Origin of the sequence: Mesorhizobium sp. L103C105A0 (assembly GCF_000502215.1) — a bacterium.
Taxonomy (GTDB): Bacteria; Pseudomonadota; Alphaproteobacteria; order Rhizobiales; family Rhizobiaceae; genus Mesorhizobium.
On the sequence record NZ_AYXF01000006.1, the window covers coordinates 57,672 to 113,559 of the forward strand.

The 55,888-nt window shown below is 63.7% G+C and carries 56 protein-coding genes and 1 pseudogene (2 of these 57 only partly in view); 26 read left to right on the forward strand and 31 right to left on the reverse strand.

Features of this window, described 5'->3' with window-relative positions; genetic code table 11:
• Positions 1–575, reverse strand: partial view of a LacI family DNA-binding transcriptional regulator gene (locus X727_RS147140; RefSeq protein ID WP_023834531.1) — the 5' portion only. 427 nt of this gene lie to the left of the window's left edge; the window shows 575 of its 1,002 coding nt (coding positions 1–575); it begins with the start codon at positions 573–575; its stop codon lies off the left edge, out of view.
• Positions 576–799: 224 nt separating this feature from the next.
• Here X727_RS147140 and X727_RS147135 point away from each other — a divergent pair, with 224 nt between their 5' ends.
• Positions 800–1,471 (forward strand): winged helix-turn-helix domain-containing protein, encoded by a 672-nt coding sequence (locus X727_RS147135; protein ID WP_023742038.1) that lies wholly within the window; start codon positions 800–802, stop codon positions 1,469–1,471.
• A gap of 56 nt (positions 1,472–1,527) precedes the next feature.
• Positions 1,528–2,992 (forward strand): annotated as a pseudogene (locus X727_RS01000000164810) (ATP-binding protein).
• Positions 2,993–3,184: 192 nt separating this feature from the next.
• On the opposite strand, the gene X727_RS147130 reads toward X727_RS01000000164810, so the two are convergent.
• The gene (locus X727_RS147130) at positions 3,185–4,054 is read right to left on the reverse strand and encodes a helix-turn-helix domain-containing protein (RefSeq protein ID WP_023831916.1); all 870 of its coding nucleotides are present in this window, start codon (positions 4,052–4,054) and stop codon (positions 3,185–3,187) included.
• Between the two features lie 106 nt (positions 4,055–4,160).
• Here X727_RS147130 and X727_RS147125 point away from each other — a divergent pair, with 106 nt between their 5' ends.
• The 5 genes from X727_RS147125 to X727_RS147105 all read left to right on the forward strand — a co-directional run bounded on the left by X727_RS147125 (position 4,161) and on the right by X727_RS147105 (position 10,498).
• Entirely contained in the window at positions 4,161–5,429 is a 1,269-nt protein-coding gene (locus tag X727_RS147125) for an ABC transporter substrate-binding protein (protein WP_023685055.1), read from the forward strand.
• Between the two features lie 202 nt (positions 5,430–5,631).
• Positions 5,632–6,492 (forward strand): sugar ABC transporter permease, encoded by an 861-nt coding sequence (locus tag X727_RS147120; protein ID WP_023726710.1) that lies wholly within the window; start codon positions 5,632–5,634, stop codon positions 6,490–6,492.
• Between the two features lie 13 nt (positions 6,493–6,505).
• Positions 6,506–7,342 (forward strand): carbohydrate ABC transporter permease, encoded by an 837-nt coding sequence (locus X727_RS147115; protein WP_023745910.1) that lies wholly within the window; start codon positions 6,506–6,508, stop codon positions 7,340–7,342.
• A gap of 13 nt (positions 7,343–7,355) precedes the next feature.
• A complete protein-coding gene (ugpC, locus tag X727_RS147110; RefSeq protein ID WP_023834532.1) occupies positions 7,356–8,435 on the forward strand; it encodes a sn-glycerol-3-phosphate ABC transporter ATP-binding protein UgpC in 1,080 nt (359 codons plus the stop codon).
• Positions 8,436–8,464: 29 nt separating this feature from the next.
• On the forward strand, positions 8,465–10,498 hold the full coding sequence (locus tag X727_RS147105) for an aldo/keto reductase (protein WP_023742034.1): 2,034 nt from the start codon (positions 8,465–8,467) through the stop codon (positions 10,496–10,498).
• A 178-nt stretch (positions 10,499–10,676) separates the two neighbouring features.
• On the opposite strand, the gene X727_RS147100 is transcribed toward X727_RS147105, so the two are convergent.
• Entirely contained in the window at positions 10,677–11,105 is a 429-nt protein-coding gene (locus tag X727_RS147100; RefSeq protein WP_023834533.1) for an Lrp/AsnC family transcriptional regulator, read from the reverse strand.
• Between the two features lie 150 nt (positions 11,106–11,255).
• Here X727_RS147100 and X727_RS147095 point away from each other — a divergent pair, with 150 nt between their 5' ends.
• On the forward strand, positions 11,256–12,359 hold the full coding sequence (locus tag X727_RS147095; RefSeq protein WP_023834534.1) for a saccharopine dehydrogenase family protein: 1,104 nt from the start codon (positions 11,256–11,258) through the stop codon (positions 12,357–12,359).
• A gap of 160 nt (positions 12,360–12,519) precedes the next feature.
• Here X727_RS147095 and X727_RS147090 read toward each other — a convergent pair whose 3' ends face one another.
• From X727_RS147090 to X727_RS147070, 5 genes are all read right to left on the reverse strand, one after another.
• Positions 12,520–13,386 carry a glycosyltransferase gene (locus X727_RS147090; protein ID WP_023834535.1) on the reverse strand — a complete coding sequence of 289 codons (867 nt, stop codon included), beginning with the start codon at positions 13,384–13,386 and terminating at the stop codon, positions 12,520–12,522.
• Positions 13,387–13,593: 207 nt separating this feature from the next.
• Positions 13,594–14,982 carry a dihydrolipoyl dehydrogenase gene (gene lpdA / locus X727_RS147085; RefSeq protein ID WP_023710314.1) on the reverse strand — a complete coding sequence of 463 codons (1,389 nt, stop codon included), beginning with the start codon at positions 14,980–14,982 and terminating at the stop codon, positions 13,594–13,596.
• 235 nt (positions 14,983–15,217) lie between these two features.
• Positions 15,218–16,618 carry a dihydrolipoamide acetyltransferase family protein gene (locus X727_RS147080; protein WP_023834536.1) on the reverse strand — a complete coding sequence of 467 codons (1,401 nt, stop codon included), beginning with the start codon at positions 16,616–16,618 and terminating at the stop codon, positions 15,218–15,220.
• Positions 16,619–16,620: 2 nt separating this feature from the next.
• On the reverse strand, positions 16,621–17,634 hold the full coding sequence (locus X727_RS147075) for an alpha-ketoacid dehydrogenase subunit beta (RefSeq protein ID WP_023672171.1): 1,014 nt from the start codon (positions 17,632–17,634) through the stop codon (positions 16,621–16,623).
• Positions 17,635–17,636: 2 nt separating this feature from the next.
• Positions 17,637–18,869: a 3-methyl-2-oxobutanoate dehydrogenase (2-methylpropanoyl-transferring) subunit alpha gene (locus tag X727_RS147070; RefSeq protein ID WP_023687602.1), complete on the reverse strand. Its 1,233-nt coding sequence runs from the start codon at positions 18,867–18,869 to the stop codon at positions 17,637–17,639.
• 413 nt (positions 18,870–19,282) lie between these two features.
• Between X727_RS147070 and holA the strand changes: the two genes are divergently transcribed.
• Positions 19,283–20,326, forward strand: coding sequence for a DNA polymerase III subunit delta (gene holA / locus X727_RS147065; protein WP_023728721.1), 1,044 nt, complete (start codon positions 19,283–19,285; stop codon positions 20,324–20,326).
• A gap of 272 nt (positions 20,327–20,598) precedes the next feature.
• Here the strand turns inward: holA and X727_RS147060 are convergent, their stop codons facing one another.
• The 5 genes from X727_RS147060 to mnmE form a co-directional block, all read right to left on the reverse strand.
• Positions 20,599–21,489, reverse strand: coding sequence for a ParB/RepB/Spo0J family partition protein (locus X727_RS147060; RefSeq protein ID WP_023692912.1), 891 nt, complete (start codon positions 21,487–21,489; stop codon positions 20,599–20,601).
• A gap of 60 nt (positions 21,490–21,549) precedes the next feature.
• The gene (locus X727_RS147055) at positions 21,550–22,347 is read right to left on the reverse strand and encodes a ParA family protein (RefSeq protein WP_023672118.1); all 798 of its coding nucleotides are present in this window, start codon (positions 22,345–22,347) and stop codon (positions 21,550–21,552) included.
• 65 nt (positions 22,348–22,412) lie between these two features.
• The gene (gene rsmG / locus X727_RS147050) at positions 22,413–23,045 is read right to left on the reverse strand and encodes a 16S rRNA (guanine(527)-N(7))-methyltransferase RsmG (protein WP_023672117.1); all 633 of its coding nucleotides are present in this window, start codon (positions 23,043–23,045) and stop codon (positions 22,413–22,415) included.
• Entirely contained in the window at positions 23,042–24,916 is a 1,875-nt protein-coding gene (gene mnmG, locus X727_RS147045) for a tRNA uridine-5-carboxymethylaminomethyl(34) synthesis enzyme MnmG (protein ID WP_023672116.1), read from the reverse strand. The genes rsmG and mnmG overlap by 4 nt, the downstream gene beginning before the upstream one ends.
• A 330-nt stretch (positions 24,917–25,246) precedes the next feature.
• Complete coding sequence (gene mnmE, locus X727_RS147040; protein ID WP_023672115.1) at positions 25,247–26,569, reverse strand: tRNA uridine-5-carboxymethylaminomethyl(34) synthesis GTPase MnmE; 1,323 nt, start codon at positions 26,567–26,569, stop codon at positions 25,247–25,249.
• A gap of 60 nt (positions 26,570–26,629) precedes the next feature.
• On the opposite strand from mnmE, the gene X727_RS1000000169075 reads away from it, so the two are divergent.
• Positions 26,630–26,698, forward strand: a complete 69-nt coding sequence (locus X727_RS1000000169075) for a DUF255 domain-containing protein (RefSeq protein WP_084026271.1) — start codon at positions 26,630–26,632, stop codon at positions 26,696–26,698.
• Positions 26,699–27,043: 345 nt separating this feature from the next.
• On the opposite strand, the gene X727_RS147035 is transcribed toward X727_RS1000000169075, so the two are convergent.
• From X727_RS147035 to hemE, 4 genes are all read right to left on the reverse strand, one after another.
• On the reverse strand, positions 27,044–27,970 hold the full coding sequence (locus tag X727_RS147035; RefSeq protein WP_023834537.1) for an EamA family transporter: 927 nt from the start codon (positions 27,968–27,970) through the stop codon (positions 27,044–27,046).
• Between the two features lie 167 nt (positions 27,971–28,137).
• Positions 28,138–29,403, reverse strand: a complete 1,266-nt coding sequence (gene rho / locus X727_RS147030) for a transcription termination factor Rho (protein ID WP_023672113.1) — start codon at positions 29,401–29,403, stop codon at positions 28,138–28,140.
• Between the two features lie 163 nt (positions 29,404–29,566).
• Positions 29,567–30,109: a protoporphyrinogen oxidase HemJ gene (gene hemJ, locus X727_RS147025; RefSeq protein ID WP_023715711.1), complete on the reverse strand. Its 543-nt coding sequence runs from the start codon at positions 30,107–30,109 to the stop codon at positions 29,567–29,569.
• Positions 30,109–31,140, reverse strand: coding sequence for a uroporphyrinogen decarboxylase (hemE, locus tag X727_RS147020; protein ID WP_023726726.1), 1,032 nt, complete (start codon positions 31,138–31,140; stop codon positions 30,109–30,111). The genes hemJ and hemE overlap by 1 nt, the downstream gene beginning before the upstream one ends.
• Before the next feature lie 400 nt (positions 31,141–31,540).
• Here hemE and X727_RS147015 point away from each other — a divergent pair, with 400 nt between their 5' ends.
• From X727_RS147015 to dnaQ, 5 genes are all read left to right on the forward strand, one after another.
• Positions 31,541–32,362, forward strand: coding sequence for a pyruvate, water dikinase regulatory protein (locus tag X727_RS147015; protein WP_023726727.1), 822 nt, complete (start codon positions 31,541–31,543; stop codon positions 32,360–32,362).
• A 58-nt stretch (positions 32,363–32,420) separates the two neighbouring features.
• On the forward strand, positions 32,421–33,020 hold the full coding sequence (locus tag X727_RS147010; protein WP_023834538.1) for a Maf-like protein: 600 nt from the start codon (positions 32,421–32,423) through the stop codon (positions 33,018–33,020).
• Entirely contained in the window at positions 33,013–33,840 is an 828-nt protein-coding gene (locus X727_RS147005; protein ID WP_023834539.1) for a shikimate dehydrogenase, read from the forward strand. Before X727_RS147010 ends, X727_RS147005 begins: the two co-directional genes overlap by 8 nt.
• Positions 33,841–33,867: 27 nt before the next feature.
• Complete coding sequence (gene coaE / locus X727_RS147000; protein WP_023698098.1) at positions 33,868–34,452, forward strand: dephospho-CoA kinase; 585 nt, start codon at positions 33,868–33,870, stop codon at positions 34,450–34,452.
• A gap of 125 nt (positions 34,453–34,577) precedes the next feature.
• On the forward strand, positions 34,578–35,282 hold the full coding sequence (dnaQ, locus tag X727_RS146995) for a DNA polymerase III subunit epsilon (protein ID WP_023698097.1): 705 nt from the start codon (positions 34,578–34,580) through the stop codon (positions 35,280–35,282).
• A 242-nt stretch (positions 35,283–35,524) separates the two neighbouring features.
• Here the strand turns inward: dnaQ and secB are convergent, their stop codons facing one another.
• Entirely contained in the window at positions 35,525–36,025 is a 501-nt protein-coding gene (secB, locus tag X727_RS146990; RefSeq protein ID WP_023672105.1) for a protein-export chaperone SecB, read from the reverse strand.
• 139 nt (positions 36,026–36,164) lie between these two features.
• On the reverse strand, positions 36,165–36,665 hold the full coding sequence (locus X727_RS146985) for an FxsA family protein (RefSeq protein ID WP_023687591.1): 501 nt from the start codon (positions 36,663–36,665) through the stop codon (positions 36,165–36,167).
• A gap of 196 nt (positions 36,666–36,861) precedes the next feature.
• Between X727_RS146985 and X727_RS146980 the strand changes: the two genes are divergently transcribed.
• From X727_RS146980 to X727_RS146965, 4 genes are all read left to right on the forward strand, one after another.
• Positions 36,862–37,566 carry a Tim44/TimA family putative adaptor protein gene (locus tag X727_RS146980; protein WP_023672103.1) on the forward strand — a complete coding sequence of 235 codons (705 nt, stop codon included), beginning with the start codon at positions 36,862–36,864 and terminating at the stop codon, positions 37,564–37,566.
• Positions 37,567–37,645: 79 nt separating this feature from the next.
• The gene (locus tag X727_RS146975; protein ID WP_023834540.1) at positions 37,646–38,746 is read left to right on the forward strand and encodes a murein transglycosylase A; all 1,101 of its coding nucleotides are present in this window, start codon (positions 37,646–37,648) and stop codon (positions 38,744–38,746) included.
• A complete protein-coding gene (locus X727_RS146970; RefSeq protein ID WP_023672101.1) occupies positions 38,743–39,261 on the forward strand; it encodes a Smr/MutS family protein in 519 nt (172 codons plus the stop codon). The genes X727_RS146975 and X727_RS146970 overlap by 4 nt, the downstream gene beginning before the upstream one ends.
• Positions 39,261–39,629, forward strand: coding sequence for a helix-turn-helix transcriptional regulator (locus X727_RS146965; protein WP_023687588.1), 369 nt, complete (start codon positions 39,261–39,263; stop codon positions 39,627–39,629). Before X727_RS146970 ends, X727_RS146965 begins: the two co-directional genes overlap by 1 nt.
• 90 nt (positions 39,630–39,719) lie before the next feature.
• On the opposite strand, the gene X727_RS146960 is transcribed toward X727_RS146965, so the two are convergent.
• The 4 genes from X727_RS146960 to X727_RS146945 all read right to left on the reverse strand — a co-directional run bounded on the left by X727_RS146960 (position 39,720) and on the right by X727_RS146945 (position 42,918).
• Positions 39,720–39,926, reverse strand: a complete 207-nt coding sequence (locus tag X727_RS146960; protein WP_023710325.1) for a hypothetical protein — start codon at positions 39,924–39,926, stop codon at positions 39,720–39,722.
• Between the two features lie 292 nt (positions 39,927–40,218).
• Positions 40,219–40,836, reverse strand: coding sequence for a transglutaminase-like cysteine peptidase (locus tag X727_RS146955; RefSeq protein WP_023672098.1), 618 nt, complete (start codon positions 40,834–40,836; stop codon positions 40,219–40,221).
• 192 nt (positions 40,837–41,028) lie between these two features.
• Positions 41,029–42,306, reverse strand: a complete 1,278-nt coding sequence (locus X727_RS146950) for a polyhydroxyalkanoate depolymerase (protein ID WP_023834541.1) — start codon at positions 42,304–42,306, stop codon at positions 41,029–41,031.
• Positions 42,307–42,558: 252 nt separating this feature from the next.
• Positions 42,559–42,918 carry a septal ring lytic transglycosylase RlpA family protein gene (locus X727_RS146945; protein WP_023672096.1) on the reverse strand — a complete coding sequence of 120 codons (360 nt, stop codon included), beginning with the start codon at positions 42,916–42,918 and terminating at the stop codon, positions 42,559–42,561.
• Between the two features lie 310 nt (positions 42,919–43,228).
• Here X727_RS146945 and X727_RS1000000168575 point away from each other — a divergent pair, with 310 nt between their 5' ends.
• Positions 43,229–43,414: a hypothetical protein gene (locus X727_RS1000000168575; protein ID WP_023710328.1), complete on the forward strand. Its 186-nt coding sequence runs from the start codon at positions 43,229–43,231 to the stop codon at positions 43,412–43,414.
• Positions 43,415–43,647: 233 nt separating this feature from the next.
• Here X727_RS1000000168575 and X727_RS146935 read toward each other — a convergent pair whose 3' ends face one another.
• The 4 genes from X727_RS146935 to X727_RS146920 all read right to left on the reverse strand — a co-directional run bounded on the left by X727_RS146935 (position 43,648) and on the right by X727_RS146920 (position 47,428).
• Positions 43,648–44,451, reverse strand: a complete 804-nt coding sequence (locus tag X727_RS146935) for an ATP-binding cassette domain-containing protein (RefSeq protein ID WP_023834542.1) — start codon at positions 44,449–44,451, stop codon at positions 43,648–43,650.
• Positions 44,452–44,458: 7 nt separating this feature from the next.
• Positions 44,459–45,235: an ABC transporter permease subunit gene (locus tag X727_RS146930; protein ID WP_023834543.1), complete on the reverse strand. Its 777-nt coding sequence runs from the start codon at positions 45,233–45,235 to the stop codon at positions 44,459–44,461.
• On the reverse strand, positions 45,232–46,401 hold the full coding sequence (gene ssuD, locus X727_RS146925) for an FMNH2-dependent alkanesulfonate monooxygenase (protein WP_023834544.1): 1,170 nt from the start codon (positions 46,399–46,401) through the stop codon (positions 45,232–45,234). Before ssuD ends, X727_RS146930 begins: the two co-directional genes overlap by 4 nt.
• A gap of 73 nt (positions 46,402–46,474) precedes the next feature.
• Complete coding sequence (locus X727_RS146920) at positions 46,475–47,428, reverse strand: sulfonate ABC transporter substrate-binding protein (RefSeq protein WP_023706947.1); 954 nt, start codon at positions 47,426–47,428, stop codon at positions 46,475–46,477.
• Between the two features lie 284 nt (positions 47,429–47,712).
• Between X727_RS146920 and X727_RS146915 the strand changes: the two genes are divergently transcribed.
• Positions 47,713–48,000, forward strand: coding sequence for a GIY-YIG nuclease family protein (locus X727_RS146915; RefSeq protein WP_023672090.1), 288 nt, complete (start codon positions 47,713–47,715; stop codon positions 47,998–48,000).
• 136 nt (positions 48,001–48,136) lie between these two features.
• Here X727_RS146915 and X727_RS146910 read toward each other — a convergent pair whose 3' ends face one another.
• The 4 genes from X727_RS146910 to tauA all read right to left on the reverse strand — a co-directional run bounded on the left by X727_RS146910 (position 48,137) and on the right by tauA (position 51,223).
• Positions 48,137–48,319 (reverse strand): hypothetical protein, encoded by a 183-nt coding sequence (locus X727_RS146910; RefSeq protein WP_023834545.1) that lies wholly within the window; start codon positions 48,317–48,319, stop codon positions 48,137–48,139.
• 80 nt (positions 48,320–48,399) lie between these two features.
• Complete coding sequence (locus X727_RS146905) at positions 48,400–49,260, reverse strand: ABC transporter permease subunit (protein ID WP_023834546.1); 861 nt, start codon at positions 49,258–49,260, stop codon at positions 48,400–48,402.
• Complete coding sequence (locus X727_RS146900) at positions 49,257–50,048, reverse strand: taurine ABC transporter ATP-binding protein (protein WP_023672087.1); 792 nt, start codon at positions 50,046–50,048, stop codon at positions 49,257–49,259. Before X727_RS146900 ends, X727_RS146905 begins: the two co-directional genes overlap by 4 nt.
• Positions 50,049–50,209: 161 nt before the next feature.
• On the reverse strand, positions 50,210–51,223 hold the full coding sequence (gene tauA, locus X727_RS146895; RefSeq protein WP_023672086.1) for a taurine ABC transporter substrate-binding protein: 1,014 nt from the start codon (positions 51,221–51,223) through the stop codon (positions 50,210–50,212).
• 232 nt (positions 51,224–51,455) lie between these two features.
• On the opposite strand from tauA, the gene X727_RS1000000168000 reads away from it, so the two are divergent.
• The 5 genes from X727_RS1000000168000 to X727_RS146875 form a co-directional block, all read left to right on the forward strand.
• Positions 51,456–51,617: a hypothetical protein gene (locus tag X727_RS1000000168000; RefSeq protein ID WP_023706948.1), complete on the forward strand. Its 162-nt coding sequence runs from the start codon at positions 51,456–51,458 to the stop codon at positions 51,615–51,617.
• A gap of 414 nt (positions 51,618–52,031) precedes the next feature.
• Positions 52,032–52,508, forward strand: a complete 477-nt coding sequence (locus X727_RS146890) for an Rrf2 family transcriptional regulator (RefSeq protein WP_023672084.1) — start codon at positions 52,032–52,034, stop codon at positions 52,506–52,508.
• A gap of 16 nt (positions 52,509–52,524) precedes the next feature.
• The gene (locus X727_RS146885) at positions 52,525–53,892 is read left to right on the forward strand and encodes an FAD/NAD(P)-binding protein (RefSeq protein ID WP_023672083.1); all 1,368 of its coding nucleotides are present in this window, start codon (positions 52,525–52,527) and stop codon (positions 53,890–53,892) included.
• Between the two features lie 227 nt (positions 53,893–54,119).
• A complete protein-coding gene (locus X727_RS146880) occupies positions 54,120–55,553 on the forward strand; it encodes a pyridoxal-phosphate dependent enzyme (RefSeq protein ID WP_023687574.1) in 1,434 nt (477 codons plus the stop codon).
• Positions 55,550–55,888: the 5' end (the start) of a PLP-dependent aspartate aminotransferase family protein gene (locus X727_RS146875; RefSeq protein WP_023834547.1), read on the forward strand. Its footprint extends 843 nt past the window's final position; 339 of the gene's 1,182 nt are visible here — the first part of the coding sequence; its start codon is at positions 55,550–55,552; its stop codon lies off the right edge, out of view. Before X727_RS146880 ends, X727_RS146875 begins: the two co-directional genes overlap by 4 nt.

Sequence of the window (55,888 nt, forward strand, 5' to 3'; positions counted from 1 at the left end):
GCCGGGCTGGAGCTGGAATCGCGCGGGCCGCCGATGACGCCGAACTTCTCGTGGCCGAGCCCGGCCAGATAGCGGCCGGCGAGATAGCCGCCATGATCGTGATCGACCAGCACCGAATCGACATTGACCGAATGGATCTCGCGGTCGAGCAGCACCGCCGGGACGCCGGGCAGAAGGCTGGAGAACACCCGCGCATGATCCGACGAGCCGGCGAAGATCAGCCCGTCGATCTGCTTGGCCATCAGCACCTGGAGGTAGCGCTCCTCCTTCTCGGCGCTGCCGTCGGAGTTGCACAGGATCACAGTATAGCCGGCAAGGAAGCCGGCATCCTCGATCTGGCGCGCCACGCCGGCGAAGAACGGGTTGGAATTGTCCGGCAGCAGCAGGCCGATGGTCTTGGTCTCGCCGCGCCTCAGGCTGCGCGCCAGCGTGTTCGGGCTGTAGCGCAAGGCGGCGATGGCAGAATGCACGCGCTCAGCCGTCTCCGGCTCGACATGGCGCGTGCGGTTCATCACATGCGAGACGGTTGCGACCGACACTCCGGCATGGCGCGCGACATCGGCAATCGTCGTCATTTCTTGTCCCCTGACTCGATTAGCCTAATGATTGCGTAACCGGATGTGTCGCACGCTAGAGCGCAGCTTTCGAGTGTCAATGTCCCTTTGAGCAACCTGCTGAGCGGAGCGATCTGCCGCCAAGAAAAAGCCGCAAGGCTGGGTGCTTGGTGGTCGACCTGTTGTCGCAACCGGATAAGGTTCGAGAGCCGCGAACTGCTCAATCGCCAACGATCGGAACAACGATGCGACTTCTCCTTGTCGAGGACGACCCACGCACCGCCGACTATGTCGTCAAGGGCCTTGGCGAGGCAGGCCATATCTGCGACCTCAGGCGCGATGGCCGCGACGCGCTGTTTGCCGCGACACGCGACGCCTATGACGTGATCGTCGTCGACCGCATGCTGCCCGGCCTCGACGGCCTGTCGATGATCAAGGCGGTGCGGGCAGCGGGCGTGCGTACGCCGGCGATCTTTCTGACCTCGGTCGGCGGCGTCGACGACAGGGTTGAAGGGCTCGAGGCCGGCGGCGACGACTATCTCGTCAAGCCATTCGCCTTTTCCGAACTGCTCGCCCGCATCAACGCGCTCGGCCGTCGCCCTGCGGTGCAGGAGCTGAAGACGACGCTGCGCATCGCCGACCTCGAAATGGACCTGATCCAGCGCCGCGTCACCAGGCAGGGCCAGGCGATCGACCTGCAGCCGCGCGAATTCAGCCTGCTCGAAGTGCTGATGCGCGGCGAGGGCCGCGTCATCACCCGCACCATGCTTCTGGAACGGGTCTGGGATTTTCACTTCGACCCCAAGACCAGCGTCGTCGAAACCCATATCAGCCGGCTGCGCGCCAAGATCGACAGGCCGTTCGAAACCGCGTTGATCCACACCGTGCGCAGCACTGGCTACAGTGTTCACGACTGAGGCGCGGCATGACAGAAACTTGCCATGACTGAAGCTTGCAATGACTGAAACGCACTATGACTGAGACAGGCTCTCGCCTGCTGCGCAGCACGCCGTTTCGGCTGGCCCTGACCTTCGCCCTGCTGTTCGTGCTCGCCTTCATCCTGTCAGGCGCCATCGTCTACCAGCTGATGAGCGCGGATCTTGCCGAGCAGCTCGACCAGTCGGTCAAGGAGACCTATTCGGTCGTGGCGGTGACCTATGCCGGAAACGACCGGGAGGATCTGGTTTCGGCAGTCGACAGCCACGCCGCGCTCAGCCCGAGCAAGGAACAGCTGTTCTCGCTCACCGATCCCGCCGGCAATCGCCTGGCCGGGAATTTCACCGCCGCCGACCTTCCCGATGGCTTTTCGGATTTTGCCGCTTCCCTGCCAGGCGTTGCGCCGGACACTATGTACCGCGCCTGGACCGGTTCGGTCGGGCCCAACAGCCTGACAATCGCCTTCTCGCTCTCCGAAACCGAGGAGCTGGAACGCATCGTTTTGATGAGCTTCGGCTGGGCCACCCTGATCATTTCAGGGCTGGCGGTGGCTGGCGGCGCCTTGCTGGCGTCGCGTGTGCAGCGTCGCCTCGACGGCATTGCCACCACCATGGACGATGTCTCCAACGGCCGGCTCGACGCCCGCATTCCACTGCTCGGCAATGGCGACGACATTGACGGCGTCTCGCGCCAGGTCAACGCCGCGCTGGAGCGGCTGGCGGCGCTGGTGGACGGCATGCGCCAGGTCAGCGCCGACATCGCGCATGATCTGAAGACGCCGCTCAACCGGCTGCAGATGATTTTGGAAGCTGCGGCCGACAGGACCGCGCGGGGTGAGGCCGTTGCCGATGAGCTGGCGGAGGCACGTGGGGAAAGCCTGCAGATCAACGATACTTTCGATGCGCTGTTGCGTATTGCCCAGATCGAGGCCGGCGCCCGCAAGTCGCGCTTTGTCGATCTCGACCTCACCGGCGTCATCGATGCCATTGCCGAAATCTACGCCGGTGTCGCCGAGGATGACGGCAAGTCGCTGTCGGCCACGATCGTCCACGGCACCCCATGCCTGGTCCACGGCGACCGCGACCTGCTGACGCAATTGTTTGCCAATCTGGTTGAGAACGCGCTGCGGCATTGCCCCGATGGCACGGCAATCCTTCTATCGGTGCGGCGGCAAGGCGACCGCATTCTGGCTGAGGTCGCCGACAATGGCCCCGGCATCCCGGCGCAGGAGCGCGAAAAAGNGGCGGCAAGGCGACCGCATTCTGGCTGAGGTCGCCGACAATGGCCCCGGCATCCCGGCGCAGGAGCGCGAAAAAGTGTTCCAGCGGCTCTACCGGCTGGACTCCAGCCGCACCACGCCCGGCAGCGGCCTGGGCCTCAGCCTTGTGCGGGCCATCGCCGACCTGCATGGTGCAACGATTGCGCTGGAGGATCGCCGGCCTGGGCTGGCGGTAATTGTCGGGTTTCCTCGGGCGGAGGGCACCGGTCCCGGCTTGAAATGACAACGCCAGAGCCAGGTCGACCCCACTCCGTCGAGCGAAGCAGCGACGGAGTGGGGGAAGGCGCTCATGAAACGCCAAGTCGCTGACAACTTTCTCCAAGTTGATGATCGCATCCGACAAAGGCGGTCGCGATTAGCCTTGCACATGTTTCCACCCGGAACGGCTGCGGGTTGATCAAGATGACCGTTGAACCTATCGGCCCACCGCACCCCGGCGAAAATCCGAGGGCGACATCCCTGCCAGCTTGCGGAAGGATTTGTTGAAGGCGCTGAGCGAGCCGAAGCCTGAATCCATGGCGACGCGCAGCACATTGGCGTCTTCATGCATCAGCAGCGCCTGCGCGTAGCTCAGCCGCAGCAGATTCATATATTCGTTGAGCGTCATGCCGGTCGATTTCTTGAAAATGCTCATGGCGTATTTGGGATGGATGTCGGCCGCCGCCGCGATGTCGACGCAGTCTATGTCGTAGAGGAAATTCTCGGCGATGAAGTCGCACATGCGACCGACATTGCGCAGCGATTGCTGGTCGAACGGGCCGCCGGGTTCCTGGCCGATGGCGGTTTCCGGCACCAGCCGGTAGGGCTCGAAACGCACCCGCTCCAACCGCAGCAGCAGCTCGTTCACGGCGTGCTCGGTTATCGCCGCATCGCCCGAGCGGAAATAGCGGTTCCAGCGCTCGAAATTGTGATGGTCGGCCTGGTCGGTCGCCGATGTCACCAGCGTGGCGCCGGTCATCAGCCGGTGGCGGACATCCGTCGGCAGGTGCAGGCGGAAGAAATGCACCAGCGGCAGATGCGCGCCGGCATAGATGGCGTCGTCGGAGAGATCGTCCATCTGGTGCGGCAGCCCGCCCCAGAACAGGCACATGTCGCCCGCCGTGAGCGCGATCTCGTGCTCGTTCATGCGGTAGTGCACGCTGCCGCGGACGATGAAATTGACCTCGACCTGGGCATGCCAATGCGGCTTCAGCATCACCAGCGGATGGTTGTGAAACATCTGCAAAGCCATCGGCAGGCCTTCGACGCTGCTGGCGCCAGGCTGGTAAAACGGCCGTTCCGGCATCTTACTTTCCGCCCATCTTTTATTCCCGTTGTCAGGGACAAGCCTTCCGCGCCGCCTAGTCTAGCCATGCTCGCGAAGAGAGAGCAAATGAAATGGGAGGATTTCAATGCGCACGACACTGATCTGTGCCGCGCTGGCGCTTGGCCTGGGCTCAACCCCGGCTTTGGCGCAGTCCGGCGAAATCACGATCTGGAGCTGGAATATCGCCGCTTCGTCGCTGAAGGCGACGGTGGCCGGCTTCAACAAACAGCATCCCGACGTCAAGGTCACCGTTCAGGATCTCGGCAACCAGCCGACCTATGACAAGTCGATCGCCGGCTGCGCGGCCGGCGGCGTCGGCCTGCCCGATATCGTCTCGATCGAAAACGGCGAGGCCGAGAATTACTGGAGCCAGTTCCCCGATTGCTTCGTCGATTTGCACACGCTGGGCTACACCGCCGACGACCAGAAGAAATTCCCGGATTTCAAGCGCACCGAATTGGAGGTCGGCGACAAGGCCTATGCCATGCCGTGGGATTCCGGCCCAGTCGCCGCCTTCTACCGCCGCGACTTCTACGAGAAGGCCGGGGTCGATCCGGCCTCGATCAAGACCTGGGACGATTTCATCGCCGCCGGCAAGAAGGTCCAGGCCGCCAATCCCGGCGTCACCATGACCAATGCCGATTTCAACGGCGACACCGAATTCTTCCGCATGATTTCCAACGAACAGGGCTGCGGCTATTTCGCCGCCGATGGGCAGTCGATCACCGTCAACCAGCCGAAATGCGTCGACACGCTGGCCAAGATCAAGGACATGAAGGACGCCGGCATCATCTCGTCGGCCGACTGGGGCACCAAGATCACCAACAACACCGCCGGCACCGTCGCCACCCAGGTCTATGGCGGCTGGTATGAGGGCACCATCCGCACCGAATCCGCCGGCGAAAACGGCAAATGGGGTGTCTACCTAATGCCGAGCCTGACCGCCGACGGCCCCCGCGCGGCCAATCTCGGAGGCTCGTCGCTCGCCATCACCTCAGCCTCGAAGAACAAGGAGGCCGCCTACGCCTATCTGAAATACACGCTCGAGACCAATGAAGGCCAGATCACCATGCTCAGGGATTTCGGCCTGGTGCCGTCACTGATCTCGGCCCTCGACGACCCCTACGTCTCGCAGGGCCTGCCCTATTGGGGCGGCCAGGCAGTGTGGAAGGACATTCTCGCCACGCTGCCCAAGGTGGTGCCGAGCCGCGGCACGCCGTTCCAGAGCGACGCCGAAATCATCATGCGCGCCGTGCAGACCAAATATCTCGGCGGCGGCTATCCCGATGCCAAGGCCGCCCTCGACGACGCCGCCAGCCAGATCGCTTCGGCGACGGGACTGCCGATCAAGTGACCAAGGCGGTGATGCTGGCGGGCCAGATATAGGGCAATTTGCCGGACTGTTGGCGCTGCCCCTCACCTGCCTGCCGGCATCCTCTCCCCGTATAGTGGCGGGGAAAGGGACGCTCTCGCCCAACAGATCGCCAATTGCCGGCGGCGTCCGCCGGCTAACAACACGCCGGATATCAGCCGGGAAAGAGGAAGGAGGAGGAACCATGCGCTACCAGAACGCCACGGCCTATCGCTTCCTCACGCCCTACCTCCTGATCTTCGCCATCTTCTGGGTGTGGCCGATCATCTCCTCGTTCATGATTTCCTTCCAGGCGACGCGCACGGTGCCCTGGCGCTTTGCGCCGACATTCAACTGGGGCCGCCTGATCGGCGACCCCGCTTTCTTCAACGCGCTGAAGAACACGCTGCTCATCCTCGTCATCCAGGTGCCGGTGATGATCTCGCTGGCGATCGTCATGGCGGTGCTGCTGAACTCGCCGCTGCTGAAAGCACGTGGCCTCTACCGCTTCGCCTTCTTCGCTCCGGTGGTGGTCGGCGAGGTCGCCTATTCCGCCGTGTTCCGCCTGATGTTCAATCTCGATTTCGGCATCATCAACAAGCTGCTCGCCGGCATCGGCCTGGCCAAGATCGACTGGTTCTCCAACGTCACCCCGGCCATGGCGCTGATCATGATCGCGGTGACCTGGCGCTGGGCCGGCTACAACGCCATCATCCTGCTCGCCGGCCTGCAGTCGATCCCCGAGGATGTCTATGAGGCGGCGACGCTCGACCGCGTCAGCAAGCTCAAGCAGTTCTTCTACATAACGCTGCCGCTGCTCAAGCCGGTCATCGTGTTTTGCGCCGTGCTGTCGATCATCGGCACCATGCAGCTTTTCACCGAACCGTTCCTGATCACCGAGCGCGGCGGTCCCGGCGGCGGCACCGAGACGCTCGGCCTCTTGCTTTACCGCCAGGGCTTCCGTTCGCTCAATTTCGGCTATGCCTCGGCCGTCGCCTACACCATGGCGGGCTTGGCAATCGCCATCACGCTGGTGCAGCTGTGGCTGACACGAGAGCCGAAATGAGAGGGGCGCCGAAATGAGTTCGCTCTCGCAACGCCGGCTCGGCCGCAGCGTCCTGCTGCATCTGGTCCTGACGCCGCTGGCGGTGATCTGGCTGTTTCCGCTATGGATGATGGTGGTGTTTTCGACCATGCCCGATAACGGCATTTTCAGCCCCGGCATCGAGCTTCTGCCGCACGGCAATTTCGTCGACAATTTCAACAACCTGCAGCGCGACACCAATTTCATCGGCGCTATCGGTATTTCGGTGGCGGTGGCGGTGACCTACACCTTCTTCTCGGTGCTGCTGACCTCGATGGCCGGCTGGGCGCTCGCCCGCTATCAGTTCTTCGGCAAGGGCGCGGTGGTGGCGATCATCCTCGGCACCATCACGCTGCCCTATGCGGTGGTGCTGATCCCGCAATTCATCATGGTGGCGCGCGACTTCCAGCTCGCCAACACCTGGATTGCGTTGATCGTGCCACCCTTGTTCAATTCGCTGGGCGTGCTGTTCATGCGCCAGGCTTTCTCGATGATGCCGGCCGACCTTTTCGACGCCGCGCGAGTCGAAGGCGTCAAGGAATGGCGTATCTTCCTGTTCGTCGCTTTGCCGCTGGCGCGGCCGATGCTGGCGGCGCTCGCCATCATTCTGTTCCTCGCCTCGTGGAACAATTATCTCTGGCCGCTTTTGATCAACAGCCAGCCCGGCGCGATGACGGCCCCTGTGGCGCTCGGCACGCTGATCGGCCTGACCAAGGTCTCATGGGGGGGCATCATGGCCGGCGCCGTCATGCTGACCGTACCGATGCTGGTCGTCTTCGTGCTGCTGCAGCGCCATTTCATCGCCGGCATCGCCGCCGGCGCCGTCAAGTAGGGACAACAGCGATATGGCGGCAGTCACCCTCACCAATGTCGTAAAACGCTTCGGCGTCTATGAGATTATCCATGACGCCAACATCGATATCGCCGATGGCGAGTTCGTCGTCTTCGTAGGCCCGTCGGGTTGTGGAAAATCGACGCTGCTCAGGATGATCGCCGGGCTGGAGGATATCAGCGGCGGCGAGATCGCCATTGGCGGCAAGGTGATGAACGATGTCGAGCCGGCCGAGCGCGGCATCGCCATGGTGTTCCAGTCCTACGCGCTCTACCCGCACATGAGTGTCGAGCAGAATCTGAGCTTTGGCCTCAGGATGACCGGCAACCCCAAGGAGGACACCGAGCGGCGGGTGAAGCGGGCCTCCGAAATCCTGCGCATCACAGAGTTGATGGCGCGGCGGCCGAGGCAATTGTCCGGCGGCCAGCGCCAGCGCGTCGCCATTGGCCGCGCCATCGTGCGCGAACCGCAAGTCTTCCTGTTCGACGAGCCGTTGAGCAATCTCGACGCCGAGCTGCGCGTCCAGATGCGGGTCGAGATCTCGCGCCTGCACAAGGAGCTCGGTACGACGATGATCTATGTCACCCACGACCAGACCGAAGCGATGACGCTGGCCGACCGGATCGTCGTGCTGCGCGGTGGCCATGTCGAGCAGATCGGCCGGCCGCTCGATCTCTACGACAATCCCGACAACCAGTTCGTCGCCGGCTTTGTAGGCTCGCCGAAGATGAATTTCATCAAGGGCCGCGTCGTCGGGCGCAACACGAGCAGCGTCACCGTCGAGCTGGTGGGCGAGGAAAAGACCCGCATTATGCAACCGTTGACCGGCGCCGTGCCAGAAACAGGAGCCAAGGTCATTGTCGGCGTGCGGCCCGAACATTTCGGCAATGGCGGCGAAGGCGACGCCGACCTCACAGTCGGCATCGACGTGGTCGAGCATCTCGGCGGCACCAGCTTCATCTATGCCAGGACCGCCCATGGCGAAGACCTGGTGATCCAGCGCGACGCGGCAAAGGTCCCCGACACCCAGGAGATCACCGTGTCCATCCGCAAATCCTATCTGTTCGATGAAAATGGCCAGCGGCTGCGCTGAGCGCTTCCAGCCTTGCAAGGAGAATGACCATGACTGCAACCGCGCCCATCCGCTGGGGGATACTCGGGCCCGGCGACATCGCCAAAGCGTTCGCCCGCGGCGTGGCAGGCTCGCGCACCGGCACGATCGTGGCGCTCGGCGCCCGCAATCCCGGCAAGGCAGGCTTGGCCGAGACGTTTCCCGGCGCCCGCATCCTCGACGGTTACGACGCGCTGCTCGCCGACCCCGAGGTCGATGCCGTCTATATCGCCATCCCGCATCCCGGCCATGCCGAATGGGCAATCAAGGCGGCGGAAGCCGGCAAGCATGTGCTGTGCGAAAAGCCGCTGGCGCTGACCGCCTTCGAGGCCGACGCCATGATCCATGCTGCGCGCAAGGCCGGCACCTTCCTCGGCGAAGCGTTCATGTACCGGCTGCACCCGCAGACGGCGAAGCTGGTGGAACTCATCAAGTCGGGCGTCATCGGCGATGTCAGGCTGATGAAGTCGAGCTTCGGCTTCGCCATGCCGGGCTTCATGCCCGAGCACCGGCTCTACGCCAACGATCTCGCCGGCGGCGGCATCCTCGATGTCGGCGGCTATCCCGTCTCGATGGTGCGGCTGATTGCCGGGGCTGCGACTGGAAAACCCTTCGCCGAGCCGGACAAGGTTGTCGGCACCGCCCATCTCGGCAAGTCCGGCGTCGACGAATGGGCCTCGGCGCTGCTGCATTTTCCCGGTGGCATCGTCGCCGAGGTATCCTGCAGCATCTCGCTCAAACAGGACAATGTGCTGCGCATCCTCGGCACCAAGGGCCGCATCGAAGTGCCGGATTTCTGGTTCGCCGGCGGCGGCAACCGCGATGGCGGCCCTGGCCGGATCGATGTAATCCTCGCCGACGACACGCGCGATACCATCAGCGTCAACGAAACCCGCCATCTCTATTCCTTCGAGGTCGACGCCGCCGGCGAGGCGATCCTGGCCGGCAAACAGGAGTTCGCCTGGCCGGGCATGAGCTGGGCCGACAGCCTCGGCACGCTGCGCGTCCTCGACAGATGGCGCGCCGCCGTCGGGCTCGAATATGAGATCGAAAAGCCGGCTAAGCGAACCAACACCATTTCGGGCCGGCCGCTGCGCACCGGCGGCACGGCCATTGGCAAGCGCAAGATTCCGGGCCTGTCGAAGCCGGCCTCCGTGGTGGCGCTCGGCTTCGAGGATTTCCGCACCTTCTCGTCGGGCGCAATCCTGCTCGACGCCTTCTTCGAGGCCGGCGGCAATCTGTTCGACACCGGCTATGTCTACGGCGCCGGCTACACCGAAACGCTGCTTGGCCAGTGGCTCAGGAATCGCGGCGTGCGCGAGCAGTCGGTGATCATCGCCAAGGGCGCGCACTCGCCGCTCTGCTATCCCGATGTCATCGGCAAGCAGCTCGCCCAGTCGTTGGACCGGCTGCAGACCGACCATGTCGACCTCTATTTCATGCACCGCGACAACCCGGATGTGCCGGTCGGCGAATTCGTCGATGCGATGGACGCCGAGGTCAAGGCCGGCCGCATCCGTGGCCCGTTCGGCGGCTCGAACTGGACGATGGCGCGCATGGACGAGGCGATTGCCTATGCCGAGCGCACCGGCAAGCAGAAGCCCGGCGTGCTCTCCAACAATTTCTCGCTGGCCGAGATGCTGGAGCCGATCTGGGCCGGCTGCATCACCTCGTCCACCGACGACTGGAAATCCTGGTTGACGAAAAGGCAGATGCCCAACTTCGCCTGGTCGAGCCAGGGCCGCGGCTTCTTCACCGACCGGGCCGGCCGCGACAAGCAGGACAATGAGGAGCTGGTGCGGGTCTGGTATTCCGAGAAAAATTTCGGCCGCCGCGACCGCGCCATCGAGCTGGCGCAGCGCCTGGGCAAAAGTCCGATCCACATCGCGCTCGCCTATGTGCTGGCGCAGCCTTTTCCGTCGGTGCCGTTGATCGGCCCGCGCACGCTGGACGAGTTGGAGGACAGCTTGAAGGCGCTGGATATCAAGCTGTCGGCGGAGGATGTGGCGTGGCTGGATAGCGGGCCGGAAAGGCGGCGGGCTTAGCAGCTAATCTCCCCCCTTGAGGGGGAGATGTCGCCGAAGGCGACAGAGGGGGTCGCCTCGCGTGGAGCGCTAACCTCCTTCTGCAGCGGCAGGTAGGCCGAGCCCAGTCGAACCGACCCCCTCTGGCCTGCCGGCCATCTCCCCCGCACGGGGGAGATTAGCGGCTCATGCGTTCCACCTACCGATCGATCCGTGTCGACAAAATAATCGACGACGACGTCCGCTCGACCCCGTCCATCGCCCCGATCTCGTCCAGCAACGCATCCAGATCCCTGATCGACGGCGCGTCGACGATGACGATCATGTCGAAATTGCCGCTCACCGAGTGCAGCGTCCGTACCGGCGGCAGCGCCTGCAGCGCCCGCACCACCTTGTCGGCGAGCTTGGGCGTAACGGTGAGCAGCACATGCGCCCGCACCAGCCCCTGCTCGTAGTCCGGCGCCATCCGCACGCCATAGCCGGTGATGATGCCGCGCTGTTCCAGCCGCTCGATCCGGCTCTGCACCGTCGTGCGCGAAACGCCGAGCTTGCGCGCCAGCTCAGTGGTCGACGCGCGGGCATTGGCGCGCAGCAGGGAAAGCAGTTTTTGTTCGGCGTCACTGAGCATTTCGACGAGCCTTGTCGGCGTATTGATCAATTGTGGGGTTCGTTTCGAACAGTTTCACGCTTCCTTTCGGCAGGCAAGCTGCGATTCTTGAAGGCATAGCGTCCACCGCGCGGCAGTTTGGGCCAAAGAGTTTTCACGAGGGGCAAGGTCATGAAGAAAATCATCGTCGTCGGCGCCGGCAAGATCGGCTCCACCATTGCAGGCATGCTCGCCGACAGCGGCGACTACCACGTCACCGTTGTCGACCGCGCGGCGGCGCAGCTTGCCGCGGCCGAACTTCCCGCCGGCGTCGAGGGGCTGGAGCTCGATATCGCAGCGCCGGGCGCACTCGAGGCCGCCCTTGCCGGCGCCTTCGCCGTGCTGAGCGCCGCCCCCTTCCATTTGACCACGCGCATCGCCGAAGCGGCCGCCGCCACCGGCGTGCACTATCTCGATTTGACCGAGGATGTCGTCTCCACCCGCCGCGTCAAGGAGCTGGCCAAATCGGGCGAGAGCGCTTTCATCCCGCAATGCGGCCTGGCGCCGGGCTTCATCTCGATCGTCGCCAACGATCTCGCCAGCCGCTTCGACACGCTGGAAAGCGTTCGCATGCGCGTCGGCGCGCTGCCGCAATACCCGTCCAATGCGCTGAACTACAATCTGACCTGGAGCACCGACGGCGTCATCAACGAATATTGCGAACCCTGCGAGGCGATCGTCGAGGGCGAGCTGATCGAGGTGCCGCCGCTGGAGGAGCGCGAAGAGTTCTCGCTCGACGGCGTCACCTATGAGGCCTTCAACACCTCCGGCGGTCTCGGCACGCTGGCCGAGACGCTGAAGGGCAAGGTGCGCACGCTGAACTACCGCACCATCCGCTATCCCGGCCACGCGGCGATCATGAAGGCGCTGCTCAACGACCTCGGCCTGCGCCACCGCCGCGACGTACTGAAGGATATCTTCGAGAGCGCCCTGCCGGCAACGCTGCAGGACGTGGTCATCGTCTTCGTCACCGTCTCGGGCCGCCGCAATGGCCGCCTGCTGCAGGAAACCTACGCCAACAAGATCTATTCGCAGCGCATCGGCAACCAGGTGCGCAGCGCAATCCAGATCACCACCGCGTCCGGCATCTGCGCCGTGCTCGACATGCTGGCCGACGGCACCTTGCCGGCGACCGGTTTCGTCAAGCAGGAAGACATCGCGCTTGATGCGTTTCTCGCCAATCGTTTTGGGCGCGCTTATGCCCAGCACGAGATGGTGAGCCGGCTCGCAAGCTGAGCTACTTCACCCTCCCCCTTGTGGGGAGGGTCGGCGCGCAATCGGAGCGAAGCGGAGATGGCGAGACGGGGTGGGGGTGAGCGCCGACGGTTGGCGAGGACCCCCACCCCGCTCCGCTCCGCGATCGACCCTCCCCACAAGGGGGAGGGTGAAGCGCCCGCTACTTCCGCAGAGCCATCGGTCGTCCGAGCAGAAACCGGATGAAGTTGCCTGCGGTCCGCGGCGCCATGCGGGGCTGCGTCGCCTGTCGTGGCGCGCTTTGCCTTCGCGCTGGCACCTTGGGTTCGACACCCGGTCGGCCCACCGTGAAGGAGGGCCCCGAGACCGGCTTCCCCCTCAACACGTTGGCGGCGTTGTTGTCATGGATGACGATGCACCATTGCGCGCCCTTCGATGCCGCCACGACGGTGTTGAAGCGCGTCGCCATTTTTGCGTGGTGCTCGCTGTAGACGCCGCTCATCGCCGGCGATCTCCTTTCGACCAGCGTGCCGAACGCCGACGTGACATAGTCGTGGTGCGTGTAGCGTCCGCTTGCCGTGTCGAAATTCTGGCCGTCCGGAAAGGCAATGTAGAGCGGCTGCAGGTCCACCACACGCTTTTCGATCTCCCGGCGCGCGTAGTGCTCGACGCGCTCCATGAAGGTCGGCGCCAGCGCGTCGTCGCTGTCGAGCCGCGTGAGCGAAACATAGTCGGCATCGGTATCGGCCTGGACGAAGGCATTGAAGCGATCATTGTAATCCTCGCCGGCCTCGACAAGGATCGGCCTGACGTCGACACCGGCCACGCAGCTGCACACGGTGCGAATATAGTTCTCGTGCGTATCGGCATCGAACGCCACAAGGACGGTAAAATCCTTCAGCGACTGGCCTTCGAGCGACGACGCGCAATAGGTGTCGAACAACGCCAGGCGCTCGACCAGCCAGACCGGGTCGAGATTGGCGCGGCCCTTTCCGTCCCACTGGCTTGGCTTGAAGCCAGCGGCGATGTTGTAGCGTATGGCGATGTATTTCTTCAGGCCGGTGTCCATGGACCGACACTTAGTACATTCCGCTGATCTGCGACAACCAACGGCTGAGCGGCCACCCTCCCCCTTGTTGGGAGGGTCGGCTCGCGGTCGGAGCGAAGCGGAGATGGCGAGACGGGGTGGGGGTGAGCGCTGACGGTCGGCGAGGACCCCCACCCCGCTCCGCTACGCGGATCGACCCTTCCCCACAAGGGGGAGGGTAAGCGCACTTCAAATATGCAGCGCGTGGCCCAGCGCCTTCAGCGCCGCTTCCTGGAAGCCTTCGCCTTGCGTCGGATGCGCATGGATGGTCCCGGCGATATCCTCCAGCCGCGCGCCCATTTCCAGCGCCAGGCCGAACGCCGCCGCCAGTTCCGACACGCCTTGCCCGACCGCCTGGATGCCCAGCACCAGATGGTTGTCCGCGCGGGCGACAACACGAACAAACCCGTCCTCGCCGAGTTTCGTCATCGCCCGGCCGTTGGCGGCGAAGGGGAACTGGCCGATCTTGATTTCGCCTGAAGCCTTCGCCTCCTCCGGCGTTAGCCCTGCCGTCACCAGCTCCGGATCGGTGAAGCAGACGGCCGGGATCGAGCGCTTGTCCCAGCTGCGCTTGTGGCCGGCGACGATCTCGGCCACCATTTCGCCTTGCGCCATCGCCCGGTGCGCCAGCATCGGCTCGCCGGTGACGTCGCCAATGGCATAGATGCCGCGCATCGAGCTGCGGCACTGGTCGTCGATCTTGATGAACTTGCCGGCCACGTCGAGATCGATCTGATCGAGGCCCCAGCCCTCCGTCACCGGCTTGCGGCCGACCGTGACCAGGATCTTGTCTGCCGCGATTTTGGTGCTCTTGCCGTCCGCGGTCTCGACCAGCAGCGCGTCGCCCTTGACCCCCTTGGCCTTGGCGCCAAGCATCACCTCGACGCCGATCTGGGCCAGCCGTTTCACCACCGGCCGGGTCAGTTCCGCATCATACTGCGCCAGCACGCGCGGCAGCGCCTCGACCACGGTCACCGCGGCGCCCATTTTGGCGAACGCCATGCCGAGTTCCAGCCCGATATAGCCGCCGCCGACCACGGCGAGCTTTTTCGGCACCTCGCCGAGAGCCAGCGCTTCTGTGGATGAAATCACCGGGCCGCCGAACGGCAGGAACGGCAGTTCCACCGTCGCCGAGCCGGTGGCGATCACAACCGTTTCGGCGCGGATGATCTGGGTGCCGGTCTCGGTCTCGACCGCGACGGTCTTGCCGTCGCGGAACGTCGCCCAGCCATAGACGGTCTTGACCTTGGCCTTCTTCAGTAGCCCGGCAACGCCCCCGGTCAGCCGGCTAACAATGCCGTCCTTCCACGCAACCGTCTTGCCGAGATCGAGCACGGGCGCTGCTACCGAGATGCCGAGCGGACTGCTGCCGCCGGCCATATGCGCGACCTTCTCGAACTCTTCCGCCGCATGGATCATCGCCTTGGACGGGATGCAGCCGACATTGAGACAGGTGCCGCCCGGTTTGCCGGCTTCAACGATCACAGTATCGATGCCGAGCTGGCCGGCACGGATAGCGCAGACGTAGCCGCCGGGCCCGGCGCCGATGACCAGCAGCTTGCAGGAGATTTCTTTCATGGCGTGACCCTTTGATGCGAGGGAATGTTCCGTCGCGATCCTTCGCGCCCCCCTCTGTCCTGCCGGACATCTCCCCCACGAGGGGGGAGATCAGCAGCTTCTTCGCTTCGCTCATTCCTGCAACGATGGAGATTGGCGAAACCCTGCGTGACGTCCAATCTCCCCCCTTGTGGGGGAGATGCCTGGTAAGGCAGAGGGGGGCGCTGTCCCGCCGTCATCTCGGTCGTTCCGCCCCTCAATCCACAAATATCAGCGCTGGCGTCTCAATCAGCGCCTTGATCCGCTGCACAAACACCGCCGCATCCCAGCCGTCGACCACCCGGTGATCGAAGCTCGACGACAGGTTCATCATCTTGCGCGGGATGAACTTGGTGCCGTCCCAGACCGGCCGCACCATCATCTTGTTGACGCCGACGATCGCCACCTCAGGATGATTGATGACCGGCGTCGTCGCCACGCCGCCCATGGCGCCGAGCGAGGTAATGGTGATGGTCGATCCCGACAGCTCGTCGCGGCTGGCCGTGCCGGACTTCGCCGCTTCGGCCAGGCGGTTGAGCTCGGCCGCGCAATCCCAGAGGTCGCGCGCCTCGGCGTGCTTGACCACCGGCACCACCAGGCCCGACGGCGTCTGCGCGGCAATGCCGATATGGACGCCGCCATGCTGATGGATGATGCCGGCCTCGTCGTCGAACAGCGCGTTGATGTTGGGCTGGTCGGCAATCGCCTTGACCATCGCCCGCATCAGGAACGGCAGCAGCGTCAGCTTCGGCCTCTCCACACCCTTGCGCTTTTCCTTGTTGAGCGCCGCGCGCAACTCCTCGAGTGCTGTGACGTCGATCTCCTCGACATAGGTGATGTGCGGGATGCGTGACTTCGCCAGCGACATTTTTTCGGCGATCTTGCGCCGCAGTCCGATGACCTTGATATCCTCGACGCTGTCATTGCGCGCCAGACCCGACGCCTTCGCTACCTGCGGTCCGCGTGCCAGGAATGCCTCGATATCTTCGTGGCTGATGCGGCCGGCAGGGCCGGTACCCGACACCTGGCGCAGATCGATCCCCGCCTCCTTCGCCCTGAGCCGGATGGCGGGCGACGCCAGGGGCTTTTCGCCCTCCGGGCGCGGCGCGCCGGAGGGTGCCGCACCTTTAGATGTCGGCGCAGTACCCCCGCCCCTGGCCCCTCCCCACAAGGGGGAGGGGGATTCAGTCTCAGCTGCCCGTGCGCTTTTGGCTGCTGGTGCAGGTGGTGGCGACTTGGCGTCGGATTTCGTGGCCGAAACGCCTCCCTCTTGTGGGGGTCCGGAGGACGGGCGAGACCCGTGGCTCGCCTCGGCAGGGGTGGGGGTGCTCTTGGCGCTGGCCTCGCCCGGCAGCGCATCCTTCACATTGCCTTCACCCGCCACCTTCAGCCGCACGATCGGCGAGCCGATCGCCACCGTGTCGCCGATCTCGGCGCCCAGCCACAGAATCTCGCCATCGACCGGCGAAGGTATTTCCACCGTCGCCTTGTCGGTCATCACGGCGGCAAGCACCGAGTCCTCGCGCACGAGGTCGCCGACCTTGACGTGCCACTCCACAAGTTCGGCCTCGGCGACGCCTTCACCGACATCCGGCAGCTTGATGATGTGTTCGCCCATCCCTAGGCTCCCATGGTTTCGAGAAGCGCGCGGCCGACACGGGCCGGCCCCGGGAAATAATCCCATTCCTGCGCATGCGGGTAGGGCGTGTCCCAACCGGTGACGCGCGCCACCGGCGCTTCCAGATGGTAGAAACAATTTTCCTGCACCAGCGCCGACAGCTCGGCGCCGAAGCCGGAGGTCAGTGTCGCCTCGTGCACGACGACGCAGCGTCCGGTCTTCTTCACCGAAGCGACTATCGCGTCGAGATCGAGCGGCAGCAGGGTCCGCAAATCGATGATCTCGGCATCGATGCCGGTTTCTTCCACGGCCGCCTGCGCGACATAGACCATGGTGCCGTAGGCGAGCACGGTGACGGCCGAGCCCGCCCGGCGGATCGCCGCCTTGCCGAGCGGCACCGTGTAATGGCCGTCGGCGACCTCGCCCAGTTCATGCTTCGACCATGGCGTCACCGGTCGGTCGTGATGGCCATCGAACGGTCCGTTATAGAGCCGCTTCGGCTCCAGAAAAATCACCGGATCGGGATCCTCGATCGCCGCGATCAGCAGCCCCTTGGCATCATGAGGATTGGACGGCACCACCGTCTTCAGCCCCGACACATGGGTGAACAGCGCTTCCGGGCTCTGGCTGTGCGTCTGGCCGCCAAAGATGCCGCCGCCGGTCGGCATGCGGACCACGATCGGACAGGTGAAATCGCCGTTCGAGCGGTAGCGCAGGCGTGCTGCTTCCTGCGTCAGCTGGTCGTAAGCCGGGTACATGTAGTCGGCAAACTGAATTTCCACGCATGGCTTCAGCCCATAGGCGGCCATGCCGATGGCGGAGCCGACAATGCCGGATTCGTTGATCGGCGCATCGAAGCAGCGGGTCTTGCCGTACTTCGCTTGCAGGCCTGCCGTGCAGCGGAAGACACCCCCGAAGAAGCCGACATCCTCGCCATAGACGATGACGCGTTCGTCGCGCGCCATCGACACGTCCATGGCGTCGCGGATCGCCTCGATCATGGTCCGTCTCGGCATGGTCAGACTCCCGCCTGCTGGCGCTGGCGCCTGAGATGCGGCGGCATCTCGGCAAACACGCCCTCGAACATCTCGCGCGTCGACGGCTTGCCGCCGGCATGCAGCGTGCCGTGGCCTTCAGCTTCCTTCTGCGCCGCGATCACCGTCTCGAGGATTTCCGCTTCGGCCTGGGCGTGACGCTCGTCCGACCAGACGCCGCGTTGGATCAGATGGTTCTTCAGCCGCATCACCGGATCGCCGAGCGGCCAGGCGTCGGATTCCGTCTTCGGCCGATAGGCCGACGGATCGTCCGAGCTCGAATGCGCGCCGGCACGGTAGGTGACATATTCGATCAGCGTCGGCCCGAGATTCTGCCGCGCCCGCTCCGCCGCCCATTTGGCCACGGCATGCACGGCGAGATAATCATTGCCGTCGACGCGCAGCGCCGGAATGCCGAAGCCGAGGCCGCGCGCGGCAAAGGTGCCGGAGCCGCCACGCGCAATTCCTTGAAACGTCGAGATCGCCCACTGGTTGTTGACGACGTTGAGGATGACCGGCGCCTTGTACGTCGAGGCGAACACCAGTGCGGAATGGAAATCGGATTCGGCCGTCGAGCCGTCGCCGATCCACGCCGCCGCGATTTTCGAATCGTTGCTGATAGCGGAAGCCATCGCCCAGCCGACCGCCTGGATGTATTGCGTCGCCAGATTGCCGGAGATCGAGAAGAAGCCATGCTCCTTCGACGAATACATGATCGGCAGCTGCCGCCCTTTGAGCGGATCGGCCTCGTTGGAATAGATCTGGTTCATCATCGTGACCATCGGATAGCCGTCGGCGATGAGCAGGCCGGCTTGCCGATAGGTCGGGAAATTCATGTCGCCTGGCGCCAGCGCCTTGCGGAAAGCGCAGCTCACCGCCTCTTCGCCCAGATGCTGCATGTAGAACGAGGTCTTGCCCTGGCGCTGCGCCATCTGCATGCGCGCATCGAAGCTGCGCAGCGTCATCATGTGGCGCAACCCCTCGAGCAGCTCCTCGTCGGTGAGCAGCCCGGCCCACGGCCCGACCGCCTCACCGGTGCGGTTGAGCACGCGGATGATCGAAAACGCCATGTCGCGGATGGTGCGCGGATCGACATCGATGTCCGGTCGCGGCACCGAGCCCGCCTTGGGGATAGGCACGTTGGAGAAGTCGGGCGTTCCGCCCGGCCGCACTTCCGGCTCCGGCACATGAAACCGCAACATCCCAGCATCGGTCATGACCATCGTCCTCCCATGTTGCCCGGTGGTGGATATTTGCACATCCGCGCGGCCGGCACAGCGCCAATTCATCGGGCCTCGAACCCAACCCGGCATCTCGGCCGTCAAGCGACCGCAAGATGCAGATATGGCCGCGAAATTTCTTGTCGATGTTTTGAGGCGGGGCGCAATTTGGCGCAAGATTGCGGGCGATTGCCGCCAGATACGAGCGCGACTGACCTTCTCCCCTTGTGGGAGAAGGTGGATTGCCGCGAAGCGGCAAGACGGATGAGGGGTGTTCCAGCGGAGTGAGACGTTGGTGCCTTCTGGAACACCCCTCATCCGTCGCCTTCGGCGACACCTTCTCCCACAAGGGGAGAAGGGAAGACCGCTTCTCCGTTCACTCCGCCCTCTCCCCATGCTAACCAACGCTAATGGCGCAGAAAAAAGGATACGAAGTCGATTCGTGGCTGGCGAAGCCGGAAGCGCGCATATCGATCGTCCTGCTTTACGGACCCGACCGCGGCTTGGTCGCCGAGCGGGCCAAAACCTTTGCCGCGAAAACTGGCCTGCCGCTCGACGATCCGTTTTCCGTCGTACGGCTCGACGGCGCGGAGGTCGATCGCGACCAGGGCCGGCTGCTCGACGAAGCCCGGACCGTGCCGATGTTCTCCGACCGGCGGCTTCTGTGGGTGCGCAACGCCAGCGGCCAGAAGCCGCTGGCTGAGGACGTCAAGGCGCTGACCGCGGAGCCCGCGCGCGACGCGATCATTCTCATCGAGGCCGGCGACCTGAAAAAAGGCGTCGGGCTGCGCGCCGTGGTCGAGGCGGCCGACAACGCCATGGCGCTGCCTTGTTATGCCGATGAAGCGCGCGACATCGACAGCGTCATCGACGACGAGTTGCGCAAGGCCGGCATGTCGATGGCGCTCGATGCGCGCCAGGCGCTGCGCCGCAATCTCGGCGGCGACCGGCTGGCCTCGCGCGGTGAAATCGAAAAGCTGGTGCTTTACGCCCACGGCCAGAAGGACATTGGCCTCGATGACGTCAGGGCGATGTCCGGCGACGTTTCCGGCGCCTCCTTCGACGACGCGGTCGATGCTGTGCTGGAAGGCAAGATCGGTGACTTCGACACCGCCTTCACCCGCCACTGCCTGTCCGGCGGCCATCCTTTCCTGGTACTGTCCTCGGCGATGCGGCAGCTGCAGCAGCTTCAGGTCATGCGCGGCCAGATGGACACCGCCGGCCGCAACGCCGCCTCGGCAGTGGCCGGCGCCCGTCCGCCGGTGTTTTTCTCGCGGCGCAAGCTGGTGGAGAAGGCGCTGGAGCGCTGGAACGTCGAGGCGCTCAGCCGCGCGCTGAACCGGCTGCAATCGGCCGTGCTGCAGACCAGGCGCAGGCCGGATTTGTCGGAAGCGCTGGCGCGGCAGGCGCTGCTCGGCATTGCGGTGGAGAGCGCGAGGCTGGCGCAGCGGTGATCTCCCCCCTTGAGGGGGAGATGTCGCCAAAGGCGACAGAGGGGGTCGCGGCGCGTGGAGCGCTGGCGCCTTTCGCAACGACGAACGAGGTCGGCGCTTGATGGGAGACGACCCTTCTGGCCTGCCGGCCATCTCCCCCTCAAGGGGGGAGATCAGCAGTTCGATCCCTTCGGCAATCGCCAATAAAAAGAAGGGCCGGCAACCGCCAAGCCCTTTCTTCATCCTAAGCCAGAACTTCATTCGCCGGCTAAATATGGCGCAACCCCAACCCTCTACCGCTCATCCTTCAACCGCCGGCATAGCTCGTCGAGCTGCTCCAGACTGCGGTAGTCCACGCGGATCGCGCCGCCTTTGCCCTTGTGCTCGATGGTCACGATCATGCCGATCGTGTTGGTCATCAGCCTTTCCAGCGCCAGCGTGTCGGCATCCTTGCCCGATGCGCCGTGTGCTGGTTTTGCCTTGGGCGGCGTGCCGCCCGCCGGCATCTGCGCCAGCGCCTCAGCCTGGCGCACCGAAAGCCCTTCTTCGACGATCTGCTTGGCTAGCCCGGCGGGATCCTGCGCCGTCACCAGCGTCCGGGCATGGCCGGCCGACAGCACGCCGTCGACCAGCATGTCGCGGATTACGTCGGGCAGCTTCAACAGCCTGAGCGTGTTGGCGACGTGGCTGCGGCTCTTGCCGATGACATTGCCGAGGTCGGCCTGTGTGTAGCCGTGGTCGTCGATCAACTGCTGGTAGCCGAGCGCCTCCTCGACCGGGTTGAGATCGGTGCGCTGGACGTTTTCTATGATCGCCAGTTCCAGCGCTGTGCGGTCGTTGACGTCGCGCACGATGATCGGGATCTCGGTCAGCCCGGCGCGCTGCGCCGCCCGCCAGCGCCGCTCGCCGGCGATGATCTCGTAGCGCCCGGCCTGCGTCGGCGAAGGCCGCGCCACCACCGGCTGCACGACGCCATGTTCGCGAATCGATTGCGCGAGATCCGTCAGATCGGCGTCGCCGAAATGCCGGCGCGGGTTTTTCGGGTTCGGGCTCAGAAACTCGATCGGCACCTTGCCGTCGGCATTCAGGCCTGGCTTTTCGGCCGCTGCCACCGGGCGGTCGATCTCCCCGATCAGCGCCGCCAGTCCACGCCCCAGTCTCTTTCTCGAAAGGTCTTCGCTCATCTCAATTCCAGATTCTTGATCGTTTCGTGCCGGATCGCTTTGTTTATCGACCCTGCCTAATCATGCAGCGCGCAATTTTCGCTCGCGGCGGATCACTTCGGATGCCAATTGCAGATAGGCCTGGCTGCCGGAGCATTTCAGGTCGTAGAGGATCGCCGGCTTGCCATAGGAGGGCGCCTCGGACACTCGCACATTCCTAGGAATGATGGTCTCGTAGACCTTGTCGCCCATATGTGCCCGCACGTCCTGAACCACCTGGTTGGCGAGGTTGTTGCGGCCGTCATACATGGTCAGCACGATGCCCTGGATGATCAAGTCCGGATTGATCGAACGGCGCACCTGCTCCACCGTTTCCAGGAGTTGGCTTAGCCCTTCCAGCGCGAAGAACTCGCACTGCAGCGGCACAAGAACAGAATCGGCTGCCGCCATTGAATTCAAAGTCAAAAGGTTGAGCGAGGGCGGGCAGTCGATCAGCACATAGCCGAACGGCGCACCGCGCTCGGTGGCGGCGCGCAGCGCGTTGCGCAGCTTAAGCACGCGATCCGGCGCCGAGGCGATTTCCATCTCGATGCCGAGCAGATCGAGCGTCGACGGCACGATCGACAGGCCGGGCACCGCCGTTGGAATGGCCGCCTCTTCCAGGCCCAGTTCGCCGGTCAGCACATCGTACGAGGAGACGGTGCGGTCCTTGCGGTCGATACCGAGACCCGTCGAGGCATTGCCTTGCGGGTCGAGATCGACGATCAGCACCTTTTCGCCGATCGCGGCCAGCGCCGTGGCCAAATTGATGGCGGTGGTTGTCTTGCCGACGCCGCCCTTCTGGTTGGCGACGGTGATGATGCGAGGTCCGGTTTTCATGGGTCTGTGCCAGGTATTCATGTGGGCCAGGTATTCATTGCGTCGCCAAGGTTGCGAAGGAGAGCTTACGCAGTCTGCAGATCGGTCACTTCGAGGATGACGCCATGGGCGTCGGTCATGCTCGGATGTTCTACCAGATCGAAAGCCCAGCGGTGAGTGCTTTCTTCCACCTCGGAGCGGTAATCCCGGCCTTTGTGGAACAGCGCCCGCGATCCCTTGGTCAGCCACGGCGCCGACAGATCGAGCAGCGCCGGCAGCGCGGCCAGCGCCCGCGCCGTGATGATTTCCGGTGCGGAAACAAGCGCATAGCTGTCGTCGATGCGCCGCGCGACAACCCGCGCCGGCAAACCGAACTGGCCTATCATCGCTTGCAGAAAGGACGCTTTCTTGCGGTTGCTCTCGACCAGATCGATCGATGCGCCGTCGCGCTCGACCAGCAGGAAAGCCAGCACCAGGCCCGGAAAACCGCCGCCCGAACCGAGATCGGCCCAGTGTTTGGCCTGCGGGGCGATTCGCGCCAGTTGCGCGCTATCCAGAATGTGGCGGCCCCAGACATCGTCCAGCGTCGACGGCGCGGCCAGATTGATGCTTCGGTTCCATTTCAGGAACAGCTTTTCGAACGCCACCAGGCGATCGAATGTTTCACGTGAAACCGGTCCCGCAGCCTCTTGCAGGCTCGCCCATGAGGCAGCGCTCACGCAACGGCCCTTTGGGCGGCCGATTCGGCGTTGCGAACGTGCGCGACGATGATGGCCAGCGCCGCCGGCGTCATGCCTTCCATACGCTGCGCGTCAGCGATCGACCGGGGCTGACGCGCTAGCATCTTCTGCTTCAGCTCATTGGACAGGCCAGGAACATCGGCGAAATCCACCGACGCCGGGATCAGCCGGCTTTCCTCGTGGCGGATTTGTGCGACATCTGCCTGCTGGCGATCGAGGTAAACCGAATATTTCGCTTCCGTTTCGAGCCGCTCAGAGGTTTTGACGTCGATTGCGCCAAAGGCCGGCGCAACACGGGCCAGCCAAGCTATATTGACGCCGGGATAAGCGAGCAATTCGTAGGCGGAGCGGCGCACGCCGTCCCTGTTGATCTCCAGCCCATGCCGCGCTGCTTCGTTGGGCGTCATCGTTGTCGCAGCTGCGAGTTCGCGCGCCCTATCAAGATCCTGTGTGACTTGATTGAACCGCCGCGTTCGCTCCGGCGACACGATACCCAGCCGATTTGCCAGAGGCGTAAGCCTTTCATCGGCATTGTCGGCGCGCAGCGATAGGCGAAACTCCGCCCGCGAAGTGAACATGCGGTAGGGCTCGGCAATGCCGCGGCTGGTGAGGTCGTCGACCATCACACCGATATAGGCTTCGGTGCGGCTGAGCACGATTTGGTCGTCGGCCGCCGCCTTGCGCGCGGCGTTGAGCCCGGCGAGCAGGCCCTGCGCTCCGGCTTCTTCATAACCGGTGGTGCCGTTGATCTGACCGGCGAGGAAAAGCCCCGCAATACGTTTGGTCTCAAGCGTCGGCTCCAACTCGCGCGGATCGACATGGTCGTATTCGATGGCGTAGCCGGGCTGCAGCATGGTCGCGCGTTCCAGGCCCGGGATCGTCTTCAGAATGTCGAGCTGGACGTCTTCGGGCAGGGAGGTCGAGATGCCATTGGGGTAGACGGTGTCATCGTCCAGCCCTTCCGGCTCCAGGAATATCTGATGACCTTCTCGATCGCCGAACTTGACGATCTTGTCTTCGATCGACGGGCAGTAACGTGGACCTACGCCTTCGATCGAGCCGGAATACATGGCCGAGCGGCCGAGATTGGCGCGGATCAGCGCGTGCGTCGCCGGCGTCGTACGCGTAATACCGCAATGGATTTGCGGATTCTTGATTGTGTCGGTGAGCAGCGAGAACGGCACTGGATGTTCGTCGGCCGCCTGGCTTTCCAGCGACGCCCAGTCGATGGTGCGGCCATCGAGCCGCGGCGGCGTGCCGGTCTTCAGCCGTCCAAGCGCGAAACCGGCGCGGCTCATCGTCGCCGACAGGCCAAGGCTCGCCTGCTCGTTCATCCGCCCGGCGACAATCTTCCTGTCGCCAATGTGGATGAGGCCGCGAAGAAAGGTGCCGGTGGTCAGCACCACGGCGCCGCACGCCAACCGGCGCCCGCCGGCCAGGCGCACAGCGGCGACCCGTCCATCCACGATGTCGAAGTCCAGAACCTCGCCTTCGACGACGTCGAGACCGTTCTGCTGCCGAATCGCTTCCTGCATGGCCAGCCGATACAGCTTGCGGTCGGCCTGCGTGCGCGGCCCGCGCACGGCAGGGCCTTTGCGGCGATTGAGCAGGCGGAATTGGATGCCGGCAGCATCGGCGATGCGGCCCATCAGCCCGTCCATGGCGTCGATCTCACGCACCAGATGGCCCTTCCCGAGGCCGCCGATCGCTGGATTGCAGGACATGACACCGATCGTGTCGAAGCGCAGCGTCACCAGCGCGGTCCTGGCGCCGGCGCGCGCGGCAGCGCTCGCAGCCTCGCACCCGGCATGGCCACCGCCTACCACAACCACGTCATAGTGATCGATCATTGTCCCTTCCAGATTCAGAGATTTCCCGACACATGTCCCCACGAGAGGACGCTGTCAAGGATTGCAGGTTGATTCGTTCACGTGGACCGGAGTGCTGAAAGCCGCAGAGGTGTTTCACGTGAGTCATGGAAGCGGCGAAGCCTCGTTTGGCGCTGCCCCTTATCTATCTTCCGGCATCTTCTCCCCATGAACGGGGACAATGAGGGGCGGTGCAGGCTTTCGGCCACTTGCCCTTTTGCCAACCGTCTCGTTTCACGTGAAACGCACTTGGGCGGCCCCTATGTTTCACGTGAGTCACTCATACCAGCGCCCCGTCATGTTTCACGTGAGTCACTTTCCAATGCAAAACTGCGAAAAGATCACGTCCAGCAGGTCCTCGACATCCACCGCGCCGACAATCCGGCCAAGTCGGTCCGCCGCAAGACGCAGCTCCTCCGCCCGTAGCTCCTGGCCGCACTCTTGCCCCGACAAAGCCGAGATCAGAAAGCGCCTGGTCTCATTGAGCAGCTCCACATGCCGCAACCGAGACGGCAGGATGTCACCGGCATCGCCGATAGCAGCCGCGGCGCGCCTGCCGATCTCAGCCAGCAGTTCAGCCAAACCAGTGCCGTCCACCGTCGATATCAACGCATCATACGCCTCTGATCGCGGCGAACCTTTCAAGAGATCGACCTTGGTGCCGATTCTCAAAGCCGGGGCGTCAACAGGCATGTTGCCGATCGCAGTAGGGTCCGCCAGATCTTCCAGCAACAGCACCAGGTCAGCCGTATGCGCCTTGGCCCGCGCCTTTTCGATACCGATCGCTTCGATCTTGCCGGGCGACTCGCGCAGGCCCGCGGTGTCGGTTACCCTGACCCGCACTCCGTGGAGATCCAGCACCACTTCGAGCAAGTCCCGCGTCGTGCCGGGCTCGTCGGTAACAATCGCCGCCTCACGCCTGGCCAGCGCGTTGAACAGGCTGGATTTGCCGGCGTTCGGTGCACCGAGGATGACAACCTCAAACCCGTCACGGATGATCTCGGCGGCATGGAAGCCATCGACATGCCGGCCGATCTCGCCCACCATTGCGCGCACATCGGACCAAACCGTGTCCGAAACCGAACCGGGCACGTCGTCTTCGTCGGCGAAGTCGATTTCCGCCTCGATCATCGCCCGTGCATGGATCAGCCGACGGCGCCAGCCAAGATAGAGTTCGCTTTGCACTCCTTCGGCATTCTGCACGGCAAAGCGCCGCTGCGCTTCGGTTTCGGCGTTGACCAGATCGGCCAACGCCTCCGTCTCGACCAGATCCAGCTTGCCGTTGAGAAGAGCCCGGCGCGTAAATTCACCAGGTTCCGCATGACGCACGCCGTCAAACCCGGCAATGATCTCCAGCATCTTGCTGGCGACGGCGCGGCCGCCATGGACGTGGAACTCGGCGACATCCTCGCCGGTAAAACTGTTCGGCCCCGGAAAAAACAGCACCAGGCCGTTGTCGATAAGCGACCCGTCCACTGTTCGGAGCTTGCGCAGGGTCGCAACCCGGTCCTTGATCATGCCGTCGGCAACCGTTTCGACAGCGAATCGAGTTCTTGGTCCGGAGATGCGGATGACAGCGATGCCGGCAGGCAGGCGGCCGCTGGACAGCGCAACAATCGAATCGCCTGAAATCATTTGCCCGTTCTCACCGGTCGCCTAGCTGTCCGGTCGACAATCCCACAGTATGCGGCCGTCATGAACCGGCTGTTCGTCAATATCAAGGTCGATCGCGAGGAGCGGCCGGACATTACCAAATCTGTATAGCCGCCTTGTCATCCATGTGCGAGCAGGCGGGTCCTAATTCCGACGCCAAGCAGTTCTGGGCGGGCCAGCAAGCCCTACGCAGGCCGCATCGTTAACGCTTGTGCCTGGCCCCGAGCCGTGAAGCTGGATCCTTCGCCCCCGACAGGCAAGCTTCGTTCCGGCTGCGAATCAGAATCCCGACCCGCGTCACGCCGATATTGTCGCCCCGATCGGAACGCATGCGAATCGATCGAACATTGGCCAGTGGCATCCGGCCGCCAACCGGCAGACCGGAGCTATGCACCGGCTATCCTGCCCGTGGCGCCGGATCCGTAGGAACCGAGCCGCTGCTGCGACGCCGGTAGCTCAACCCGTGTTTCCGTCCAACGCCGAAGGAAGCGGCTTCACATCAATGGATAGCGGCTGCGGCCGGAACAGCAAATCCTTGGCTGCGACCACCGCTCCGACCGTGATCAGGATGCAAGCAACAGCCACCGACCAGTGAAACACACCAAAGCCTGCCAGCAGAAGCACGAGGACCGAGAAGAGGGGCGCGGCATAGGAGAGGGCGCCGAGGATCATGATGTCGCCGTGCTTGCAGCCATAGTCCCAGGCGTAAAAGCCCGCGCCTAGCGGTATTACGCCCAAGATGACGATGGCGCTCCACTGCGTCGCCGTCTGTGGCCAGACGGTGGTCTCAAGGGTGAGGTGCAGCACCAAGGCGACCGCAGCCGTGATGAAGCAGTAACCGACGACGACATCGGTCGGCACCTTGCCGAAGCGGCGCGATAAAACCGAATAGCCGGCCCAGATGAAAGCGCAGAACAGCGCGATGACATGCCCCTTCATCACACCATTGGCCAGTCCGATCGTGCCGCCCTTGGTGATCACCACAATGGCGCCGGCAAGGCCGAGCATGACGCCGGCAATGTGATGGGCCCTCAGCTTTTCTCCAGGCAGGAAGGCGGCAAAGACGACGATCAGCAACGGCCAGAGATAGGCGATCAGGCTGACCTCGACCGGCGGCGCCGACTGGATGGCGAAGAAATAGGCGCAGTGGTAGATGCACAGCCCCGCTGTGCCGAGCGCCCAGACCTGCCACGGCTGGCGCAGCGACTTGATCGCCGCCGGACGGACAAGCCAGCTCGACGCGCCGACCAACCCGCCAAGCAGAAACGTCATCGCCGCCAGCTGAAAGGGCGGAATCGGTCCCGCCGCCGTCGAAAGCAGCGCCAGGAAGGACCATGTCAGGATGGCCGAGAAGCCGATCAGGGTCGGGATTGTTTTCTCCATGCGGCTTCCGATCTTCGAGACGCGATTACTCGCATGACGACAGCTGTGGAAATTGCCGCCCAAGGCCACGCCCTGTCGGAAATGCGACCTGTTTGCCCCCGCAATGAAAAACCCCGTCCCAGTTCCCGGAACGGGGCTTCAATGCGAAACGATGGCCGACGAGAAGCTTACGTGTTCATCGAATCGAAGAAATCGGCGTTGGTCTTGGTCTGCTTCAGCTTGTCGATCAGGAACTCGATCGCATCCGTGGTTCCCATCGGCGCCAGGATGCGGCGCAGGACGAAGATCTTCTGCAGATCCTGCTTGGAGACCAGCAGGTCTTCCTTGCGGGTGCCGGACTTCAAAATGTCCATGGCCGGGTAGATGCGCTTGTCGGCGACCTTGCGGTCGAGCTGGATTTCGCAGTTGCCGGTGCCCTTGAACTCTTCGAAGATGACTTCGTCCATGCGGCTGCCGGTGTCGATCAGCGCGGTGGCGATGATGGTCAGCGAGCCGCCTTCCTCGATGTTGCGGGCCGCGCCGAAGAAGCGCTTCGGCCGCTGCAGCGCGTTGGCGTCGACACCGCCGGTCAGCACCTTGCCGGAGGACGGCACAACGGTGTTGTAGGCACGGCCGAGGCGGGTGATCGAATCGAGCAGAATAACGACGTCGCGGCCATGCTCGACCAGGCGCTTGGCCTTTTCGATGACCATTTCGGCGACCTGGACGTGGCGCACCGCCGGTTCGTCAAAGGTCGAGGACACGACCTCGCCCTTCACCGAACGCTGCATGTCGGTCACTTCTTCTGGCCGTTCGTCGATCAGAAGTACGATCAGATAGCATTCCGGATGATTGGCCGTGATCGAGTGGGCGATATTCTGCATCAGCACCGTTTTACCGGTACGCGGCTGCGCGTTGATGAGCGCGCGCTGTCCCTTGCCGATCGGCGCCACCAGGTCGATCACCCGCGACGAGATGTCCTTGCCGGTCGGATTGTCGATCTCCATCTTCAGCCGCTTGGTCGGATAGAGCGGCGTCAGATTGTCGAAATGGATCTTGTGACGGATCTTTTCGGGATCGTCGAAATTGATCGTGTTGACCTTGAGAAGGGCGAAATAGCGCTCGCCCTCTTTTGGGCTGCGGATCGGCCCTTCGACGGTATCGCCGGTCTTCAAGGAGAAGCGGCGGATCTGCGAGGGCGAGATGTAGATATCGTCGGGACCCGGGAGATAATTGGCGTTGGCTGAGCGCAGGAAGCCGAAACCGTCCTGCAACAACTCGACCACACCATCGCCGATGATCTCGACGTCCTGGGCGGCCAGTTTCTTCAGGATGGCAAACATCAGTTCCTGCTTGCGCATGACGCTGGCGTTTTCCACTTCGAGCGATTCGGCATAGGCGATCAGCTCTGGCGGCTTCTTGTTCTTGAACTCTGCGAGTTTCATTTCTTGCATAGACGGACTCTGAATCTGCTTTGGGGAAAATATATCGGCTGGATGCGATAAATGCCGGGCGCGGCCGAAAGCAATCAAGGGCGGCGCATGACGGGAAGGAAGACCCGTCTTTTATCGTCGGTCGGGGGAAAGAGCAAGCTGCGTTTTGTCGACCGAAATGGGCCTAGAACGGCTTGACGACAACCAGGATGACGATGGCGATCATCAGCAATGTGGGGATCTCGTTGACGATTCGCCAGTGCCGCGCCGGTTTTTCATTGCGGTCCTCGGCGAATTTCCTGACAGCACCGGCCAGATAGCCATGCACGCCCGACAGCAACAGCACCAAGCCTATCTTGGCGTGCAGCCAGCCGCCGTGAAAGCCAAACACTTTCCAGGCAAGCCAAAGCCCGAACACCCAGGTGACGATCATCGCCGGATTGATGATGCCGCGCAGCAGACGCCGCTCCATCACCTTGAAGGTCTCCGATTGGACGGACCCCTTCTCTGCGTCGGCGTGGTAGACCAGCAATCGCGGCAGATAGAGCATGCCGGCCATCCAGGAGATGACGGCCAGGATATGGATTGCCTTCGCCCAGGGATAGAAACCCTCAGGCGCAAAGAAAAACAAAAGTGCGGTGAGAACAACCAGCACTCCGATGCCGATGGTCATGCGCATCATCGCCCCACGAGTGCTGTTGCCGCCCGTATTATCCGATTGAGCCATCAGCGTGTCGCGCTCCGCACCTGCTTCACCATCGCCTCGACATGCGCCACCGGCGTCTCCGGCGTAATGCCATGGCCGAGATTGAAGATCAGCGGTCCGTCGCCCAGCGCCTTGAGGATCGCATCGACGCCGTCCGACAGGGCTTTGCCGCCAGCCACGAGCCGCAAGGGATCGAGATTGCCCTGGACCGCCCCTGAATGCTGCAGTTCGTTCGCAGCCGACAGGGGCACGGTCCAGTCGATCCCCAGCCCCGTCACCCCGGTCTTCTCACGATAGGTCTCGTAGCGGGCGCCGGCGCCCTTGGGAAAGCCTATGATCGGAACATCGCGATGAACCGCACGAACTTGCCTGACGATCTCCGCCACCGGTTGCACGCAGAACTGCTCGAAAGACGCATCATCAAGCACGCCGGACCAGGAATCGAAAATCTGCACCACGTCGGCACCGGCTTCGATCTGGCGGATCAAATAGGCCGCGGAGTGATCGGCGAGCACTTTCAGGAGATGCTTGAAGGCCGTCGGTTCGCGATAGGCAAACAGCCGCGCCGGCGCTTGGTCGGGTGTGCCGTGGCCAGCGATCATGTAGGTCGCCACCGTCCACGGCGCGCCGCAGAAGCCGATCAGCGTGGTCTCGTCAGGCAATCTTGCCCGCAGCCGGCGAACCGTTTCGTAGACCGGTTCGAGATTCACGTGAAACGTTTCACTGTTGAGAGCCGAAATCTCAGCTGCAGTGATTGGCGTCAGCAGCGGCCCGCGGCCCTCCTCGAAGCGGACATCGCGTCCCAGCGCATGCGGCACGACCAGAATGTCAGAGAACAGGATCGAGGCATCGAAGCCGAAGCGCTCGATCGGCTGCAGCGTCACTTCGACAGCCAGATCAGGATTGTAGCAAAGATCGAGAAAGGACCCGGCGCGCTTTCTGGTCTCGCGGTACTCCGGCAAATAGCGCCCGGCCTGGCGCATCATCCAGAGCGGCGGCGGAAACACTGCCTCGCCTCTCAGCACGTCCAGCACGATGCGGTTCTCGGGCATTGAGCGCTCTCTTCCCTGCCTTCTCTATAATTGAATAGTCTATTTCTAGAATCTTCTGATTCTAAGAGTCTGTTGGTATCGGTGGTTGTCACCTGTCCCGCTTTGCCTTGGAAAAGGCCAGCCAGCATTTTGTCGCGTGTTTCTTCCGCGGGATTGGCAATGAGTGTGGATGACCAGGATTCCATCACTGGAGTCAATGGTTTGGCGTAGCCGCTGAAAAACCGCCTCTGTGGATGAAGCGCTGGCAAAAACGCCCGTCCCCAGATTTGTCCCCAACCGCACAGTGAAGCTGACAGCGCATCGAATTGTGGACAACTGGCCTTCTGATACAGTCGCCTCCAGCCGGTCGCCTTTGCGGCCCCGGTTTATCCACACAAGCCCACAGCCTGAGGCGCCCCCTGTGAACAAACCCCAGAGCTTCTTTCACCTGCACCTGATTTCCGACGCCACCGGCGAGACGCTGCTGGCGGCCGGCCGAGCCGCCTCGGCGCAATACAAGGATGCGCGCGCCATCGAGCATATCTATCCGCTCATCCGCACCGAAAAGCAGGTGGCGAAAGTCTTCGAGGACATAGAAGAGGAACCGGGCATCATCCTCTACACCGTCGTCGACCAGAAGCTGGCGCGCGGTATTGACGAGCGCTGCGCCGCCATGGGGCTGCCCTGCGTTTCGGTGCTGGAGCCGGTCCTCACCGTGTTCCAGTCCTATCTCGGCACGCCGGCCGGCCGCCGCGTCGGCGCCCAGCATGTGCTCGATGCCGATTATTTCCACCGTATCGACGCACTCAATTTTACGATGGAGCATGATGACGGCCAGCTGCCGCTCAACATGGACGACGCCGATGTCGTGCTGATCGGCATTTCCAGGACATCGAAGACGCCGACCAGCATCTATCTCGCCAACCGCGGCATCAAGACCGCCAACATCCCGATCGTGCTCGGCGTGCCGGTGCCCGAAAGCCTGGTCGCTGCCACCAAGCCGCTGATCGTCGGGCTGATCGCCACCGCCGAACGCATCTCGCATGTCCGGCAGAACCGCGTGCTCGGCAACAGCAGCACCTACGAAGCGACCGATTATGTCGACCGTGCCTCGATCGCCGAAGAGCTCGCCTATGCCCGCCAGATCTGCACCCGCCACAATTGGCCGATGATAGACGTCAGCCGCCGTTCGATCGAAGAGACCGCGGCAGCCATTGTTGCCCTGCGGGGGAAGAATAGATGATGGGATGGCAACGCGACCTCCTGCCCCAATCAACCACTATCGACCAGGCCCAGAACCCATGACCGAAAAAATCACCCTCGCCTCCGGCAGCCCGTTCCGCAAAGCAATGCTCATCAATGCCGGGCTCGGCATCGAAGCGGTGCCTGCCGATGTCGACGAGCGTGCGCTCGAGGCGCCGTTGCAGGACAGCGGTGTGTCGCCGGAAGATGTCGCCCTGATACTCGCCGAAGCCAAGGCGACCGAGGTCAGCGAACGCAGATCGGGCGCCCTGGTGCTCGGCTGCGACCAGACTTTGTCACTGGGAGATGAAGTGTTCCACAAGCCGGCCGACATGGAAGGCGCCCGCCGCCATCTGTTGGCGCTGTCAGGCAAGACGCATCAGCTGAACAGCGCCGCCGTGCTCTGCCGCAACGGCAAGGTGCTGTGGCGCCATGTCGGCATCGCCAGCCTTACCATGCGCAAGCTCGATCCGGCCTTCGTCGGCCGGCACCTGGCCCGCGTCGGCGCCAAGGCGTTGTCGAGCGTCGGCGCCTACCAGATCGAGGGCGAAGGCATCCAGCTGTTCGAAAAGATCGAAGGCGATTATTTCACCATTGTCGGCCTGCCGCTGTTACCGGTGCTGGCGGAATTGCGTGCGCTCGGAGCCATCGATGGTTGAGAAAAAAGCTTTCGTCACCGGCCATCCGATCGCGCATTCGCGCTCGCCGAAGATCCACGGCTATTGGCTGAACACATACGGCATCGACGGCAGCTATTATGCGATCGATGTCGCGCCGGCCGATTTTCCCGAGTTCCTCTCGTCGCTCGAGGCCAATGGCTATCAGGGCGGCAACGTCACCATTCCACACAAGGAAGTCGCCTTCGCCCGGGTCGAGCGCCGCGACGAAGCGGCGGAGATGATCGGCGCGGTCAACATGCTGTGGCTGGACGACGGCGTGCTGTGGGGCGGCAATTCGGACTGGATCGGCTTTGCCGGCAATCTCGACGAGCATGCCCCGGGCTGGGAGAGAAACGCTCCGGCCGTGGTGCTCGGCGCCGGCGGCGCGTCGCGCGCGGTCATCCACGCGCTTAAAGTGCGCGGCATCAACGATATCCGCATCGTAAACCGCACACTGGCGCGGGCGCAGGAACTCGCCGACCGCTTCGGGGCCGGCGTCTCGGCGCATGGCGCGGTCGGCGACTTGCTTGGCGATGCCGGCTTGCTGATCAACACGACGGCACTTGGCATGCATGGCAATGCGACGCTGGCCGCCGATCCGGCCGGCCTGCCAGCTCACGCCATTGTCGCAGACATCGTCTATGTGCCGCTGGAAACACCGCTGCTTGCCGCTGCCCGCGCGAGAAATTTGAAGACGGTCGACGGGCTCGGCATGCTGTTGCACCAGGCTGTGCCCGGTTTCGAACGCTGGTTCGGCAAGATGCCGCAGGTCACGCCTGAGTTGCGACAGATGATCGTCGCCGACATCCTCGCCAAATGATGGGTCGCAAATGATGGGCGCCAAATGATGACCGTGCTCGGCCTCACCGGATCGATCGGCATGGGCAAGTCGACGACGGCGAAAATGTTCGTCGACGCCGGCGTGCCGGTGCATGACTCCGACGAGACCGTGCATCGCCTCTATGCCGGCAAGGCAGCACCTCTCGTCGAGGCGGCCTTTCCCGGCACCGTGATTGCCGGTTCGGTCGACCGCACCGAGTTGGCGCGCCGCGTGCTCGGCAACGCTGCTGCGCTGAAGACATTGGAGGCGATCGTCCATCCGCTGGTGCGGGCCGATGCCGATGCCTTTCTGGCAAGGCACCGCGCCGCCGGCGCGCCGCTCGTCGTGCTCGACATTCCGCTGCTGTTCGAAACCGGCGGCCGCAACCGTGTCGACAAGGTCGTCGTCGTCACCGCGCCGGCCGATATCCAGCGCGCCCGCGTGCTGGCGCGTCCTGACATGAGTGAGGAAAAGCTGGCGGCAATCCTGGCCAAGCAGGTGCCCGACGCCGAAAAGCGCCGGCAGGCCGATTTCGTCATCGACACCGGTGAAGGCATGGACGCCGCCCGCACCGCGGTCGGCGCGATCATTGCCGAGCTCTCAGGACGCTGAGCTCGCCTGCTAACTCCTGGGGGATAAGTCGCGCCCATCAGGCCCCTGACGGCAGGCTGTCGGCATTACCCATTGCCATTTTGTTCCGCTCCATGATTCTACTCCTCCAGGAGTAGGTTGATTCTATGCGTGAGATCATTTTCGATACCGAAACCACCGGACTCGACATGCGCGACGACCGCATCATCGAGCTTGGCGGCGTCGAGCTGGTCAACCGCTTCCCGACCGGCCGCACCTTCCACAAATTCATCAATCCGCAGGGGCGCGCCGTCCATGTCGAGGCGCAAGCCGTGCACGGCATCAGCGCCGCCGACCTCGTCGGCAAGCCGACCTTTGCCGAAATCGCCGAGGAATGGCTCGCCTTCACCGACGGCGCCAAGCTCGTCGCCCACAACGCCAGTTTCGACATCGGCTTCCTCAACACGGAATTCGGGCGGCTCGGCCAGCCGGCCATAGACACCGGGCGCGTCGTCGACACGCTGGCGCTGGCGCGGCGCAAGCACCCTATGGGACCCAATTCGCTCGACGCGCTCTGCCGCCGCTACGGCATCGACAACGGCCACCGCACCAAGCACGGCGCGCTGCTCGATTCCGAGCTCCTGGCCGAAGTCTACATCGAACTCATCGGCGGCAAGCAGGCCGCACTTGTCCTCGACGCCGTCGTGGTGCAGCTCAACAGCAATGGCGACGTTGCCGATATCGACATCTCGATCGCCGCCAGGCCAATTGCCCTGCCGCCGCGCCTGACTGAGGGCGAGCGAGCGGCGCATGCGGGGCTGGTGGCGACGCTGGGTGAAAAGGCGCTGTGGCTGAAGGTGGCGGCGGGGTGAACGGATCGCGGAGGTAGCGTTCCGTCACACCCCTCTCTGGCCTGCCGGCCATCTCCCCCTCAAGGGGGGAGATCAGCAGCTTCGCCGCTCCAGCCCATTCCTGCAACGTCTAAAGTTGGCGAAGGTCGCGATGAGGGGGAGATGCCTGGCAAGGCAGAGGGGGTGCTGTCCCGCCAGCATCTCAGTATACAAAAAGCCCGGCACGAAGCCGGGCTTTCAACTCATGCGCGTGACGCTTGCCTTCAGCTCACCTTGACCTTCGATGCCGCCTGGTCCTCGGCCAGCTTCTGCTGGAACATCTGGGCAAAATCGATCGGGTCGAGCATCAACGGCGGGAAGCCGCCATTGCGGGTGGCTTCGGCGATGATCTGGCGGGCGAACGGGAACAAAAGCCGCGGGCATTCGATGAACAGGATCGGCAGCATGTGCTCCTGCGGGAAGCCGGCGATGGCGAAGACGCCGCCATAGACCAGTTCGACATTGAACAGCACTTCCTGGTCGAAGGACGCCTTGGCGTTCAAGGTCAGATTGACGTCGAACTGCTTGTCGGAGAGCGGGTTGGCATTGACATTGACGTTGATCGCAATGCCTGGGGCCTTGTCGCGGCCGCGCAGCGAGTTCGGCGCGCCGGGGCTTTCGAAGGACAGGTCCTTCACATACTGGGCAAGCACGTTGAGCGAGGGCTGCGCCGTTTCGCCGTTGCCGTTGGCGGCGCCGACCGGCGCGTCATCTTTGCTGGCCATGAGCCTTGTTCCTTTTGCCTGGACAGCAGCGCTGACCGAATTGAAATCGGGCGTTGGCTAGCATGGTCGGCAAGACAAGACAAGGTTTGCCGCCTTCAGGCCGAAAGGGGTCAATAGTCAGTCGTTGGCAAGGTGACGTTCAGTCGTCCTTCAGGCGGCGCCACGGCGAGTTATGGTCGGGACCGCGCTTGAAATCGTCCTCGCGCGAATAGTCGCGGTCGTCGAGGTCGATGACCTTGTCACGCGACCTGCCGCGAAAACCGCCGGCGGTGAAATCGGTCGCGACGACGATGCGGCCCTTGAGCCTGCGCCAGGCAAGGTCGCGCACCGGCGGCAGGAACAGCAGCAGGCCGACAATATCGGTGATGAAGCCGGGGATGATCAACAGGATCGCGGCGACCACGATCATGGCGCCATGCGCGAGCTGGCGGCTGGGGTCGCCGCCGCCGGCCATCTCGGCGCGGACCCGCGCCATGACGCCAAAACCCTGGTGCCGGAGCAGAAGCACGCCGGCAATGCTTGAAGCCAGCACCAGACCGACCGTCGCCAGCGCCCCGACCTCGCGGCCGACAATGACGAAACCGGCGATTTCCAGCAGCGGCAGCGCAAGCAGGAACAGAGGAAGGAAGGAAATGCGCAAGTCTTGACCGATCGTTTCCATGTTTGCCGGGCGGCGCATAATCGCCGCTGGCACTGAGGCCGTTAGATAGGTATGCCTGCCTTTGATTTGAATGATTGCGCCATGCGTTCTATATGCTTTGCATGTTTAACGCCATGCGACCGCCGCCCGATTGGCTGGCGGTCCCGGCCAGGTCAGGGATTGATTGGCGAAAGATATGGGATTCTTCGACTTCGGCACCATTTTCTTTCTGATTGCGGCGGTGGTGATCTTTTTCCAGCTGCGCAACGTGCTTGGCCGCCGCACGGGCAGCGAGCGCCCGCCCTTCGATCCGTACACGGCCAGCCGCACCGAGAAGGACGCGACCCAGAAGCCCGAAAATGTGGTTTCGCTGCCACGCAAGCGCATGCCGGGCGAGACGGCTGCCGAGACCTATGCGGCCATCGATGCCTTCGCCAAGCCCGACACCGACCTCAACAAGGGCCTGCGCGCGATCAAGGACAATGATCCCTCCTTCGACCCCAAAGTCTTCGTCGACGGCGCCAAGATGGCTTATGAGATGATCGTCATGGCCTATGCCGATGGCGACCGAAAAACGCTGAAGAACCTGTTGTCGCGCGAGGTTTTTGACGGCTTCGTTGCCGCGATTGGCGACCGCGAGGCGAAAGCCGAAAAGATCCAGTCCTCCTTCGTCGGCATCGACAAGGCCGACATCGTCTCGGCCGAGATGAAGGGCGGCGAGGCCCACATCACGCTGCGCATCGTGAGCGAACTGATTTCGGCGACCCGCGACAAGGCGGGTGCCGTCATCGACGGCGATCCCGAGACGGTGGCCGAGGTCAAGGATGTCTGGACCTTCGCCCGCGACACACGCTCGCGCGATCCGAACTGGAAGCTGGTCGCCACCGAGGAAGAAGACTGAGCCTATGCATGTCGCCCGGTGCGGGCAGCTTTTTTGGGATAGCGACATGCAGGCAAACATCGGCAGTGGCGAGGCTGAGGTGTCGCTCTCGCCGCTTTTCGTGGAAAAGTCCTTCGATGATCTTCCCGGTTGGAATTTCGATGACCATCTGCCCGCTTTCGAAGCCTTCCGCCGTTCGGCCTTTCATGTCCTGAACAAGCCCTACCGCACCGGTTCGTTGGGCGTCCGGTTCGACGCGTTTGCCGGCGCTTATGACGAGGCGCGCACCGTTTCGCCGGCGAATCGGTCGGCGGCCAAGGGTTTTTTCGAGCGCCATTTCGCCCCAGTCCAGATTCGATTCGAAAACCCCGGCCTGGTCACCGGCTTCTACGAGCCGGAGGTCGAGGCCTCACCAGTGCGCACGGATGAATTCACGGTGCCGCTGCTGGAGCGGCCTTCCGATCTCGTCGACATCGATGATGCCAACCGTCCTCGAGGGATGGACGACTATCTCGCCTTCGCCCGCGATACGCCGCAGGGCCTGGTGGAGTATTTCGACCGCAGTGAGATCGAGAGAGGCGCGCTGGCCGGCCAAGGCCTGGAAATCGCCTGGCTTGCCGACAAGGTCGACGTCTTCTTCATCCATGTGCAAGGTGCGGCCAGGCTGAAGATGACCGACGGCCGGCTTTGCCGCGTCACCTACGCCGCCAAATCCGGCCAACGTTTCAGCGGTCCGGGGAAGATTCTCGCCGAACTCGGCGAAATCCCACTGGAAAAAGTGACGATGCAGTCTATCCGCGCCTGGTTCAGGGCGCATCCGGATCGCGTCGACGAGATCCTCTGGCAGAACCGCTCCTATATCTTCTTTCGCGAAGCCGATGTCGACGATGCCGCACTCGGTCCTATCGCCGCCGCCAAGGTGCCGTTGACGCCGGGCCGTTCGCTCGCGGTCGACCGGCTGCTGCACACATTCGGTACCCCCTTCTACATCGACGCTCCGTCGCTGACCGCCTTCGACGGAAAACCGTTCCGGCGGCTGATGATTGCGCAGGACACCGGCTCGGCCATCACCGGACCGGCGCGGGGCGATCTGTTCGCCGGCTCCGGCGATGCGGCCGGCGAGATCGCCGGCGTCGTTCGCAATGCGGCCGATTTCTATGCCTTGGTTCCACGCGCTCTCGTTTCGGAATCGAATCGATGAGCAAGCGCCCCGATAAACTCAACGAAGACGACCGGGTGCTGTGGAACCTGGTGGCGCGCACCGCCCGACCGCTGAAGGGCCGGACCGCGGTCGAGATTCCCGACATCGTCGTCGACCCCAAGCCGGCACAGACGCCGGTCGCTGTCGGTCCGGTCCTCGCCGCCAAGCCGAAGGCGCAGCATGTATCGCACGCGCTGGACGAGCCGACATTGGACAAGCTGAAGAAGGGCCGGCTGCCGATCGAAGGCCGCGTCGATCTGCATGGCATGACCCAGGACGAGGCCTATTCGCTGCTGTTTTCGTTCCTGCACCGGGCCCATGCCGGCGGCATCCGCTATGTCCTCGTCATTACGGGAAAAGGGTCGTCGTCGGGCGGCGACGGCGTCTTGCGGCGCGCCGTGCCTGCCTGGCTGTCGACGCCTGCCTTCCGGCCGCTGGTCTCCAGCCACGATCACGCCGCCCGCAACCACGGCGGTTCGGGCGCGCTCTACGTTCGACTCAGGCGAACCCGCTGATGACGCCCTTCGGCGAAAAACTGCGGGCGCTTCGAGCCGAGCGCGGCTTGCGCCAGAAGGACATGGCGCAGGCGATCGGAGTCAGCGCCGCCTATTTGTCGGCGCTGGAACATGGCCGCCGTGGCGCGCCGACCTGGACGCTGATCCAGAAGATCATCGGCTATTTCAACGTCATCTGGGACGATGCCGAAGAGCTGGCGCGTCTGGCCGAGGCCTCACATCCGCGGGTGAGACTCGATACGTCCGGCCTCAGTCCTGCCGCCACCGAGTTGGCCAATCTCCTGGCCGAAAACATCGAGAAGCTGGACGAAGCCGAGCTTGCCCGCATCACCGCGTCGATCCGGGCCGCACTGGAGCGGCGAGAGTAATCCGGTAAGCGATGCCAAGGCGCAAGGTTTGCTTGCGCTGTTCCTGAAAGCGATGCCCGCCGGCCGATAGCCAGCGGGCATATGTCACGATTACTTCGCGCCGGCCTGGCCGCCACGGCCGCCAGTGCTGTCATGATCGCCGCCGCGGCCACCGCCCAGGCAGTCCGAGTTGAGCTCGCAACAGCGATTGCCCCAGTTGTTGGTCTTGGCGCAACCGGTCTGATCGGCCATGGCGGATCCGGCCAAGGAAGACACCGCAACAACGGCGAGGAAGGCATTACGAAGGAAAGCAGTCATTTGAAGTCTCCATGTTTGGGTGGTTGGGTTCTGGTTACGGCTGTGTGTCGCCGCTGGAGACGGTTTGGTTCACGCAGGTAGCGAAATTTTTTGAGGAGGCGTTTCGAGAGATAAGATTTCGAGGGCAGCGCTGCCCTCATCCGCCTGCCGGCACCTTCTCCCCGTAGTGACGGGGGAAGGGAGATAGCCGCTGCGCCGGCACCTATTCCGCAGCGTTGATGAGGGGCGGCGCTGACTCATCCTGAAGATGGCGCGCGGGCCGATATCCCGCTCGTTCGAAAGCGTCGTGTCCTTACTGAACCGCGCCGACCAGTACCTGCTGGCCGCCGCGGATCGAGACCCAGCGGCCGGTGTTGTCGATGGCCTGCCGCTTGAGGAAGCGATAGCCGGTGGCGTCCCAGATCTTCACCTTGTCGGTCAGATTGTCGAGGACGTAGTCGCCCTTGTCGGTGCGCACGGTCAGCACGGCATGGCCTTCGCCGTCCGGCTTGCGCACGACGGTGATCAAGAGATCGGCCAGCGACACGCCAGAGCGCGAGAGCTGGCGGCGCTTTTCCAGCACATAGTCTTCGCAATCGCCGACGCCCTTGTCGGGATAGGCCCAGACCTCGTCCTTGCCATAGATGTCGTAGTCGCTCATCGGCTTGACGGCGGCGTTGACCCTTGACGTCACGTTGATCAGCTTGCGCATGAAGGCGTCGGTCATCGCGGCGGGGTTGAGGTTGCTCGGCCGGATCGAGCATTCGCCGGGCTGGGTTTTACAGAAATCATAGTGGCCGATCGGCTGCGAGGTCATGCCGCCCGTCGCCATGGCGCCGCCTGCAAGTGCCGGCACTGCCCAGCACGCAGAGATCGCCAGCCCTGCTGCCGCCCACAAGCGCAGCGTCCGTGCCATCGGTGAGGAAGTCATTGTCCCCGTTCGCCCTTGTTCTTAACGAAAGGTTAAAGGGGATTTACACTCCGTGTCAATTATAAGGGGAGCCAGATTCTTCGGCATGGTTACCCGCGCCCGCCCAACAGCGTCTATTGTGCAACAGAACGCCTGTGGCGCGCAAAATCGCCCCGCTTTTGTGGGCAATGCACGCTGCAGCCGGATCGAGCCTCAGCCTTTGGCGGAGCGGACCAGCCTTGGTTTCACCGCAACCCGGTTCTGGCGGCCGTAGCTGGTGATGAAATCGACGATGCGCGGCACGATTTCCGAGCGGAATCGCGACCCGTTGAAGACGCCGTAGTGGCCGACGGCCGGCTGCATGTAATGCGCATGCCGGTCAGCCGGGATGTTGGGGCAGAGATCGTGGGCGGCCTGGGTCTGGCCGAGACCGGAAATGTCGTCGTTCTCGCCTTCGACCGTGAACAGCGCGACATTGCGGATCGCCTTGGTGTCGACCACCTCGCCGCGATGCGTCATCTCGCCCTTGGGCAGCGCATGGCGCACGAACACCGTGTCGACGGTCTGCAGATAGAATTCCGCCGTCAGGTCCATCACCGCCAGATATTCGTCGTAGAAATCGCGGTGCTTCTCGGCATTGTCGCCGTCATGCTTGACCAGATGCATGAAGAAGTCCTTGTGGGCGGTGATGTGGCGGTCGAGGTTCATGCTCATGAAGCCCGACAGCTGCAGGAAGCCCGGATAGACTTCGCGGCCGAAGCCCGGCACCGGCCAGGGCGCGTGCATGATGACGTTGTCGCGGAACCAGTCGATGCCCTTTTCCTTGGCCAGCAGATTGACCGCGGTCGGATTGCGGCGGGTGTCGATCGGCCCGCCCATCAAGGTCATGGTCGAGGGCACGAAGGGATCGCCGCGCTTTTCCATCAGCGCCACCGCCGCCAGCACCGGCACCGAAGGCTGGCACACCGCCATCACATGGGTGTCCGGCCCCAGCGCATGCAGCATGTCGATGATGTAGTCGATATAATCGTCGAGGTCGAAATGGCCGTCGGTCACCGGCACCATGCGGGCATCGACCCAGTCGGTGATGTGCACGTCGGCATAGGGCAGCATCGCCTCGACCGTGCCGCGCAGCAGCGTCGCATAATGGCCCGACATCGGCGCCACAATGAGAAGCTTGGGGTCGGCCTTGCGACCGGCGGGCACCGACCGCTCGAAGCGGGTGAGATTGCAGAACGGCCGCGACCACACGGTCTTTTCGCTGACCTCGACGCTTTTCCAGTCGACCACGGTCTTGCTCAGGCCGAAATGCGGCTTGCTGTAGCGGCGCGTCGTGCGCTCGAACAGTTCGGCCGTGGCGGCGACCGAGCGGCCCCACGGCGTATGCGAAAACGGATTGAGCGGGTTGGTGTAGAACAGCCGCACTGCATCGGCATAAAGCCGCGCGGGCTGCAGGGCGGCATGGTTCATTTCGTAGAGCTGGTAGAACATCAGGTACTCCGCAGCTGCCGTGACCGAAGGGACGACGGACAGCGCCGAGCCTTGAATGTCTCGCGCGGAGGTTAACAAGATATTGCTGCGATGCAATACGTCACGTGGCGTGACATATGCCAATCTTTCGTCCAAGGCCTTGAAAAACCGCGTTGGGCGGCTGGAGCCGGCTCAATGTGCACTGCAAAATGCAAGGCTGTTGGACGACGGGGCAGGATGTGTCCGGCCCGATCGGGCCGGACTTGGACAGATCTAGACGCGCGCCATGCACACCGAGGTATGGCCGGAGCCGATGAAGCCGAGTTGGCCGGCGGCGCCCTTGGACAGATCGAGCACGCGCCCTTTGATGAACGGGCCGCGGTCGTTGATGCGCACGATGACGCTGCGGCCATTATTCTGGTTGGTCACTTTCAACTTGGTGCCGAAAGGCAGGCTGCGGTGCGCGGCGGTCAGCGCCGACGGGTTCATGCGTTCGCCATTGGCGGTCCTGGAATGCAGTGCGTACCAGGAGGCGCGGCCGCACTGGCCAGCGGCGGAGGAGGCGGATGCACCGACCATCAGGCCAGCCGCGATCGTTACCGCGACAAGCGCGGTCTGGTTTGTTTTCTTCATGTTGGGGGGATTGGCTCCGTTTTCGACAGACCCCAGCCGTTAAGTGTCGAATAAGGCAGGAAATGCGGCAAGCATCGGGCAGTTCCGTGGCACCGGCACACGTTTGGAGTCGCTGGGAAACAGTTTGTCAGGCATCTTTCGTGTGGCGCGGCCGTATCGCCGGCGATATTGCGAGCTGTTTCACAGATTCCGTGAGCAAGGCAGGACGTTATAGTACAAGTAGAAGAGAGCGCGATTGGGCGCCGTCCTTTCGCTCTGTCATCACGGTCATGGCGCAGTTGACGATCGACTTCGGAAAGGAATCTTGGCGATGAGACTGTTCAGATATCTGCTGGCGCTGATCGTACTGGCCATCGGCGCGCTGTGGTCGCTGCAAGGCATTGGCGTGGTCGGCGGCAGCTTCATGACCGGCCAGTCGCAATGGCTCTATATCGGCATCGTGACCATGCTGGTCGGTTTCGCCGGGCTGGTATGGGCGAGCCGTTCGCGGGGGTGAGTTGCGACGAAAAATCGACCCACACAGATCGACCCCCACTCCGTCGAGCTTCGCTCGACACCTCTCCCCCGATCGACGGGGGAGAGGAAAGACGGAGTGGGGGAAGGCGCTGGTCAAACCCGCAGTTTCGCAAACAGGCACAACCCGGCGAGCAAGAAAACCCCACCCATACTGCCGGTCCATTCTGTCACCTATCTATCCGGCTCGGATAGAATGCCCTGCCCGCGACAGCACTACCCGAACAGCTGATCCAGAATCCTGCCCTCCAGCCTGGCAAGCTCGACGGAACCACGCCGGCGCGGCCGCGCCACCGACACGTCGAGATCGAGCGCGATGCGGCCCTCGTCGATCACCACCACCCGGTCGGCGAGCGCAACCGCCTCGGCGACGTCATGCGTGACCAGCACGGCGGTGAATTTTTGCTCCAGCCAGATACGTTCCAGAAGCTGCTGCATTTCGATGCGGGTCAGCGCATCGAGTGCGCCGAGCGGCTCGTCGAGCGCCAGGATCCGAGGCTGTCCGATCAGTGCACGCGCCAGCGCCACGCGCTGCTTCTGGCCGCCCGACAGCACCGAGGGCCATTCGTCGGCGCGGTCGGCGAGGCCGACTTCACCCAGGATGGCGAGCGCGCGCCGCCTGGCTTCCGCACCGGTGGCAAGCCCGGTCAGTCCGACCTCAACGTTTTTCACCACGCTGGCCCAAGGCAGCAGCCGCGGCTCCTGGAACATGAAGCGGCTCTCTTCGCCGGCGCCGGCCTTGGCTTGCGGCCCGAATGTCAGCGATCCTGCCGTCGGCCGGTCGAGCCCGGCCAGCAGCCGCAACAGCGTACTCTTGCCGCAGCCGCTCTTGCCGATGACGGCCACAAACTGTCCGACGGGCACATCGAGATCGATGCCGTCGAGCACGACCTTGTCGCCAAAGCGCTTTTCCACGCCCTTGAAGGCAAAGGCGCGCTGCCTTTCGACGGCCTCCTCCGGCCGTGACGGTTCCGGCGCGGCGACGAAGGAACGGATGGCGGTCAGGCTGGCGGTTGGCATCGAACCCTCAGGCGTTCTGGAAGGCGGGATGCCAGCCGAGCGACAGCCGCTCGAGCAGGCGGGCGAAGCTGTCGGCAAGCTTGCCGAGCAGCGCATAGATCAGGATCGACAGCACGACCACATCGATCAGCAGGAATTCGCGTGCCTGCATGGCCATGTAGCCGAGGCCGGAACTGGCCGAGATGGTTTCGGCAACGATCAGCGTCAGCCACATAATGCCCAGCGCATAGCGCAGGCCGACGAAGATCGCCGGCAGCGCGCCGGGCAGGATCACCTGAAAAAACAACGCGCGGCGGTCCATGCCGTAGACCCGGCCCATCTCGACCAGCTGCGGGTCGACGCTCTGGATGCCGAGCAGCGTGTTGACGTAGATCGGGAAGAACACGCCGAGCGCCACCAGGAACAGTTTTGCTTCCTCGTCGATGCCGAACCACAGGATGACCAGCGGGATCAGCGCCAGATGCGGGATGTTGCGGATCATCTGCAGCGTCGTGTCGGTCAGGCCGCGGCTGAGCGCCGACAGCCCGTTGGCAAGGCCGAGTGCAAAGCCGATCGAGCCGCCGATGGCAAAGCCGGCCAGCGCGCGCAGCGTGCTGACGCCGATGTTCTGTATCAGCTCGCCCGACAGCGTCAGCCGCCAGAAGGCCTCGGCCACCGCGCTCGGCGCCGGCAGCACATTGGCCGGCATCACGCCGGCGCGGCTGGCGGCTTCCCAGCCAATTATGACCAGCGCCGGCAGCAGCCAGCCGATGCCGTTCTGTTTGACCCGTTGAGCCAGGCTCATGACGACGCCTGAAGGCGGTTGGCCCCGTGGAAGCCGACGGCGAATTCATTGGCGATGTTCTCATGCGCCCGTGCCCGCCTGGTGCCCAGGCCGAGACGCGGGAACAGAAGCTCGGCGACGCGGTAGGCTTCCTCGAGATGCGGGTAGCCGGAGCCGATGATGGTGTCGATGCCGATCGCCTGATACTCGCGGATGCGCTCGACGATCTGCTCGGGCGAGCCGACCAAAGCTGTGCCGGCGCCGCCGCGCACCAGGCCGACGCCGGCCCACAGATTGGGCGAAACCACCAGCCTGTCGCGGCGGCCGCCATGCAGTTCGGCCATGCGCCGCTGTCCCACAGAGTCCATCTCCCTGGTGAAGCGGGCCTGGGCATTTTCGATCTGGGCATCGGTGACGTGGCTGATCAGCCGGTCGGCGGCGCGCCAGGCCTCTTCCTCGGTCTCGCGCACGATGAAATGCAGCCTGATGCCGAAACGCAGTTTGCGGCCGCGCCGTTCAGCCTTTTTGCGCGCCGCGCTGAGTTTTTCCGCCACCTGCGCCGGCGGCTCGCCCCAGGTCAGGTACATATCGACGAGATCGGCGGCGAGCTCCTGGCCGGCATCGGACGAGCCGCCGAAATAGAGCGGCGGCCGCTCCTGTTGCGGCAAAAGGTCGAGGCGGCCATTGTCGACGCGGTAATATTTGCCGTTGAAGTTGACGCTCTCGCCCGACACCAGCGCGCGCCAGATGGTCAGGAACTCTTGCGCCTGCGCATAGCGCTCGTCATGCGGCAGGAACACGCCATCGCCGGCAAGCTCGGTCGGGTTGCCGCCGACCACGACATTGAGCAGCAGGCGGCCATTGCTCAGCCGGTCGAGCGCCGCGGTCTGGCGCGCCGCGAAGGTCGGCAGCGTCACGCCGGGCCGCAGCGCCACCAGGAATTTGAGCTTTTCGGTCAGCGCCGCTAGTCCGGAAGCGGTGATCCAGGAATCCTCGCAATTCTGCCCGGTCGGCAGCAGCACGCCGGGAAAGCCGAGCCGGTCGACGGCTTGCGCGATCTCCTTGAAATAGGCGAATTCAGGCGGGCGCTGCTGCTGCTCGGAGCCGAGATAGGAGCCGTCGCCATGCGTCGGAATGAACCAGAAGAAATCGAGCGGCCCGGCTTGCGGATTGGCTGGAGCGGTCATGGCGAAATCCCAAGGTTGAAGGCAGAAACGGCAAAGGCGCCGGACGTTTCCGCCCGGCGCCGCATGAGAAAAATCAATTGCCCGGTGCGGTCCACACGGCGTCGGAGATGCGCACCGCATTCGGGATCAGTTTGAGCTTGTAGAAGCGATCGGCGGTCGCCTGCTGGCCGGCGATGATCTCGTCGGTGATCGGGAAGATGCCGAATTTGGTGCGATTGGCGGCGATGGTCTGCGCGTCGAGCGGCACGCCGGTCACCTCATGCAGGGCGGCGGCGACCTTGTCGCGATTCTGGTCCGCCCATTTCGCCGCCACGCCGAGCGCCGCTATCGTCGTGGTGATCGTCTCCGGATGCGCCTTGGCAAAATCCTTGTTGGCGAGGAAATAGGTGTTCACCTTCAGCACCTCGCTGGAGCGCGCCAGCACGCGCGGCTGGTAGCGCGTCTCGGCGATGGCGTAGAACGGGTCCCAGACCGCCCAGGCATCGATCTGGTCGCTGGCGAAAGCCGCCGCGGCATCGGCCGGGCTGAGATAGACCGGGGTGATCTGGTCGAAGGGGATGTTTGCTTTTTCGAGCGCCGCGACCAGCAGATTGTGCGCGCTGGTGCCTTTGCCGACGCCGATGCGCTTTCCCTTGAGGCCGGCGAGCGACTGGATCGGCGATGCCGGCTTGACGAAGATCGCTTCGCCGTCGCCATTGGCCGGCAGTGCCGCCGCATAGACGATGTTGGCGCCGGCCGACTGGCCGAAGATTGGCGGTGCGTCGCCGGTCCAGCCGACATCGATGGCGCCGACATTGAGCGCCTCGACCAACGGCGGGCCGGCGGTGAATTCGACCCATTTCACCGCGACACCCTTGTCGCTCAGCGCCTTCTCGATCACCTGCTGCTGCCGGGCGATGACCGGCAGGCCGGTCTTCTGATAGCCGATGTTGAGCTGCTTCAACTCTTGCGCCGAGGCACTGAGCGAGGCAGCAATGCCCGCCGCCAAAAGGCCAAGGCCGAAAACGCGTCTGGTCAGGCTGAACATGATCCCTCTTCCTTCGCTGCGAACCGGCGCCGGGAAGGGCTCCCTGCCGTGGATGAGAGACAAGGCTAGGTAGGTCTATAAATTTAGTAGAGAAACGATTTTGCGAGTTGGCTGCTTGACGTGGAAATATTTTCTTCAGAACCCAGCACTCGTCATCCTAGGGCGAAGCAAGGAGCGAAGCGACGCGGCGCAGACCCTAGGGATCCATGCCGTGACGTTTGCCGTAGAGTGGAACGGATCAGAATGTCGCTTGTGCGCGAACCGAGGCTCGATACCCTGAAACCATGACCGGCGACGTCTACATGACTGCAAGCCAAAAACGCGGCACGATCTACATCGGCGTCACCAACGATCTCTCCCGCCGCATGCCTGAACACAAATCCGGCCAGGGCGCAGGCTTCACCAGCCGCTATGGTGTTCAACGGCTGGTCTGGTATGAGGAATTCTTCGACATCACCGATGCCATTCAACGCGAGAAGTCGCTGAAGCGATGGCCGAGACAGTGGAAGATCGAACTGATAGAGAAGGCCAATCCGGAGTGGTTTGAGCTGTTTCGCGGAACCGGGTGGTAGGCGCCCGGTTTGTTGCTCCCCTGGAGCGTAGCATCAGCGTCTCGGCATGGATCCTAGGGTCTGCGCCGCGTCGCTTCGCTCCTTGCTTCGCCCTAGGATGACGAAATCGCGAAGGCTGGCGCTAATCTCCATCACCTCACTGCGACCAATACTGCCAGGCCCAGTAAAATCCCTCGTCGCGCGGCGGCAGGCGGTCGCGTTCGGCGTCGAGTTGCACGGGGGTCGGCGATTTCGGCTGCGGCTGCGACGACGAGTTCTCCCGCCAGGCGAGCAGCCAGTTGCCGAGATGGGCGAACAGCACCGCGGTGGACTGGGTCATGACATCACTCCTTCTGTTCCGGGGTCGGCGGTCGCCGTGCTGCGAAGGGAAGCAGCCGGTCAAACCGGCAGAACTTGTTGTCATTCCTTTCCCGCCCACGGAACCAGCTGACGCTCGATTCGGCGGATGATGAATTCCAGCACGAAGGCTATTGTCGCGATCACCACTATTCCCATCACCACGACATCGGTGACCAGGAACTGGGCGGCCGACTGGATCATGAAGCCGAGGCCGCGCGTTGCCGCCACCAGCTCGGCTGCAACCAGCGTCGACCAGCCGGCGCCGAGCGCGATGCGCAGGCCGGTGAGGATCGACGGCAGCGCGCTGGGCAGCATGACATGGCGCACCACTTGGCGCTGCGTCGCACCAAGCGAACGCGCCGCATCGATGCGCTCCTTTGAGACACCGCGCACGCCCGAGGCCGTCGACAGCGCCACCGGCGCCAGCATGGCAATGGCGATCACCAGGATCTTTGACGGCTCGCCGATGCCGAACCAGATGATGACCAGCGGCAGATAGGCGAGCGGCGGGATCGGCCGCAAAAATTCGAGCAAGGGATCGAAGATGCCGCGCCCGACCGTCGAAATGCCGATAGCCAGCCCAACCGGAACGCCGATGACGATGGCCGCGAGCAGCGCCGCGAACACGCGGCCGAGGCTGGCGACGATATGCTGCAGCAAAGTCGCGTCGACGAAGCCGTCCTTGATCACCACGATGAACTTGGTCCACACGGCGGCGGGCGACGGCAGGAACACCGGCGACACCAGTTGCAGGCGCGCAGACAGCGCCCATGCCGCCAGCACGACCAGGATGGTGACGGCGCTGATCGCCCGCGAGGAAACCCCGCGCCGCTTCCGCACCGGCCGCGACCACGGCACCGAAATGGCATCGGCCTCGCCGGTCCCGGTGGCCGGCCGCTCGCTGTAGGAGGTGACGCTCATGCCACCTCTCCTTCGAAGATCGCATCGGTCAGCTCGCCGCGCGCCGCGGCAAAGGCCGGATCGGCCTTGATGGTGCGGATCGGCTCGCCTGCGGCATAGCGCCGGCTGAAACCGGTCTCGAATGTCCGCACCACGCGGCCCGGTCCGGGCGCCAAAACGACGATGCTTGTGGCCAGCACCAGCGCCTCCTCGATGCCATGCGTGACCATCAGCACGCCGACCCGGCTTGCGGTCCACAGGTCGAGCAGCGTCGTCTGCATGCGCTCGCGCGTCAGCGCATCGAGTGCGCCGAGCGGTTCGTCGAGCAGCAGGAATTCCGGCTCGGCCGCGAGCGCTCGGGCGAGGCCGACGCGCTGGCGCATGCCGCCGGACAATTCCCAGATGCGTTTGTCGCCGACGCCGTCAAGCTTGACCAGCGCCAGCAACTGGTCGGCGCGGCGCGCCCGCTCGGCTTGCGGCACGCCGCGCAGCCTGAGCGCAAAGCCGACGTTTTCACGAGCCGTCAGCCAGGGAAACAGCGCATCGTTCTGGAACACGACCGCCCGGTCGGAGCCTGGGCCGGTGATCGGTCTGCCGCCGATCGTGGCGACCCCGCGCGCGGGTTCGACCAGGCCGGCGGCGACATTGAGCAGCGAGGTCTTGCCGCAGCCGGAGCGGCCGACCAGCACGACGAAATCGCCCTTGGCGACATCGATGGAAACTCGGTCGACCGCCGGCGCTGCTTGGCCGTCATAGTGAACCGAGGCCTTGTCGAGTACGAGATGCGGGTCGAGTACGAGATGCGGCATGAAAAGGGGCTCCGGAAGAAAATCAGCCTGCCCCGGCCCTCGTTAAGCGGATCCGGGACAGGCAGCACGCGGCGTCAGGGAAGAGGAAACCGCGCGTGTTCAGAGCAATTCCAGGAAAAGTGTGAAGCGGTTTTCCGTCCGGAATTGCGTAAAACTGAAGATCAGTTCGAGGCCAGAGCCTCGGTCACGTATTTCGACGACACGTATTTCGAATAGTCGGGCAGCACGGCGTCGATCTTGCCCTGCTCCTTGAGGAAGGCCGAAGCTGCCTCCATCGCCTTGACCGTGCCGCCGCCGAGGAATTTGTCGGAAGCCTGCTCCTCCAATGTCGGGAAGACGTAACCCTTGAGGAGCTGCGGCACCTCTTCCAGTTTGGCGCCGGTGATCTTGGCGATCTTGGCCGCTTCCGGCGACGAAACCGACCATGCCTCGGGCTTGGCCAGGAACTGGGCATAGGATTCGCCGGTCACCTTGACGAAATCGCGCACGGCGTCCGGGTTCTTTTCGGCGAAGTCGGTGCGCACGATCCAGGCGTCGAAGGTCGGCGCGCCCCAGGCGGCAACCTGCGAGGAATCCAGCACCACCTTGCCTGTCGTCTTGATCTGGCCGAGCGCCGGATCCCAGACATAGGCCGCGTCTATGTCGCCGCGGGCGAAGGCGGCGGCTATTTCCGGTGGCCTGAGATTAAGGATTTCGACCGACTTCGGGTCGACGTTTTCGTGCTTCAGCGCGGCAAGCAGGCTGTAATGCGTGGTCGACACGAACGGCACCGCCACCTTCTTGCCGGCGAGGTCGGCGATCTTCTCGATGCCGGATCCATTGCGGGCGACCAGCGCCTCGGACTGGCCGATCAGGCCGACGACAAAGATGGTCTGGATCGGCAGTTCGCGGCTGGCGGCCGCGGCCAGCGGACTCGAGCCGACATAGCCGATATCGACCGAACCGGATGCGACGGCGGCGATGACATCGGCACCGGAATCGAACTTACGCCAGTCGATCGTTGCCTTGGTCGCCTTTTCATAGGCGCCGTCGGCCTGTGCTACTTTCGAAGGTTCGACCACCGTTTGGTAGCCAATGGTGATGTTGAGGTCCTGCGCCTGGGCCGGGCCGAGGAAGGCCGCACCCGCCAAAGCTGCCGACGACAGGAGGACAATGCGTCGCGAAATGCTGGACATGAAAGGCTCCATGAAAAATGAGAAAAACCGGATGCCTGTTCATAGTCAGCTAATTCTATCATTCTTGTAGAGTTAAATCGTTCCAAGGAAAAAGCACTTGTTAGAAAAAAACCAACGGCTGATGCGGGCGCGGTGACCGGCCCGTGTCGGACCGTGCACAAACGCAAACGGCGCCCCAAAGGTGCTGAAGAGTTGGTGGTCCTGCCAACCCTCGCTACGGAAGAGGCCTGATTTGGTGCTCGGCGCGCCGCTTGCGGCCTGCCGCAGGATCGATGTCGAGCCGTTGAGCCTCACCGACTTCCGCAGCGACGGCCACCGCTGGATGCTGCGGTCAAGCGGCGTGCCGGTGGCCGCCAAGGCCGCCCGGTCTCAGAGCGGCAAGGCGGCGTCCTGATATCGGGCGCAGGGCGGCGCCCGAGTTGTCGGGAGTCATGTTCGCCGATCCGCGGGCTGCGACCCAAAATTCCCGGCAAAGCCCCAAATGGCGCAAATCCATGCTGTAAAAGACGGTTGATTTGAAAACACGTTCCGCGTGTTCGAGGGTAAGTATAGTAATCTTATCGACATTGGGAGCAGGAGCCGCCGTTCATCGCCGCAATCGCTCGCGGCTGGCTGTGACCGTAACGGCACAAAGCCTTGCTAAAGTGGCCCCTGCGGCGTGAAAACGAAGCAAAATCAAGGTTTCTCGGCTTGTATATCATGTCAGTAGAATTTATGTGTCGAAGCAGCTTGCACGCGGCGGGGAGGCACGTCAGGCGTTTCGCAACCGATGGTTTGGGCCATCGCCTGACAGAGAAACATTCGGTCTATGCTCACCAAAAAAGGCAAGTACGGCCTCAAGGCGCTGGTCCATCTGGCGCATCTGCCGGTGGGACAGCTCGCCTTCGTCGGCGACATCGCCAGCGGCAACAACATCCCGAAGAAATTCCTCGACGCCATTCTGGGCGAATTGCGCAATGCCGGTTTCGTCCAGAGCCGCAAGGGCAAGGATGGCGGCTATCGCCTGGCGCGCCCGGCCGACGAGATCAAGGTCGGCCATGTCGTGCGCGTCCTCGACGGACCGCTGGCGCCCATCCCCTGCGCCAGCCGCACCCAGTATCAGCGCTGTGAAGACTGCAATGAGGCGACATGCCAAGTCCGACATCTGATGCTCGAGGTCCGGCAGGCGATCGCCGAGGTGCTCGACCAGCGCACGCTGGCCGAGATGCGCGACATCGTCCTCGACGACCTTCCGGTCGCGAGGGACATCGACGAGCTTGCGCCGGCGCAAAAGGTCCCCGCCTGATCCTGAGCGTGCTCGCATGAGCGTCGCGCGCGCCAATTCGATCATCCGCAGCTCGATCATCATCGTCGGCGGCGGCGCCAGCGGCGTCGTGCTTGCCGCGCATCTGCTGAAGTCGCCCAACCCGGACCTTCGCGTCACGCTGATCGAAAAGCGTCCGCATTTCGGCCAGGGCATCGCCTATTCGACGCTTTTGTCGGCGCACGTGCTGAATGTCAGCGCTGCGGGGATGAGCGCCTATGCCGACGATCCCCTGAATTTCTGGCGCTGGTTGCAGGGGCGCGGCCTGATAAGCCAGGAACAGACGCCGCAGACACCCTTCTATGCACCGCGCAGCGTCTATGCCCGCTACCTCAAGGAAGTGCTCGACGAACTCGAAGCGCGCGAAAAGGAAACCGGCCGTCTCAGGCTGATTCGCGAGGAAAGCCTGTCGATCTCGCCGACATCGTCCGGCGTCGAAGTTGTGCTGGCCAACGGCACCAGCGTCGTCGCGCATCTGGCGGTGCTTGCCACCGGCCATGACGAGCAGCCCGGCGCCGGCCAAGGACACGCAATCCGCATGGGCACCGAGGCCGACACCGCGCTCGATCCTGAAGCCCGCGTGCTGGTGCTGGGCACCGGGCTCAGCATGGTCGACGCCTTCCTGTCGCTCGAGCAGCGCGGCCATCGCGGCGAGATCGTCGCCGTATCGCGGCGCGGGCTGCTGCCGTCGCCGCACCGCAAGGGCAACCCGATCAAGCTCGACGTCGCCGACATTCCGCTCGGCACGCAGCTCTCCTATTTCGTCGGCTGGTTCCGCGATCTGATCCGCGAAAACCAGAAGGCCGGCATCGACTGGCGCGACGTCGTCGATGGGCTGCGACCCTTCAATCAGAAGATCTGGCAGAACTGGCCGTCCTCGGCCAAGCGCCGCTTCGTTGAGCACACCAAGGCCTGGTGGGACATCCATCGCCATCGGCTGGCGCCCGAGGTGCATGCCCGCGTCACCGAAGCGGTGCGCACCGGCCGCATCCGCCCGGTCGCCGGCCGTGTCGTCGGCATCGAGGCTGGCGATGGATTCACCGTCGGCATCCAGTCTCGCCACACAAAGGCGCTGGAAACGCTGCAGGTCGCGCGCATCTATGATTGCACCGGCATCGCCCGCGACATCTCGACGACGTCGAACAGCGTCGTGCGCTCGCTGGTCGACCGCGGCCTGGCGCGGCCCGACCCGCTGCGGCTTGGTCTCGATGTCACAGCCAAGTGCGAAATCATCGCCGGCGACGGCACCGCATCGGCCAAGATCCTCGCCGTCGGGCCGCTGACCCGCGGCACCTTCTTCGAGATCGACGCCATCCCCGACATCCGCGTGCAATGCGCTAGGCTGAGCAAGCAGCTGCTAGGGTAAAGCTGTTGACGTCGGCGGGATAGCACGCCCCTCAGAGGGGGGTGGGAAGGATCGCTACGGAGGGTGTTGGGCTTGAGTCCAAAGCCGGCTTCAAACTGGAATTCCATTCCCCCTCTCGCCGGTTGATTGGCACGATCTACCTTCTTTCCGACTGCAAACGGCCGGAAAAGAAGCTACGCTGCCGCTCTGCCCCCGAGGCGGTCGCTTGTTCAAGGGAGCACATCGACATGAGCGAGCACGGAAAAGCTGCGCCAGGCAGTTCGGACGGCACGTTATCGCGCCTGCGTCCGCCATACGCCTCGGTGCTCGACCTCATCGGCCAGACGCCGGTGGTCGAACTGACCAAATTCGACACCGGCAAGTGCCGGCTGTTCATCAAGCTCGAAAGCCAGAATCCCGGCGGCTCGATCAAGGACCGCATTGCGCTGTCGATGATTGCCGCGGCCGAGAAGGAAGGCAAGCTGAAGCGCGGCGGCACCATCGTCGAGGCGACCGCCGGGAATACCGGTCTCGGCCTCGCCCAGGTCGGCATCCCCAAGGGCTACCGCATCATCCTCGTCGTGCCCGACAAGATGTCGCGCGAAAAGATCCAGCATCTGCGCGCGCTCGGCGCCGAAGTGCGCATGACGCGCTCCGATGTCGGCAAGGGCCATGCCGAATATTACCAGGACATGGCCGAGAAGATCGCATCGGAAACGCCCGGCGCCTTCTACGCCAACCAGTTCGCCAACCCGGCCAACCCCGAGGCGCATGAGACCACCACCGGACCGGAAATCCTTGCCCAGCTCGATGGCGACCTCGACGCCGTGGTCGTCGGCGTCGGCTCCGGCGGCACGCTGACCGGGCTTGGCCGCTACTTCGCCAGAACATCGCCGAAGACCGAAATGGTGCTGGCCGATCCGGTGGGGTCGGTGCTGGCGCCGCTGATCAAGACCGGCAAGATGGAAGAGGCCGGCAGCTGGACCGTCGAAGGCATCGGCGAGGATTTTGTGCCGCCCAATGCCGATCTGTCGCTGGTCAGGAAAGCCTATTCCATCCCAGACAAGCAGAGCATGCTGGCCGTGCGGGACCTGCTTTCGAAGGAAGGCATTCTCGCCGGCTCGTCTTCCGGCACGCTGCTGTCGGCCGCGCTTCGCTATTGCCGCGAGCAGACGACAGCGAAACGCGTCGTCACCTTCGTCTGCGACAGCGGCAACAAATATCTGTCCAAGGTGTTCGACGATTTCTGGCTGGCCGAACAGGGGCTGGCCGAACAGGAACAGCATGGCGATCTGCGCGACCTTGTCATGCGCTCGCACCGCACCGGCGACACCGTCTATGTCGGCCCCGACGAAAGCCTGCTCAACGCCTATGGCCGCATGCGCCGCTCCGATGTCTCGCAGCTGCCGGTGCTGGACAATGGCAAGCTGGTCGGCATTATCGATGAGGGCGATATATTGGCCAAGGTCGACGGCCCCTATGACGGCCGCTGGGACCGCTTCAACGCCCCGGTGCGCACCGCCATGACCTCCAATCTGCACACGCTGCAGGCCAGCCAGACGCTGGATGCGCTGCTGCCGGTGTTCGACCGCAACGAGGTCGCCATCATCTTCGATGGCGACGAGTTCGTCGGCCTGATAACCCGTATCGACCTGATCAACCATTTGAGGCGCGCACGATGACTGCTGAAACATCCCCATCGGGCAAGAACCGCCTGGCTTTTTCCACGCGCACCATCCATGGCGGCCAGAGCCATGACCCGCTGACCGGCGCGGTGATGGTGCCGATCTACGCGACTTCGACCTATGGCCAGCAGTCGCCCGGCGTGCACAAGGGGTTTGAGTACGCCCGCAGCCAGAACCCGACCCGCTTCGCCTTCGAGCGCGGGGTGGCCGATCTCGAAAGCGGCTCGGCCGCCTTTGCATTCGCTTCCGGCCTGGCGGCGATCTCGACCGTGCTCGAGCTGCTCGACAGCGGCGCCCATATCGTTGCAACCGACGACATCTATGGCGGCTCG

Bases quoted from the DNA above. Each gene is read 5' to 3' on its own strand.
- X727_RS147135 (WP_023742038.1), top strand. From the start codon at position 800: ATGCGACTTCTCCTTGTCGAGGACGACCCACGCACCGCCGACTATGTC.
- X727_RS147130 (WP_023831916.1), bottom strand. From the start codon at position 4,054: ATGCCGGAACGGCCGTTTTACCAGCCTGGCGCCAGCAGCGTCGAAGGC.
- X727_RS147125 (WP_023685055.1), top strand. From the start codon at position 4,161: ATGCGCACGACACTGATCTGTGCCGCGCTGGCGCTTGGCCTGGGCTCA.
- X727_RS147120 (WP_023726710.1), top strand. From the start codon at position 5,632: ATGCGCTACCAGAACGCCACGGCCTATCGCTTCCTCACGCCCTACCTC.
- X727_RS147115 (WP_023745910.1), top strand. From the start codon at position 6,506: ATGAGTTCGCTCTCGCAACGCCGGCTCGGCCGCAGCGTCCTGCTGCAT.
- ugpC (WP_023834532.1), top strand. From the start codon at position 7,356: ATGGCGGCAGTCACCCTCACCAATGTCGTAAAACGCTTCGGCGTCTAT.
- X727_RS147105 (WP_023742034.1), top strand. From the start codon at position 8,465: ATGACTGCAACCGCGCCCATCCGCTGGGGGATACTCGGGCCCGGCGAC.
- X727_RS147100 (WP_023834533.1), bottom strand. From the start codon at position 11,105: ATGCTCAGTGACGCCGAACAAAAACTGCTTTCCCTGCTGCGCGCCAAT.
- X727_RS147095 (WP_023834534.1), top strand. From the start codon at position 11,256: ATGAAGAAAATCATCGTCGTCGGCGCCGGCAAGATCGGCTCCACCATT.
- X727_RS147090 (WP_023834535.1), bottom strand. From the start codon at position 13,386: ATGGACACCGGCCTGAAGAAATACATCGCCATACGCTACAACATCGCC.
- lpdA (WP_023710314.1), bottom strand. From the start codon at position 14,982: ATGAAAGAAATCTCCTGCAAGCTGCTGGTCATCGGCGCCGGGCCCGGC.
- X727_RS147080 (WP_023834536.1), bottom strand. From the start codon at position 16,618: ATGGGCGAACACATCATCAAGCTGCCGGATGTCGGTGAAGGCGTCGCC.
- X727_RS147075 (WP_023672171.1), bottom strand. From the start codon at position 17,634: ATGCCGAGACGGACCATGATCGAGGCGATCCGCGACGCCATGGACGTG.
- X727_RS147070 (WP_023687602.1), bottom strand. From the start codon at position 18,869: ATGACCGATGCTGGGATGTTGCGGTTTCATGTGCCGGAGCCGGAAGTG.
- holA (WP_023728721.1), top strand. From the start codon at position 19,283: ATGGCGCAGAAAAAAGGATACGAAGTCGATTCGTGGCTGGCGAAGCCG.
- X727_RS147060 (WP_023692912.1), bottom strand. From the start codon at position 21,489: ATGAGCGAAGACCTTTCGAGAAAGAGACTGGGGCGTGGACTGGCGGCG.
- X727_RS147055 (WP_023672118.1), bottom strand. From the start codon at position 22,347: ATGAAAACCGGACCTCGCATCATCACCGTCGCCAACCAGAAGGGCGGC.
- mnmG (WP_023672116.1), bottom strand. From the start codon at position 24,916: ATGATCGATCACTATGACGTGGTTGTGGTAGGCGGTGGCCATGCCGGG.
- mnmE (WP_023672115.1), bottom strand. From the start codon at position 26,569: ATGATTTCAGGCGATTCGATTGTTGCGCTGTCCAGCGGCCGCCTGCCT.
- X727_RS147035 (WP_023834537.1), bottom strand. From the start codon at position 27,970: ATGGAGAAAACAATCCCGACCCTGATCGGCTTCTCGGCCATCCTGACA.
- rho (WP_023672113.1), bottom strand. From the start codon at position 29,403: ATGCAAGAAATGAAACTCGCAGAGTTCAAGAACAAGAAGCCGCCAGAG.
- hemJ (WP_023715711.1), bottom strand. From the start codon at position 30,109: ATGGCTCAATCGGATAATACGGGCGGCAACAGCACTCGTGGGGCGATG.
- hemE (WP_023726726.1), bottom strand. From the start codon at position 31,140: ATGCCCGAGAACCGCATCGTGCTGGACGTGCTGAGAGGCGAGGCAGTG.
- X727_RS147010 (WP_023834538.1), top strand. From the start codon at position 32,421: ATGACCGAAAAAATCACCCTCGCCTCCGGCAGCCCGTTCCGCAAAGCA.
- X727_RS147005 (WP_023834539.1), top strand. From the start codon at position 33,013: ATGGTTGAGAAAAAAGCTTTCGTCACCGGCCATCCGATCGCGCATTCG.
- coaE (WP_023698098.1), top strand. From the start codon at position 33,868: ATGACCGTGCTCGGCCTCACCGGATCGATCGGCATGGGCAAGTCGACG.
- dnaQ (WP_023698097.1), top strand. From the start codon at position 34,578: ATGCGTGAGATCATTTTCGATACCGAAACCACCGGACTCGACATGCGC.
- secB (WP_023672105.1), bottom strand. From the start codon at position 36,025: ATGGCCAGCAAAGATGACGCGCCGGTCGGCGCCGCCAACGGCAACGGC.
- X727_RS146980 (WP_023672103.1), top strand. From the start codon at position 36,862: ATGGGATTCTTCGACTTCGGCACCATTTTCTTTCTGATTGCGGCGGTG.
- X727_RS146970 (WP_023672101.1), top strand. From the start codon at position 38,743: ATGAGCAAGCGCCCCGATAAACTCAACGAAGACGACCGGGTGCTGTGG.
- X727_RS146965 (WP_023687588.1), top strand. From the start codon at position 39,261: ATGACGCCCTTCGGCGAAAAACTGCGGGCGCTTCGAGCCGAGCGCGGC.
- X727_RS146960 (WP_023710325.1), bottom strand. From the start codon at position 39,926: ATGACTGCTTTCCTTCGTAATGCCTTCCTCGCCGTTGTTGCGGTGTCT.
- X727_RS146955 (WP_023672098.1), bottom strand. From the start codon at position 40,836: ATGACTTCCTCACCGATGGCACGGACGCTGCGCTTGTGGGCGGCAGCA.
- X727_RS146950 (WP_023834541.1), bottom strand. From the start codon at position 42,306: ATGTTCTACCAGCTCTACGAAATGAACCATGCCGCCCTGCAGCCCGCG.
- X727_RS146945 (WP_023672096.1), bottom strand. From the start codon at position 42,918: ATGAAGAAAACAAACCAGACCGCGCTTGTCGCGGTAACGATCGCGGCT.
- X727_RS1000000168575 (WP_023710328.1), top strand. From the start codon at position 43,229: ATGAGACTGTTCAGATATCTGCTGGCGCTGATCGTACTGGCCATCGGC.
- X727_RS146935 (WP_023834542.1), bottom strand. From the start codon at position 44,451: ATGCCAACCGCCAGCCTGACCGCCATCCGTTCCTTCGTCGCCGCGCCG.
- X727_RS146930 (WP_023834543.1), bottom strand. From the start codon at position 45,235: ATGAGCCTGGCTCAACGGGTCAAACAGAACGGCATCGGCTGGCTGCTG.
- ssuD (WP_023834544.1), bottom strand. From the start codon at position 46,401: ATGACCGCTCCAGCCAATCCGCAAGCCGGGCCGCTCGATTTCTTCTGG.
- X727_RS146920 (WP_023706947.1), bottom strand. From the start codon at position 47,428: ATGTTCAGCCTGACCAGACGCGTTTTCGGCCTTGGCCTTTTGGCGGCG.
- X727_RS146915 (WP_023672090.1), top strand. From the start codon at position 47,713: ATGACCGGCGACGTCTACATGACTGCAAGCCAAAAACGCGGCACGATC.
- X727_RS146910 (WP_023834545.1), bottom strand. From the start codon at position 48,319: ATGACCCAGTCCACCGCGGTGCTGTTCGCCCATCTCGGCAACTGGCTG.
- X727_RS146905 (WP_023834546.1), bottom strand. From the start codon at position 49,260: ATGAGCGTCACCTCCTACAGCGAGCGGCCGGCCACCGGGACCGGCGAG.
- X727_RS146900 (WP_023672087.1), bottom strand. From the start codon at position 50,048: ATGCCGCATCTCGTACTCGACCCGCATCTCGTACTCGACAAGGCCTCG.
- tauA (WP_023672086.1), bottom strand. From the start codon at position 51,223: ATGTCCAGCATTTCGCGACGCATTGTCCTCCTGTCGTCGGCAGCTTTG.
- X727_RS146890 (WP_023672084.1), top strand. From the start codon at position 52,032: ATGCTCACCAAAAAAGGCAAGTACGGCCTCAAGGCGCTGGTCCATCTG.
- X727_RS146885 (WP_023672083.1), top strand. From the start codon at position 52,525: ATGAGCGTCGCGCGCGCCAATTCGATCATCCGCAGCTCGATCATCATC.
- X727_RS146880 (WP_023687574.1), top strand. From the start codon at position 54,120: ATGAGCGAGCACGGAAAAGCTGCGCCAGGCAGTTCGGACGGCACGTTA.